General features: G+C 72.2%; 47 protein-coding genes, 1 pseudogene and 1 riboswitch (1 of these 49 running past the window's edge). Of the genes and pseudogenes, 34 read left to right on the top strand and 14 right to left on the bottom strand.

The window, feature by feature from the left end; translation table 11 throughout:
* The first annotated feature begins 98 nt into the window (after window positions 1-98).
* From FHS13_RS15800 to FHS13_RS15700, 21 genes are all read left to right on the top strand, one after another.
* Complete coding sequence (locus tag FHS13_RS15800; RefSeq protein WP_184292680.1) at window positions 99-674, top strand: nitroreductase family protein; 576 nt, start codon at window positions 99-101, stop codon at window positions 672-674.
* A gap of 227 nt (window positions 675-901) precedes the next feature.
* A complete protein-coding gene (locus tag FHS13_RS15795; RefSeq protein WP_184292679.1) occupies window positions 902-3130 on the top strand; it encodes an anthranilate synthase component I in 2229 nt (742 codons plus the stop codon).
* A gap of 126 nt (window positions 3131-3256) precedes the next feature.
* Window positions 3257-3397 carry a GPGG-motif small membrane protein gene (locus FHS13_RS15790; protein ID WP_184292678.1) on the top strand — a complete coding sequence of 47 codons (141 nt, stop codon included), beginning with the start codon at window positions 3257-3259 and terminating at the stop codon, window positions 3395-3397.
* A 264-nt stretch (window positions 3398-3661) separates the two neighbouring features.
* Complete coding sequence (thyX, locus tag FHS13_RS15785; protein ID WP_184292677.1) at window positions 3662-4459, top strand: FAD-dependent thymidylate synthase; 798 nt, start codon at window positions 3662-3664, stop codon at window positions 4457-4459.
* Window positions 4460-5084: 625 nt separating this feature from the next.
* Entirely contained in the window at window positions 5085-5363 is a 279-nt protein-coding gene (locus FHS13_RS15780) for a hypothetical protein (RefSeq protein ID WP_343065050.1), read from the top strand.
* A gap of 160 nt (window positions 5364-5523) precedes the next feature.
* A complete protein-coding gene (locus FHS13_RS15775) occupies window positions 5524-6534 on the top strand; it encodes a Gfo/Idh/MocA family oxidoreductase (protein ID WP_184292675.1) in 1011 nt (336 codons plus the stop codon).
* Complete coding sequence (locus FHS13_RS15770) at window positions 6521-7402, top strand: TIM barrel protein (RefSeq protein WP_184292674.1); 882 nt, start codon at window positions 6521-6523, stop codon at window positions 7400-7402. Before FHS13_RS15775 ends, FHS13_RS15770 begins: the two co-directional genes overlap by 14 nt.
* Window positions 7399-8682: a M20/M25/M40 family metallo-hydrolase gene (locus FHS13_RS15765; protein WP_184292673.1), complete on the top strand. Its 1284-nt coding sequence runs from the start codon at window positions 7399-7401 to the stop codon at window positions 8680-8682. The genes FHS13_RS15770 and FHS13_RS15765 overlap by 4 nt, the downstream gene beginning before the upstream one ends.
* Window positions 8679-9824, top strand: coding sequence for an Ldh family oxidoreductase (locus tag FHS13_RS15760; protein ID WP_184292672.1), 1146 nt, complete (start codon window positions 8679-8681; stop codon window positions 9822-9824). Before FHS13_RS15765 ends, FHS13_RS15760 begins: the two co-directional genes overlap by 4 nt.
* The gene (locus FHS13_RS15755) at window positions 9821-10759 is read left to right on the top strand and encodes a Gfo/Idh/MocA family oxidoreductase (RefSeq protein ID WP_184292671.1); all 939 of its coding nucleotides are present in this window, start codon (window positions 9821-9823) and stop codon (window positions 10757-10759) included. Before FHS13_RS15760 ends, FHS13_RS15755 begins: the two co-directional genes overlap by 4 nt.
* On the top strand, window positions 10756-11235 hold the full coding sequence (locus FHS13_RS15750) for a DUF6917 domain-containing protein (protein ID WP_184292670.1): 480 nt from the start codon (window positions 10756-10758) through the stop codon (window positions 11233-11235). The genes FHS13_RS15755 and FHS13_RS15750 overlap by 4 nt, the downstream gene beginning before the upstream one ends.
* Window positions 11236-11402: 167 nt before the next feature.
* Complete coding sequence (locus FHS13_RS15745; protein WP_184292669.1) at window positions 11403-11930, top strand: EF-hand domain-containing protein; 528 nt, start codon at window positions 11403-11405, stop codon at window positions 11928-11930.
* An 86-nt stretch (window positions 11931-12016) separates the two neighbouring features.
* Complete coding sequence (locus FHS13_RS15740; protein WP_184292668.1) at window positions 12017-13222, top strand: aminotransferase class I/II-fold pyridoxal phosphate-dependent enzyme; 1206 nt, start codon at window positions 12017-12019, stop codon at window positions 13220-13222.
* A complete protein-coding gene (locus FHS13_RS15735; protein WP_184292667.1) occupies window positions 13219-14361 on the top strand; it encodes a DegT/DnrJ/EryC1/StrS family aminotransferase in 1143 nt (380 codons plus the stop codon). The genes FHS13_RS15740 and FHS13_RS15735 overlap by 4 nt, the downstream gene beginning before the upstream one ends.
* Entirely contained in the window at window positions 14358-15407 is a 1050-nt protein-coding gene (locus FHS13_RS15730; protein ID WP_184292666.1) for a UbiA family prenyltransferase, read from the top strand. Before FHS13_RS15735 ends, FHS13_RS15730 begins: the two co-directional genes overlap by 4 nt.
* Window positions 15404-16762, top strand: coding sequence for a protoporphyrinogen/coproporphyrinogen oxidase (locus tag FHS13_RS15725; RefSeq protein ID WP_184292665.1), 1359 nt, complete (start codon window positions 15404-15406; stop codon window positions 16760-16762). Before FHS13_RS15730 ends, FHS13_RS15725 begins: the two co-directional genes overlap by 4 nt.
* Complete coding sequence (locus tag FHS13_RS15720; RefSeq protein ID WP_184292664.1) at window positions 16759-18378, top strand: AMP-binding protein; 1620 nt, start codon at window positions 16759-16761, stop codon at window positions 18376-18378. The genes FHS13_RS15725 and FHS13_RS15720 overlap by 4 nt, the downstream gene beginning before the upstream one ends.
* Entirely contained in the window at window positions 18375-20084 is a 1710-nt protein-coding gene (locus tag FHS13_RS15715; RefSeq protein WP_343065049.1) for a CoA transferase, read from the top strand. Before FHS13_RS15720 ends, FHS13_RS15715 begins: the two co-directional genes overlap by 4 nt.
* 160 nt (window positions 20085-20244) lie before the next feature.
* Entirely contained in the window at window positions 20245-22713 is a 2469-nt protein-coding gene (locus FHS13_RS15710) for an AMP-binding protein (protein ID WP_184292662.1), read from the top strand.
* A 380-nt stretch (window positions 22714-23093) separates the two neighbouring features.
* A complete protein-coding gene (locus FHS13_RS15705; RefSeq protein ID WP_246405328.1) occupies window positions 23094-24740 on the top strand; it encodes an RICIN domain-containing protein in 1647 nt (548 codons plus the stop codon).
* 109 nt (window positions 24741-24849) lie between these two features.
* A complete protein-coding gene (locus tag FHS13_RS15700; RefSeq protein WP_184292661.1) occupies window positions 24850-25320 on the top strand; it encodes an SRPBCC family protein in 471 nt (156 codons plus the stop codon).
* A 64-nt stretch (window positions 25321-25384) separates the two neighbouring features.
* On the opposite strand, the gene FHS13_RS15695 is transcribed toward FHS13_RS15700, so the two are convergent.
* The 7 genes from FHS13_RS15695 to FHS13_RS15665 form a co-directional block, all read right to left on the bottom strand.
* Window positions 25385-27496 carry a tetratricopeptide repeat protein gene (locus tag FHS13_RS15695; protein WP_184292660.1) on the bottom strand — a complete coding sequence of 704 codons (2112 nt, stop codon included), beginning with the start codon at window positions 27494-27496 and terminating at the stop codon, window positions 25385-25387.
* Complete coding sequence (locus FHS13_RS15690; protein WP_221443014.1) at window positions 27493-28038, bottom strand: DUF6879 family protein; 546 nt, start codon at window positions 28036-28038, stop codon at window positions 27493-27495. The genes FHS13_RS15695 and FHS13_RS15690 overlap by 4 nt, the downstream gene beginning before the upstream one ends.
* A gap of 11 nt (window positions 28039-28049) precedes the next feature.
* Entirely contained in the window at window positions 28050-28268 is a 219-nt protein-coding gene (locus tag FHS13_RS15685; protein ID WP_184292658.1) for a hypothetical protein, read from the bottom strand.
* A gap of 90 nt (window positions 28269-28358) precedes the next feature.
* Complete coding sequence (locus FHS13_RS15680; protein WP_184292800.1) at window positions 28359-28526, bottom strand: hypothetical protein; 168 nt, start codon at window positions 28524-28526, stop codon at window positions 28359-28361.
* Between the two features lie 100 nt (window positions 28527-28626).
* A complete protein-coding gene (locus FHS13_RS15675) occupies window positions 28627-30663 on the bottom strand; it encodes an ATP-binding protein (RefSeq protein ID WP_343065057.1) in 2037 nt (678 codons plus the stop codon).
* A gap of 71 nt (window positions 30664-30734) precedes the next feature.
* Window positions 30735-31295, bottom strand: a complete 561-nt coding sequence (locus FHS13_RS15670) for a DUF6879 family protein (RefSeq protein WP_343065048.1) — start codon at window positions 31293-31295, stop codon at window positions 30735-30737.
* On the bottom strand, window positions 31292-31510 hold the full coding sequence (locus FHS13_RS15665) for a hypothetical protein (protein WP_184292657.1): 219 nt from the start codon (window positions 31508-31510) through the stop codon (window positions 31292-31294). The genes FHS13_RS15670 and FHS13_RS15665 overlap by 4 nt, the downstream gene beginning before the upstream one ends.
* Window positions 31511-32362: 852 nt before the next feature.
* Here FHS13_RS15665 and FHS13_RS21895 point away from each other — a divergent pair.
* Window positions 32363-32593: pseudogene (locus FHS13_RS21895) on the top strand (hypothetical protein); the annotation flags it as partial.
* Window positions 32594-33013: 420 nt separating this feature from the next.
* Here the strand turns inward: FHS13_RS21895 and FHS13_RS15655 are convergent.
* The gene (locus tag FHS13_RS15655; protein WP_184292656.1) at window positions 33014-33790 is read right to left on the bottom strand and encodes a tyrosine-protein phosphatase; all 777 of its coding nucleotides are present in this window, start codon (window positions 33788-33790) and stop codon (window positions 33014-33016) included.
* Between the two features lie 233 nt (window positions 33791-34023).
* Here FHS13_RS15655 and FHS13_RS15650 point away from each other — a divergent pair, with 233 nt between their 5' ends.
* The 9 genes from FHS13_RS15650 to FHS13_RS15610 all read left to right on the top strand — a co-directional run bounded on the left by FHS13_RS15650 (window position 34024) and on the right by FHS13_RS15610 (window position 47476).
* Window positions 34024-34833 (top strand): PRC and DUF2382 domain-containing protein, encoded by an 810-nt coding sequence (locus FHS13_RS15650; RefSeq protein ID WP_184292655.1) that lies wholly within the window; start codon window positions 34024-34026, stop codon window positions 34831-34833.
* 102 nt (window positions 34834-34935) lie between these two features.
* On the top strand, window positions 34936-36324 hold the full coding sequence (locus tag FHS13_RS15645; RefSeq protein ID WP_184292654.1) for a flavin monoamine oxidase family protein: 1389 nt from the start codon (window positions 34936-34938) through the stop codon (window positions 36322-36324).
* 214 nt (window positions 36325-36538) lie between these two features.
* Window positions 36539-37291, top strand: a complete 753-nt coding sequence (clsA, locus tag FHS13_RS15640; protein WP_184292788.1) for a cardiolipin synthase ClsA — start codon at window positions 36539-36541, stop codon at window positions 37289-37291.
* Window positions 37292-37490: 199 nt separating this feature from the next.
* Window positions 37491-39995 (top strand): mannose-1-phosphate guanyltransferase, encoded by a 2505-nt coding sequence (locus FHS13_RS15635; RefSeq protein ID WP_184292787.1) that lies wholly within the window; start codon window positions 37491-37493, stop codon window positions 39993-39995.
* 616 nt (window positions 39996-40611) lie between these two features.
* Entirely contained in the window at window positions 40612-41160 is a 549-nt protein-coding gene (locus tag FHS13_RS15630; protein ID WP_184292653.1) for an FHA domain-containing protein, read from the top strand.
* 165 nt (window positions 41161-41325) lie between these two features.
* The gene (locus FHS13_RS15625; RefSeq protein ID WP_184292652.1) at window positions 41326-41799 is read left to right on the top strand and encodes a bifunctional nuclease domain-containing protein; all 474 of its coding nucleotides are present in this window, start codon (window positions 41326-41328) and stop codon (window positions 41797-41799) included.
* Window positions 41800-42227: 428 nt separating this feature from the next.
* A complete protein-coding gene (locus FHS13_RS15620; protein WP_343065047.1) occupies window positions 42228-42731 on the top strand; it encodes a MerR family transcriptional regulator in 504 nt (167 codons plus the stop codon).
* 258 nt (window positions 42732-42989) lie between these two features.
* Window positions 42990-43078, top strand: a riboswitch (glycine riboswitch).
* Between the two features lie 94 nt (window positions 43079-43172).
* Window positions 43173-46061, top strand: coding sequence for an aminomethyl-transferring glycine dehydrogenase (gene gcvP, locus FHS13_RS15615; protein WP_184292651.1), 2889 nt, complete (start codon window positions 43173-43175; stop codon window positions 46059-46061).
* A gap of 182 nt (window positions 46062-46243) precedes the next feature.
* Complete coding sequence (locus tag FHS13_RS15610) at window positions 46244-47476, top strand: tetratricopeptide repeat protein (protein ID WP_184292650.1); 1233 nt, start codon at window positions 46244-46246, stop codon at window positions 47474-47476.
* An 85-nt stretch (window positions 47477-47561) separates the two neighbouring features.
* Here FHS13_RS15610 and FHS13_RS15605 read toward each other — a convergent pair whose 3' ends face one another.
* From FHS13_RS15605 to FHS13_RS15595, 3 genes are all read right to left on the bottom strand, one after another.
* A complete protein-coding gene (locus FHS13_RS15605) occupies window positions 47562-48935 on the bottom strand; it encodes a threonine/serine exporter family protein (protein ID WP_184292785.1) in 1374 nt (457 codons plus the stop codon).
* Window positions 48936-49182: 247 nt separating this feature from the next.
* The gene (locus FHS13_RS15600; RefSeq protein ID WP_184292649.1) at window positions 49183-49863 is read right to left on the bottom strand and encodes a LuxR C-terminal-related transcriptional regulator; all 681 of its coding nucleotides are present in this window, start codon (window positions 49861-49863) and stop codon (window positions 49183-49185) included.
* 28 nt (window positions 49864-49891) lie between these two features.
* Window positions 49892-50719, bottom strand: a complete 828-nt coding sequence (locus FHS13_RS15595) for a RecB family exonuclease (RefSeq protein WP_184292648.1) — start codon at window positions 50717-50719, stop codon at window positions 49892-49894.
* A gap of 89 nt (window positions 50720-50808) precedes the next feature.
* Between FHS13_RS15595 and FHS13_RS15590 the strand changes: the two genes are divergently transcribed.
* A complete protein-coding gene (locus FHS13_RS15590) occupies window positions 50809-51966 on the top strand; it encodes a site-2 protease family protein (RefSeq protein ID WP_425491177.1) in 1158 nt (385 codons plus the stop codon).
* Between the two features lie 91 nt (window positions 51967-52057).
* On the opposite strand, the gene FHS13_RS15585 is transcribed toward FHS13_RS15590, so the two are convergent.
* From FHS13_RS15585 to ppgK, 3 genes are all read right to left on the bottom strand, one after another.
* Window positions 52058-52531: a hypothetical protein gene (locus FHS13_RS15585; RefSeq protein WP_184292647.1), complete on the bottom strand. Its 474-nt coding sequence runs from the start codon at window positions 52529-52531 to the stop codon at window positions 52058-52060.
* A gap of 29 nt (window positions 52532-52560) precedes the next feature.
* Window positions 52561-53835, bottom strand: coding sequence for an NsdA family TPR-like regulatory protein (locus tag FHS13_RS15580; protein WP_221443012.1), 1275 nt, complete (start codon window positions 53833-53835; stop codon window positions 52561-52563).
* A gap of 368 nt (window positions 53836-54203) precedes the next feature.
* The gene (gene ppgK, locus FHS13_RS15575) at window positions 54204-54968 is read right to left on the bottom strand and encodes a polyphosphate--glucose phosphotransferase (RefSeq protein WP_184292646.1); all 765 of its coding nucleotides are present in this window, start codon (window positions 54966-54968) and stop codon (window positions 54204-54206) included.
* A 177-nt stretch (window positions 54969-55145) separates the two neighbouring features.
* Here ppgK and FHS13_RS15570 point away from each other — a divergent pair, with 177 nt between their 5' ends.
* Together FHS13_RS15570 and arc are read left to right on the top strand one after the other, a co-directional pair.
* A complete protein-coding gene (locus FHS13_RS15570) occupies window positions 55146-56093 on the top strand; it encodes a tRNA (adenine-N1)-methyltransferase (protein ID WP_184292645.1) in 948 nt (315 codons plus the stop codon).
* Window positions 56094-56360: 267 nt separating this feature from the next.
* On the top strand, window positions 56361-57671 hold the 5' portion of the coding sequence (arc, locus tag FHS13_RS15565; RefSeq protein WP_343065046.1) for a proteasome ATPase. Its footprint extends 459 nt past the window's final position; 1311 of the gene's 1770 nt are visible here — the first part of the coding sequence; its start codon is at window positions 56361-56363; the stop codon falls past the right edge of the window.

The following is a 57671-nucleotide window of genomic DNA, read 5'->3' as shown; positions in this document are numbered from 1 at the left end:
CCTCGTATGGTGGGTGGTGGTTTCAGGGCGCCGCCGTCTGCGCGGTGACCAGGGCGAGGAGCCGGGGCGGAACCCGCCCCGGTGGGAAAGACGGGTACATGCAGTTCTTCTCCGATCCGGTTCTCGAGACGATGGCCACCCGGCGTTCGCTGTCGAAGGTCGGACCGGAGACCCCCGGCGACGAGGAACTGGCGCGCCTGCTGCCGGCGGTCTCCGCGGTGGCCGACCACAAGGTGCTGCGCCCATGGCGGCTCATCACCCTGCGCGGCGACGACCGCGCCCGCCTCGGCGAGGCGCTCGACGCGGCGGCCGGTGTCGTGCGCGAGCCCGGTGAGTTCAACACCAAGCCCTTCCGCGCCGAGCTCCTCATCGCGGTCGTTGCCAGCCCGAAACCGCACCCGAAAGTGCCCGAGTGGGAGCAGCACGCCACCGCCGCCGGTGTCGGACACCTGCTGGAGCTGGCGCTGTGGCGGTGCGGCTGGGGCGTGATGTGGCGCACCGGGCTGCACGCCAACGCCCCCGAGGTGCGGGCCGTGCACGGCCTGGCCGACACTGAGCACCTGATGGGCTGGCTGTACGTCGGCAGCATCGACGAGCGTCTGCGCGCCCGCCTCGACAGGTCCAGGCGCCCGGCCCTGGACCCGCAGCAGTTCATCAGCCGCATGCCCGCGTGACAGTCCTTCCGGCGCGTCCCCGCGCCGGGTTCCCCGGAGCAGTGGCACACGCTACACTCGGGGCCATGCGAAACTCCTCCACCCCGGTTCAGTGGTGGCGCCGCCCCTAGGCGGTGCTCCGATTTCGCATACCCGTGCAGCGACCGCCCCGGACCGGCGGTCGTTTCTCGTTTCCACGGCCCCGGCCGGCGTAGCCCATACCGAACGCCAGCGCCAAAGGACCGGCCGTGAACTCCAGCGACGTACACACCACCACCTACCGCACCCAGGGCGGCGTCACCGTCCACCGCACCACCACCCCCTGCGACCCCGAGGTCCTCGACGACCTCGTCGCGTCGGTCGAGTACCACCGGGGCGGGGTCCTCTCCTCCGGCATGGAGTATCCGGGCCGCTACGACCGCTGGCACCTGGGCTACGTCGACCCCTGCCTGGAGATCACCACGCGCGGGCGCCGCGTCACCGCCACCGCGCTCAACGACCGGGGCCGGGTCCTGCTTCCCGTCCTGGCCGAGGCCCTGTGCTCGGCCGGCGTGCCCGACGCGGGCGGCGACCCGGCCGGCATCGAGGGCGGCGCGGTCACCGTCACCGTCCCCGAACCCGACCCGGGGGAGTTCTTCTCGGAGGAGGAGCGCAGCCGCCGCCCCAGCGTCTTCACCGCCCTGCGCGCCGTCATGGCGGCCCTGCACAGCCCTGAGGACACCGACCTGGGCCTGTACGGCGCCTTCGGCTACGACCTGGCCTTCCAGTTCGAACCCATCGAGCAGCACATCGAGCGCGACCCCGAGGATCGCGACCTGGTCCTGCACCTGCCCGACGCGATCATCGTGCGCGACCGCAAGCGCGAGACGTGCGTGCGCCACACCTACGACTTCACCGTCCCGGCCGCGGGCGCCCGCGCCGAGGCCACCACCCGCGGGCTGGAGCGCCGGACCGAGCCGACCCCGCCCGTGGTCGCCGGCGAGGTGCCCGAGGGACCCGAGCCCGGCTCCTACGCCCGGATCGTGGCCGAGGCCAAGGAGAAGTTCCGCCGCGGCGACCTGTTCGAGGTCGTGCCGGGGCACCGCCTCTTCGCCCGCTGCTCCTCGCCGGCCCGCTTCTACGAGCGCCTGCGCGAGCGCAACCCCGCCCCCTACGAGTTCTTCTTCAACCTCGGCGAGGGCGAGTACCTGGTCGGCGCCTCCCCGGAGATGTTCGTCCGGGTCAGCGGGGAGCCGGGCGCCGGGCAGCGGGTGGAGACCTGCCCCATCTCGGGCACCATCCGCCGGGGCGGCGACGCCCTGGAGGACGCCGAGAACATCGAGGAGCTCCTGGCCTCCCCCAAGGAGAAGTCCGAGCTCACCATGTGCACCGACGTGGACCGCAACGACAAGTCCCGGGTGTGCGAGCCGGGCAGTGTCCGCGTGATCGGCCGCCGCCAGATCGAGATGTACTCCCGCCTCATCCACACCGTCGACCACATCGAAGGTGTCCTGCGTCCCGAGTTCGACGCCCTCGACGCCTTCCTCACCCACATGTGGGCGGTCACCGTCACCGGGGCGCCCAAGACCTGGGCGATGCGGTTCATCGAGCAGAACGAGGCCAGCCCCAGGCGCTGGTACGGCGGTGCGGTCGGCGTCCTGAACTTCGACGGCTCCATGAACACCGGCCTGACCCTGCGCACCGCGCACATCCGCGACGGTGTGGCCGCCGTGCGCGTGGGCGCCACCCTGCTCTACGACTCCGACCCCGAGGCGGAGGAGCGGGAGACCTTCCTCAAGGCGCGGGCCCTGGTGGAGACCCTCGCCCAAGGCGAGGAGGAGAGTGCGGCCGGGCACGGCGCAGCGGAGCGGCAGGAGGCCGCCGCGGCCCCGGCCGACCTGCCCGGCGAGGGGATGAAGGTGCTGCTCGTCGACCACGAGGACTCCTTCGTCAACACCCTCGCCGACTACGTCCGCCGCCACGGGGCCGAGGTCACCACCGTCCGCTACGGGTTCGACCCGTCCCTGCTGGACCGGCTGGCTCCCGATCTGGTGGTGCTCTCGCCCGGACCGGGCCTGCCCTCCGACTTCGGGATGTCGGCGCTGCTCGACGAGCTGGCCTCCCGCCGCCTGCCGGTCTTCGGCGTCTGCCTGGGCCTCCAGGGCATGGTGGAGCACGCCGGCGGAGAGCTGCGCACCCTCGGCGAGCCCGTCCACGGCAAGCCCGGACAGGTGAGGGTCTCCGGCGGGGAGCTGCTCGCCGGCCTGGGGGAGGGGGGCACCTTCCAGGCCGCCCGCTACCACTCCACCTACTCGCTGCCCGAACTGGTGAAGGGTTACGACGTGACCGCGGTGCTGGAGGGGGAGGAGCCGGTGGTCATGGCCGTCGAGAACTCCGCCGCGCGCTGGTACGCGGTCCAGTTCCATCCCGAGTCGATTCTCACCGCGGCCGTGGGCGAGGGCATCGTGTCCCGCGTGCTGCGCCTGGCGCGGGGCTGAGACCAGGGGCGGTCCGGGCGTGTGCCACATCACTTCCGGGCCGCCTCACCTGCGGTGGAAGGCCTTTCTCCGAGCATCATCCGAAACTCGAAGTTTGGCCATTCCGTTATGGGTCATTGGTTGCGTATGGGTATTTTGCTTACGATCCTCGGAGTCATTCTCATCGTCGCCGGCGTTCTCGGGGTGCTGCGCAGCCAGCTCCTCTGGGGCATCATCGCCATTGTCGTCGGCCTGTTCCTGGTCCCCGGCTACTTCTACGGCTTCTAGCCGTGCGGGCCTCCCCGTCCGACGACGGGGAAACCGGGAAACGGCAGTCAACCCTTCAGCAGCGGGCCGGGCGCCCGACCGGAACTCTCCGGTGGGCGCCGGGCCCGCTTCCCGTGGGGCCGTCCTCCGCAGACCGCGCCGGCCCCCGTGTACCCTCGTGGAAGGCTGGTCAGCCCTGCTCCCCCTTGCGCCCCGTGTTCCCGGAACCCCGGTCCCGGCCGTGAGGTGTGCCCGGGAGCGGGACCGAGAACGGGAGGCATTGCTGTGAAGAGGGTCGAGCCGCAGGTGCGGTTGGTGGCGCGTCCGCAGGTGGACTACGACGCGATCGCCGACTACCTCCAGGAGGTCGGGGGCGAGTCGTGGCTGGAGCGCTTCGACCGCGGTGAGCTCGACGCCCACCTCAACGACCCCCAGAACCTCGCCGAGTTCGCCGGGCGTCTGTGCTACCGCTCGTGGGAGCCGGGCCTGAACCCCAACGTCACCCGGGTGCGCGCCGACCAGGACGCCTACCTCGGCAACATCCTGGCCAGCATGCACGGCTCGGTCCTGGAGCACATCAGCTTCAGCTTCGTCCTGCACAACGTGTCCCGTGTACTGACCCATGAGCTGATCCGCCACCGCCCGGGCGTGGCCGTCTCGCAGGAGTCGCTGCGCTTCGTGCGCCTGAACGACCTGCCCTTCTGGTTCCCCGAGTGGGCCCAGGAGGACTCGGAGCTGATGAAGCGCGCCACCGACATGCTGGCGCAGATGGAGGAGTTCCAGCTCTGGATGGCCGACCACTTCGGCCTGGACGACGAGGGCGTGAAGTTCGCCGAGAAGAAGCACAAGACGTCGTTCATGCGCCGCTTCGCCCCCGAGGGCGTCGCCACCGGCCTGGTGTGGACCGCCAACGTGCGCACCCTGCGCCACACCCTGGAGGCCCGCACCGCTCCCGGTGCCGAGGAGGAGATCCGCCTGCTGTTCAACCTCATCGGCGAGGCCCTGAAGGAGGAGGCCCCGGCGCTCTTCGGCGACTACGAGGTGTCCGACGGCGCCTGGGTCCCCAAGTGGCGCAAGGTCTGACCGCCCGGGTCCGACCCCGATGCGGACGGCGCCCGCCCTGGAAATCCTTCCGGGGCGGGCGCCGTCGTTTTCCGGGGCCGCTCTCTCGGTACGTGCAGGCGGATTCCCGCTACCGGTCGTGGGACGGGTTTTCACGGGGACCGAAAACCAGGACTTTCCCCCTTCCGTGACATGTGCTGTGTGCTCCGTTGCTCCTGGTCCGAGCGTTGCGTGACGGCTCCGGTGCACCAGTTGCTCAGGGGATGTCCGCAACACGAGTAACCGTGTTCACTTCAGCTGCATGCGGCTGGAGTGAGGCGGAGTGGTACCGACAGGTGCTCGCCTCTGATTCCTGTTTTTTGGATGTTGTCATGATGTGGCGGGAGAATTCGCAAAAGGAACTGCCTGTCTCCCATAAGGCACCGTTTGGACAACTTGGGCATTCTTCTTTTTTGCATCGGGTAACGGAAAACCGAAAACGGTGCCTGCCCTGGGCTTTCATGGTTTTTCTCTGGAGAGGTTGGAAGAATGCGGAGGGCGCCGGCGGGGATGCGGAACAACCGGCGCACATTTCCCGAGCGCATGGAAAAGGAAGAAGGTCATCAGGATGAGGGCTCTCGTATCCGCCTTGGCGGGATGTGCACTCGTGGCGGCCGGCACCCTGACCGGGGCCGCCCCGGCCTACGCCGCCACCGGAGAGGTGGTGGTGTTCACGACCGAGTTCGAGAACCTGCGGCACTACCAGAACCCCGCGTCGGGAAGCTGCCACCCGCTGCCCGCGACCGCACACGTCCTGGTCAACCTCACCGACACGGACGTGCACCTCCACGCCGGTCGCGGATGCCTGGGCCCGGGGGTCACGGTCGCGCCGGACCGCGGCTGGCACGCCCCGCCCAGCGGGCTGTTCAGCTTCTCGGTGTCCTGAGCGGCTCCGTTCCGCCGGCGCGTCCGCGCCCTCGGAACCGACCGCCGTTTTCCGCGCGCAGTGCCCCGGCACGTCTCCCCCGGGGCACGGGAGGGACCCCCGGGTTCTCCGGGACCTGACGCGCACCGTGAACAGGACGAACGGAAAGGCACCTGACCGCATGCTGCACACCCTCGTCGTCGGCCTGGGCAGATCGGGAGAAGGACTGCACCTGCCCTCGCTCGCCAAGGCGCGGGCCCAGGCACCCGCCCTCTTCGCCCCGGGGCCCGTCGTGGGGTTCGACCCCTTCCGGGGCGAGGTCGACGGAGTGCTCATGACCGACTCCCTGGAGGAGGCGGCGCGCTCCGCGCCGCCGCAGCGCACCGTGGTCCACCTGTGCACGCCTCCGCACCTGAGATCGGAACCGCTGGAGCACCTGGCGCGGCTCGGCTACCGCATGGTCGTCGTGGAGAAGCCGCTGGCCCCGGACCTGGTGGAGCTGGCCGCCCTCGCCCGGCTGCGGCGGCGCTGGGGGCTGGACATCACCGTCACCACGCAGTGGCTGGACAGCGCGCTCACCCGGCGGTTGCGCGCCGCGGTGCGAAGCGGTGCCTTCGGTGAGCTGCGCACCGTGGCGGTGCGGCAGAACAAGCCCCGCTTCACCCGCACCGCGGAGGAACCGGGCCACCCCACCGCCTTCGACGTGGAGGTGCCGCACGCGCTGGCCGTGCTGGTCGACCTGGCCGGAGGAGCCGACGTCACCTCGGCTTCCCTCGACGACATGGCCACCGACCGCACCACACTGCCCCGGATGGGCCGGGCCCGGCTCGGCCTGGTCCACCACCGCGGGGTGCTCAGCAGCGTCGAGTCGGACCTGACCTCCCCCGTCCGCGAGCGCCGGATCGTGCTGGAGTTCGACAGGGCGGTCCTCACCGGCCACTACCCGTGCAGCGCGGCCGACCACACCGCCCAGCTGTCGGTCCGGACGCCCGGCAGAGGCCCCACCCGCTCGGTCTTCACCGACGACGCGCTCCCCGCCTTCCTCCGCGCCGCCTACAGCCGCTACGCCGGTTCCTTCCCCGGGCCGGGGACGCTCCCCGTCCAGGTGGAGGCGGCCCGGCTGCTCGCGGAGGCCAAGAACCTGTGCGCCGCCGGGTCCCGGAAGCGGGAGGTGGACAGTGTCGTCGCCTGAACGCACCCGTCCGGTGTTCGCCGGCATCGGGGACGAGGCCGCGCCCGACCTCGCCGGACAGCTGGCAGCCCTGGCCGAGCTCGGCTGGGACCTGCTGGAACTGCGCTCCGTCGACGGGGTTCCGGTCGCGGCGATGGACGAGCGCGCCTTCGCCCGCGCCGCGCAGGAGATCGGCGACGCCGGTGTGCGGGTGGTCGCGGTCGACTCCCGTATCGGGAACTGGTCCCGGCCCGCCACCGGGGACTTCGCCCCCGACCTGGCCGAGTGGGAGGTGCTCGTGCGCCGGTGCGCCCTCCTGGGCGCCCGGCTGGTCCGGATCATGTCCTACCCCTCGGGCGGGCTGGACGACGCCGAGTGGGGCCGCCGGGTCCGCCTGCGCCTGCGCGAACTGGCCCGCCGCGCCGAGGACACCGGGCTGGTGCTGGCACACGAGAACTGCGCGGGATGGGCGGGCGAGAGCGCGGAGCGGGCCCTGGACCTGCTCGACGCGGTCGACAGCCCCGCCCTGCGGCTGCTCTTCGACACCGGCAACGGGATCGCCCACGGGTACTGCGCCCCGGACATGCTGCACGCCCTCGTCGAACACGTGGTGCACGTCCACGTCAAGGACGCCGTGGCCGGGTCCGGCGGCGATGCCGACTACGTGCCGCCTGGCGCGGGGGAGTCCGGAGTGGCCGAGTGCCTGGAGACGCTGGCCGCGCACGGCTACACCGGAGCGCTCTCCCTCGAACCCCACCTGCACATGCGCCCCCACCTGCGGGCCTCGGGCACCGACCCGGGCCGGGGCGATCACGGCGACTTCGTCCGCGCCGGACGCGCGCTGGAGCGGCTCGCGGCCCGTGCCTGGCACGGGGAGGCGGTCGGATGAGCGCCGCTCTCGCCCCCGAGGACCGCGAACTGCTGCTGCGGCTGCTCGCCCTGCCCACCGCGGGCCCCCTGGAGACCAGACCGGCCGGGCCCCGACCGCGCCTGCACGAGGCCCAGCTCCTCTATGCCCGGGCGCTGGCCGGCATCGGCTTCCGCACGGTGCACCACGCCCCCGCCGGGCCCGCCGACCTCGACCGCCCCGACGTCCCGGCCCCGGTGCGCGAGGCCGCGTCCGACCCCGCTTTCCTCGACTGCCAGCCCAGCCTGGTGGCGCGCCTGGGACCCGACCTGCCCGCCGGGCGCACCGTGATGTTCAACGTCCACCTGGACACGGTCGCCGGAGAGCTGCCGGTCGGTTTCGACGGGGAGGTCTTCCGCGGACGCGGCGCCGTCGACGCCAAGGGACCCGCGGTGGCACTGCTGGCCGGGCTTCGCGAGGCCCGCCGCCGGAATCCGGCGGTGGGGCGTGACGTCGCCGTGCTCGTCCAGGCCGTGTCCGGGGAGGAGGGCGGTGCCCTGGGGACCCTGGGCACCCGGCCCCTGGTCGAACGCGGCCACACCGGCCGGCTCAACGTCTTCTGCGAGCCCACCCGGATGCGCTTCCTCCCCCGCAGCACGGCGGCGATGACCGCGCGCGTGTCGGTCCGGGGGCAGGACGCGGTGGACGACCGCCCCCACACCGGGCACAACGCCTCCGTGCTGCTGGGCTTCCTGGCCCAGCACCTGGGACGGGCCCTGGAGCGGCACGCGGCGGCGGGCGCCGTGTGCGTGGCCGGGCTGCACACCGGCACCCTGCACAACAAGGTCTACGGAAGCGGCTCCCTGCTGCTCAACCTGTCCTACGCCGACCCCGCCGCGGGGCGCCTCCTGGAACGGGCGCTGGCCGAGGCGCTCGACGAGGGCCTCGACGTGTTCGCCAAGGACTTCGCCGGCACCGCGCTGCTCGGCCGCACGGCCGCCGACGCCCGCGCCCTCACCCGACTGGAGTGGCGCAAACGCGGCCTGCCGGTACTGGACGACCGCGACCCCTGGGGGCACGCCCTGCTGCGCCGGGCCGGGATCGAGCCCTGGCCGCAGGAGGAGCCGTCCTTCACCTGCGACGCCATCTGGATGTCCGGTGTCCCCGGGGCCTGCACCGTGGTCCTGGGGCCGGGTGACCTGGCCGCCAACAACGCGCACGCCGAGGGAGAGTTCGTCCGCGTCGCCGAACTCGACGGGTTCGCCGACGCGGTGGCCCGCATCGTGACCGCATTCGCCGAAGAGAGGAACACAGGAGCGTGAGCACCGCCTCCCTGCCGCAGGCCCTGCCGGAACACAGGACCGTGCGGGTGGACCACGACGACCTGATCGCCTTCACCGCGCAGGTGTTCGCCGACCGCGGCCTTCCTCCGGCCAGGGCGGACCGGGCCGCGCACGCACTGTGCCACGGCGACCTCACCGGGCCCCGCTCCCACGGTCTGGCCAACCTCACCCGGCTCTACCTGCCGCTGCTCGACGAGGGCAGGGCCGACCCCTCGGCCGAGCACCGGACCGTCACCGACCTGGGGGCGGCGGTGCTCCTCGACGCGCGCGGCGCGCTGGGGCTGTGGTCGGCGAGCGAGGCCGTGGAACTGGCGGCCGAACGCGCGGGGCGCCACGGCATCGGCCTGGTGTCCGTGCGCGGGGCCACCCACCTGGGCTGCGCCGGATACCACGCGCTGCGCGCGGTCGAGCACGGCATGGTGGGCCTGGTGGCCGCCAACTGCGGGCGCCAGCGCATCGCCCGCCCGCCCGGCGGGGCGGTGGCGATGCTGGGCACCAATCCGCTCAGTGTCGCGGCCCCGGCCGGGGAGCATCCGCCGTTCCTGCTCGACATGAGCACCACGGCCGCACCCACCGGCCGGATCCGCCAGGCGGCCCGCGAGGGCAGGACCCTGCCGGAGGGGCTCCTGTGCGACGACGGCGGGGCACCGGTCACCGACCCCGGTGCCTTCGACGCCGGACGGGCGCACCTGATGTGGCTGGGCGGGGAGGACGGCCGCTACAAGGGCTTCGGTCTGGGGCTCGCGGTCGAGGTGCTGGCGGCGCTGCTGCCCGGAGCGGGGACCGGTCCCCACCCCGAGGCCCTCGCCGCGGGTGGTGGGCCGAGCGGGCGGGACGACGACATCGGCTTCCTCGTCGCCGCCCTCGCCCCCGACGCCCTGAGGGAGAGTTTCGACTCCGACGCGGAGCAGATGTTCGGCGCGCTGCTGGACTGCCCGCCCACCGATCCGGCCGAGCCGGTGCGCTATCCCGGATGGCACGAGTACCACCGGGCGCAGGAGCGCAGGCGCGAGGGGGTCCCCCTGGAGGCGTCGCTGTACGCCGAGCTGGCGGATCTGGCCGCGTGGAGCGGCCTGCGGTTCCCGGCCCCGGTGGAGCACGGGGCGGGGGAGGGGCTGTGACGGGCGGGCCGCTGCGGGTGGGCCTGGTCGGGCTCGGTGTGATCTCCCGCTTCTACATCGCCGCGCTGCGGACGGTTCCGGGGATGAGCCTGGCCGCGGTCTGCGACCGCGATCCCGGGGTTCTCGCCGCGGACCGCTCCGGCGCGCCGGGCTATACCGACCACGTGCGGATGCTCGACGAAGCGGGCCTGGACGCGCTGGCGGTCACGGCGCCCAACGACACCCACGCCCGGATCTGCGCGGACGCGCTCGACCGGGGCGTGGCCGTGTGCGTGGAGAAGCCGCTCGCCCTGGACCTCGCCCAGGGGGAACCGCTTCGGGTCCTGGCCCGCGACAGGGACGCGGTGCTCTTCACGGCCTTCCACCGCCGCTACAACTCCGAGGTCGCGCGGCTGCGCGGGGAGCTGGCGGGCCGGCGGGTGGAGGAGATGACCGTGCGCTACCTGGAGCGGATCGAGGAGCACGCCGGCACGGACACCTGGTACCTGGACCCGGGCCGGTGCGGCGGGGGATGCGTCGCCGACAACGGGCCCAACGCCTTCGACCTGGTCGAGTTCCTGCTGGGGCCTGCCGAGGTGGTGGCGGCCCGCGTGGATCGGGACGCCGCGGGCACCGATCGGCGGGCCGACGTCGAACTGCGCGCCGGCGGGGCCCGGGTGCGGGTGCTGCTCGACTGGTCCCATCCCGGTGAGTGCAAGGAGGTCGAGGTGCGCACGGCCGACGGTGCGGTCCTGACGGCGGACATGCTGGCGGGCCGGCCGGGGTTCAAGGAGTCCCTGTGGCACGAGTACGAGGGTGTGCTGACCGAGTTCGGCCGGCGGGTGCGCGGCGGCCGGGTCGACGACGCGGGCGGGCCGTCCGCGCTGCGGCTGGTCGGGGACACCTACCGGCGGGCGGCCGTCGGCGGGGAGCAGGCGAGGGAGGGCGTGGGATGAACCCGCACGAGGACGGGCCCAAGCGCGATGTCACGGCGGTGCTGGTGAAGGTCCTGGTGCACCGCAGGGACGAGCGCGGCATGCGGCTCGAACCCCATGCCAGCCGGTGTGTCCGCGCGGGGGAGGTGCACGAGCTGGTCGCCACCGACCACACCGGGACCGAGACGGGGACCCGCATCGACCGGGTGGGGTTCCTCGGGTTCGCCGAGATCACCTCCGCGGGGGTGGTGGACCGCGGCGACGAGGTGTGGATCGGCTCCCGCAGGGTGGGGGTGGTGCTCGGGTTCGACGGATGCCACCTGCCCAACCACTACAACGTGCTGGTGCACGCCGATCCGGTGCCGACGGGGCGGGACCTCGGGCTGGCCCCGGAGGAGCCGCTGGTGTTCCGGCAAGGGGGGCGGGAAGCGGTGGGACAGCCTCGGGAGGAGCGGCCTCCGAAGAACCAAGCATTCGCCCATAAATGTCCCAATTAAGGGATCAAAAATGCCGAAGAAATTCTCGGGAAAACCTTTCGGTGGAGTGCTAAAGAGGTACCATGAGGGCGCGGAAAAAAGTTTGGCCCGGTCGGGTCGGACAATTGTTTTTCGCGTAGATGAGAAGTGTTGTCAGCGTGTTTTTTGTTGACCGAGAGGAAAAGTAGATGACGACTGCGACCAAGCCCGCCAACCGCCTGGAGAAGCGATTCAGCTTCTGGGACTCCAACGGCAACGGCGTGATCGAGCGCTCGGACTTCGAGAAGGAGGCGAACGGGATCATCGATCGCCTCGGAGCCGCGGGCAGCGCCGACAGCGCCGCCCTGAAGGACGCCTACCTGGGCATGTTCGACCTGTTGGCCCAGGCGGCCGGCACCCAGGAGATCAGCAGGGAGAAGTTCCTCGAGGTCGCCGAGAGGGAGATCATCGGCCGGGGCGACGTCGGCTTCGCCGAGTTCGTGCAGCCGACCATCCAGGCGATCGTCACCGTGCTCGACACCGACGGGGACGGCGAGGTCGACGCCACGGAGATGGGGAAGTGGTTCGAGGCCGTCGGTGTCGACGCCGACAGCGCCGCACAGGCCTTCAGTGCGCTGGACACCGACGGCAGCGGCCGGCTCTCCACCAGTGAGCTGGTCGCGGCGGTCCGCGACTACCACCTCGGCAGGAACGACATCCCCCTGCTCGGCGCCTGAGCCCGTTTCCGCCCCCCGTTCCGGTTCCGGTCGCGGCGGCCCGCCGCGGCCGGAACCGGCCCCCTGCGCCGCAGAAATACAGGAACGTGAAGAAAACACTTTCTCTCCCCGAAGACCCCCCCGTCGGAAGAACGCACTCCCCCCTCCCTTTCTTCGAACAGTCGAAGACATTTCGAGAACTGTGGCCCGACATTCGTGAGAACTGCCTGCGGGTCATGGACAGGGGGAAGTTCTCCCACGGTTCCATGGTCGCCGAGTTCGAACGCGAATTGGCTCGCTGGACCGGAGCCGGGCACGTCGTCGGCGTCAATTCCGGAACCGACGCGCTGGTTCTGCTGCTGCGGGCCGCCGGACTGCGGCCCGGGGACGAGGTGGTCGTTCCCGCCTACAGCTTCATCGCCACCGCCGGCGCGGTGGTGCTCGCCGGCGGCGTTCCCGTCTTCGCCGACATCGAGGAGCAGGGGTACGGCATCGACCCGGCCTCGGTGGACGCGGCCGTCACGCCCCGGACCCGCATGGTCATGCCCGTGCACCTCTTCGACCGCCTGGCCGACATGGACGGCGTGCACGAGGTCGCCCGGCGCCGCGGCCTGACGGTGCTGGAGGACAGCGCCGAGGCGATCGGCATGCGGCTGCGCGGAGTGCACGCCGGTCTGCTCGGAACCGGGGGAGTGCTGTCGTTCTTCCCCGCCAAGACGCTCGGCGCGATCGGCGACGCGGGCGCCCTGCTGACCGACGACGACGCCGTCGCCGAGACGGCGCGCGCGCTGCGCCACCACGGCCGCTCCGGGCAGACCCTCGACGACTTCCCCGGCATCGCCAACCCCACGGTCCTGCCCGGATGCAACAGCAAGATGGACGACATCCAGGCAGCCGTGCTGCTGGCCAAGCTCTCCCGCCTGGAGGACGCCATCGCCCGCCGGGCACAGCTGTCGGCCCGCTACGACTCCCGCCTGCGGGACCTGCCCGGTGTGCGGGCCGTCCCCTCCGGAGCCCCCGTGCACCCCGGCGGCAACCGGGTCGTCTACGTCCACCTGGTCGAGGTCGAGGAACGCGACGCCCTGGTCGCCCACCTGGCCGGGGCCGGGATCGGGACCGAGGTCTACTACCCGCTCCCGCTGCACCTCCAGCCGTGCTTCGCGCACCTGGGGTACGCGCGGGGAGCCTTCCCGCGCGCCGAACGCGCCTGCGAGGCAGCGGTCGCCCTCCCGCTCCACCCCGACCTGACCGACGCGCAGGTCGACCGGGTCTGCGACGAGATCGAGGACTTCTGCGTCAGGAGGCGCGCATGAGCACGGCGGCCGGACACACCGTCCCGTTCTTCGCCCCGGACCTGTTCGGGGCAGACCGCGGCGCCCTGCTGGAGGCCGTCCACGAGATCGGGACCGGGGCGGCGCAGAAGTTCATCCTGGGCGAGCGCACCGCCCAGCTGGAGCGCGCCCTGCGCGACCGGCTCGGCGCGGCCGACGCCGTCGCTTGCTCCAGCGGGACCTCGGCGCTCACCCTCGTCCTGTCGGCGATGGGGATCGGCCCCGGCGACGAGGTGGTGGTGCCCGCCTTCGGATGCGCCCCACTGGCCTCCACCGTCATCGCCTGCGGTGCGCGCCCCGTCTTCGCCGACATCGACCCGCACACCCTGACCCTGGACCCGGACGCCGCCGAGGACGCGGTCGGAGCACGTACGCGGGCGCTCATGCCCGCGCACATCTTCTCGATGATGGCCGACATGCCCCGCTTCCGGGCCCTGGCCGACCGCTACGCGCTGCGCCTGGTCGAGGACTCCGCCCTCGCCCAGGGAGGCACGCTGGCCGGGCGGCCCGCAGGACTCTGGGGCGACGCCGGCGTCTACTCGTTCGTCCAGGTCAAGACCTTCGGCATGCCCGGCGAGGGCGGCATGGTGGTCACCGGCGACGCCGAGCTCGCCCGGCAGGTGCGGATGCTGCGCAACCACGGCCAGGACGGCACGCGGCGCTTCGTCCACCACCGCGTCGGCCACAACAGCCGCTTCGACGAGGTGATGGCGACCTTCCAGCTGCACCGGCTGGACGGGCTGGAGGAGCGTCTGGCGCGCCGGGCCGAGATCTCCGCGTACTACTCGGCCCGCCTCGCGCCGCTGGCCGAGGACGGGATCGTCGCGCCGCCCACGGGCGGGGACGGGCGCTGCCACTACGTCTACACGCTCCTGGCCGAGCGGCGCGACGAGCTCCGGGCCCACCTGGCCGAGAACGGGATCGACACCCACGTGTACTACCCGCGGACGCTGCCCGCGCAGCCCGCCTTCGCGCCGTGCGCCCCGCCCGGTGCGCGCTGGCCGAACGCGGAGTCGGCGGCGCGGCGCAACATCTCGCTCCCGCTGTACCCGCACCTGGGCGACAGCCAGGTGGAGCACATCGCCGACACCGTGTACGCCTTCGCGAGGAGGAACCCATGACCGAACAGAGGGTCTCGCCCCCCGCCGCACCTGCCTCTCCTCCGTCCGCCTCCGACCCCGGGGCCTGTGTCCTGCCGGCCTCCACACCGCCCCCCTCCGCGGGCACGGTGCCCGTACGCGGCCGCCTGGCCGCCTACGCCCGTCTGGCCAAGCTCGACATCGTCGACTACTACATCGGCCTGCCCCTGGTCCTGGCCATGCTGGCGCCCGCTCTGCGCTGGGAGCCCTCCACGCTGGGACTGCTCCTGCTCGTCCTGCTCGCCGAGGTGGCCGTGGTGGCCGCGATGGTCGCCCTCGACGACGTCACCGGCCACCGGGACGGCAGCGACGCGGCCAACTACGGGTCGGACGCGGCCCGCCGCCGCCTGGCCCGCAAACCCCTCGTCGCCGGCACGCTCACCGAACCCCAGGCGCTGCGCTTCGCCTGGGCGGCGACCGGGCTGAGCGCGGTGCTGTGGACGCTCGTCGTGCTGGCCGCACCGCACCGGCCCGCGTGGGCCGTCGCCCTGGCCGCCCTGTGCGTGGTCGCGTCGATCCAGTACTCCTGGGGCCTCAAGATCAGCTACCGGGGCTTCCAGGAGGTCTTCCTCATCGGACTGGGCGTGGGCTGGGTCCTGGTGCCCTACGCGCTCCTCACCGGAGAGGTCGACGGCTTCGTCGTGGTCCAGGCACTGCTGTTCGGGTTCGGGCCGATGCTGTTCGGCCTGTACTCCAACACCAACGACGCCGCCGGCGACCGCGCCGCCGGGCGGATCACCGTCGCCGCACTGGTCTCCCCCCGCCTCAACGCCGCCTTCATCGTCGCGGTGACCGCGGCCGAGAGCCTGCTCATCAGCGGTTCCGCCCTGATCGGCCTCTCCCCCTGGTGGTTCCCCGCCGTGCTCGTCCCGGTCTTCGCGATGCGGGTGGCGCAGCTGGTGATCGGCTTCGTACGCGGCGACATCCTGCGCGCCCGCCGCATGGCCATCCACACCCACCGCGTCACCGTGGTCCTGCTCATTGCCGCGAACCTCCTCGCGCCGGTGCTCCTGGGGGCCGGGGGATGAGTTCGGAACTCGACGTCGCCGTGGTCGGCGCGGGCCCCGCAGGGCTGGCCGCGGCCCACGCCCTGGCCCGGGCGGGACGCTCGGTACAGGTCCTGGAGGCCGCCGACGCGGTGGGAGGCCGGATGCGCACCCTGCGCGAGCACGGCTGCCTCATCGACACCGGCGCGGAGATGATGCCCCCGGCCGGCGCCTATCCGGCCACCTGGCGGCTGATCCGGGAGCTCGGACTGGCGGACGGGGGCGCGGTGACCCGGGTCCGCGGCGCCCTGTCGGTGTGGCGCGGCGGCCGGGCCCGGCCGCACGCGGGCCGCCCCCTGGGCCTGCTCACCGGCGCGGGCCTGTCCCCGCGCGCCAGGGCGGACCTGCTGCGCCTCCAGGTCCGGCTGGCCGCGGCCCGGCCGGACCCCGAACACCCCGAGCGCTCCCCGCTGGGCGAGAGCACCCTCGCCGACCTGCTGCGCTCCTGCCACCCGGAGCTGCGCGACCGGCTGCTGGGGCCGCTGGCCGCGGGGTTCTTCGGCTGGGTCCCCGAGCGGACGGCCGCCGCCCCCTTCGCCGCCCACCTGGTCTCCGCCGGGAGCACCGCCCACTGGTGCACCTACCGCGACGGCATGGACACCCTCGCACGGGCCCTGGCCGACCGGCTCGACGTGGCCACCGGCCATCCCGTGACGGGTGTGGCCGCGGTCCCCGGCGGGGTCCGGCTGGACTCCCCGGCCGGCGCGATCTCCGCGAGGGCGGCCGTGCTGGCGGTCCCCGCACCGGTCGCGGCGCGGCTGCACCCCTCCGCCCCCGAGACCGAGCGCGCCTACCTGGAGGCGTGCGAGTACGCCCCCATGCTCCGCGTCTCCCTCGTGCTGGACCGCCCCCTGGAACCGGTCGGCGCGTGCGGGGGCTTCGCCGTCCTGGTGCCCGCCGCGGAGGACCCGCTGCTCAACGTGGTCACCGTCGACCACAACAAGCACCCCGGTCGCGCCCCGCAGGGGCGGGGCCTGATCTCCCTGATCGCCTCGCCCCGGGGCGCGGCCGAACTCCTCGACGCCTCCGACGAGGAGGCGGTGTACCGGCTCACCCTGCGGGCGGAGCACCTCCTCCCGGGGGTGTCCGACCGAGTCGAGGCCTCCCTCGTGCACCGCTTCCGCCACGGTCTGCCCGCCGCCACACCGCGGGCCCTGCGGCTGCGCGCCGCCTTCGCCGCCCGCGGGCCCTCGGCCGTGGACTACGCCGGGGACTGGCTCGCGCTGCGCCCGTGCAGCGAAGGCGCCGTCTCCTCCGCGGCGAGGGCCGCCGAACGGGTGCTGGCCTTCCTCGCCCCGGCGGCCGACCGCGCCCCGATCTCCAGTGAGGAACGATGATGCCGTTCACCAAACCCATCCACCTCGGGACCCTCTTCGACGACCTGGCCTCGCGCGGCAGCGGTACCGCCCTGCACCTGAGCAGGCCCCTGGACATCGACCCCTCCCGGGGCGTGGAACTCGACGTGCCCGGTGCGGCCGAACTGGTCACCGAGGCCGCGGGATGGTTCGCCGCGGCCGGGGTCCGACCCGGCGACCGCGTCGCGATCGCCAAGCGCAACCACTGGGACTACGTGCTGCTGTCCTGCGCCGCGGCGCGGCTGGGCGCGGTGCCCGCGTCACTGTCGGCGCACCTGGAGCCGCAGGCGCTGGAGACCCTGCTCAAGAGGCTGGAACCGGCGCTGCTGGTCACCGACACGGCACTGCTGGAGGCGGCCCGGGAATCGGGGGCCGGCCCGTCCGCGCACGCCGCACGCACCCTGGTCCTCGACTCCCCGCCCGGGGTGTACGGGCCGGACCTCCTCGGCCTGGACGACGTGCGCGGCTCCGCCGCCCCGCCGCCCCGCCGCCCGCACCTGGACGCACCGCTGGCGATCATGCACACCTCCGGCACCACCGGGGTGCCCAAGCTGGTCGTGCACTCCACCCGCACGCTCATGCGCCGCCTGGCGGGGTTCGAGTCGCACCGCTGGCCCGTGCTGGGCAGCCGCCCGAGCGACACGGTGACCGGTGCGTTCTCCTTCGCGCACGGCCGCGCACTCGCCTGGAGCGCCGGGGTGCTGTGGCTGTCCCCGGCCGCGCTGTCGGTGATCACCGGCCCCGACTGGGACGAGGCCGGCCCGATGCTGCACCGGTACCGCCCCACCACCCTGGAGGCCCAGCCCTCCACCTACGTGCGCTGGCGCCCGAGGGCCCAGGAGCGCGGGCACCCCTTCGGCCGGGTCCGGCTCTACATCAGCACCTTCGACGCCCTGCACCCCACGACCGCGCGCACCTTCCTCGACGCCACCGGCCGCAGGGCGCCGGTGTGGATGCAGGGCTGGGGGCAGAGCGAGACCGGGCCGCTGACCTTCCGCTTCCTCACCCGGCGGGCCCTGGCCCGGAGCGGGGAACGCCACCCGACCACCCGCGACCTGGGCCGCCCCGTGCCCACCCGCACCCGCCTGCGCGCGGTCGACCCGCGGACCCTGCGCCCGGTCCCGCCCGGCACGCCCGGCCTGCTGTTCTGCCGCACCGACGCCCTGTGCCTGGGCTATGTCGGGGAGGAGGAGCGGTGGCGGTCCAAGCTGGTGGGCGACTGGTGGAACACCGGCGACCTCGGGACGATCTCCCGCACCGGTGCGGTGCGCCTGGTGGACAGGGAGGTGGACAGCCTCCCCGAGGGAAGCTGCCTGGAGGTGGAGGACGTCGTGGACGACCGCCTTCCCCAAGTGCTGGAGTGCGTCGTCCTGAGCGTTCCCGGAGGCCCTCCGGTGCCGGTCGTGGTCACCGCGGACGGACATCTCGACGCCGATGCCTGGCGCAAGGCCGTCGCCGACCTGCCCCCGCTGGCCGAACCCGTGGTGACGACCTGGGACGGCGTGCCGTGCACGGCCACCGGCAAGGTCCGGCGCGCCGTGCTGCGCGACCGCCTGGGCCTGCGCCCCGACAGCTGCGGGACGGGAAGGTGGACGTGACGGAACGGCCCGCGCGGACGCTCCTGCCGCTGGCCGGGGCGGTCGCGCACACGGTCGGCGACTCGGTCGCGCTGCACATCGCGGAGACCCGGCTGCGGGCGCTGGGATGCTCCGTCTCCCGGCGCCCCGGCACCGCACCCCCCGGTGCCCCGGCCGGGCAGATCGACCTGGTCCGGGTCCCGGGCGGATTCCGCCGCACACCCCTGCCCGGCTGCGCCCTCGACTGGGCCGGTCCCGTGGGGGTGCCCATGGCGGGCGAGCACGACGTGCAGGCCGCCTGCGGCCTCGCCCACCTGCACGGCCGGTCCCGCGGCGGGCCCCGGTTCCTGGGTGTGGACTACGCGTCGGTGTGCGCGGGCGTGCTCGCCGCGCAGGCCGTGACGGCGTCCGTGCTGGCCCTGGCCCGCGGCGGACCCGCCCTGGACGCGACCGTCTCGGCCGCCCAGGCCGCCCTGCTCGCGGCGGGCCCCCACGTCGCGGCGGCCACCGCCCCGGGCCAGGACCCGCCCCGGCGGGGGGAGCCCGGCGCCGCTCCGCCCTTCCGGGCCTCGGACGGGACGCGCTTCGAGATCGAGACCCTGGACGCGGAGGCCTGGCTGGCCTTCTGGACCGACCTGGGGGCCGCCCCCTCGGCCATCGCCGCCGGCTGGCCGCACTTCCAGAGCCGTTTCGCCACCGCCGTGTGCCCGCTGCCGCCGGAGCTGGCCGCCGCTGCCGCCGCCGCGGACCTCTCCGGTGTGCGCGCGGCCGCACACCGCGCCGGGGTGAGTATCGCCCTGCTGCGTACCGCGGCGGACGCGGAGGCCTCCGCCTCCGCCTGGAGATGGCGGCTGCGCCCGACCGGGGCCAGGGGGAACCCGCTGCCCGCCCCCCGCGCGGCCGCGCCCCTGTCCGGACTGCGGGTGGTCGAGGCGACCAGCCGGATCCAGGGCCCGCTGGCGGGCCTGCTGCTGGCCATGCTGGGCGCCGAGGTGGTGCGGATCGAACCCCCCGGCGGCGACCCGATGCGCGGGGTGCCGCCGATGGTGGGGGAGTGCTCCGCCCGCTTCCTGGCCCTGAACCGGGGCAAGGACGCGGTCGAGGCCGACCTCGGGACCGCCGCGGGGCGCCGCACCGCACAAGAGCTGGCCGCCACCGCCCACGTGTTGCTCTACAACTGGCCGCCCGGGCGCGCCCGGCGCTTCGGGCTGGGACCGAAGGACCTCGCCGAATGCGCCCCCGGCCTGGTCCATGTCCACGCGGACGGGTGGGCCGGGGACGCACCCGGGCCCGGTGCGACGGCCACCGACTACCTGGTCCAGGCGCACGGCGGGGTGGCCGACCTGCTGGCCGGGCCCGGTGAGGAGCCCGCGCCGTCCCTGCTCACCCTCACCGACGTGCTCGGTGCACTCCTCGCCGCGGAGGGTGCGCTGGCGGCGCTGCTGGCCCGCGCCCGCACGGGCACCGGCATGCACGTCCGCACCGCCCTGGCGGACGCGGCCGGGCTGCTGCGCCGCGCCGGACGCGGCACCGCGCCCGAGGGCCGCAGCGGTCCCGCCCCGGCCCAGGACCTGGCGGCGATGGCGTCCGCACCGGAGTTCGCGGGGGCCTTCGACACGGTCGGCGGCATCTCCTGCTTCCGGGCCCCGTGGACCTTCGCCCCTGCCGGCGACCGCCCGCGGGACGCACCGCCGGCCGTGGCCGTCCCGGCGGGGGAGGTGCCGTGACGGTGCACCGTCCTCCGGCGCGAAGGCCCCTCCGGCGGAGGGCGGAGCCCGCCTTCCTCGCGCCCGGGCGCCGGTGTCCCGCCCCGTGCCGCGCCGACCACGGACTCCCCGGCCACGGACTCCCCCGCCACGGACCCCTCGACGACCTCTCGGAGACGCGATGACGTGGACCTCGTCCAACGGACTGGTGCTGGCCGACCTCGTTCCCCCCGGCCTGCGCGCGGAGTGGACCGCCCGGGGCTGGTGCCCCGGCAAGGACCTCTACACCCTGTTCCGCGAGCACGTGCGCGCCTTCCCCGGCCGGGAGGCCGTCGTCGACGACCGCGGAACGCTCGACTACGCCGCTCTGGACGCCCGGGTGCGGAGCGCGGCCGCCGCACTGGCAGCCGGAGGGACCGGCGAACGCGACGTGGTCGCCGTCCTGCTGCCCAACGGGCGCGAGGCGGTCGTCGCCGAACTCGCCGTCGCCGCCGTGGGGGCCGTCGCGCTCCCCGTCCCCGACGGCCGGTCCCCGGACGACGTGCGCGCCCTTCTGCGCCGCTCCCGGGCGGCCGGCCTCGTCACCGTGCCCGGCAGGGCACACGAGACGGACCGCGCGGACCTGCCGCATCTGCGCCGGGTGTGGACGTTCGGCCCCGCGCGCCCGGGGACGCACAGCCTGGACCGGACCGGTCCGGACGAGCCCGGCCGCTGGAGCCCGGCCCGGCCCGACCCCGAGTCCCCGGCCCGCATCCTGCTCTCCTCGGGGTCGGAGGGGGAGCCGTCGATGGTCGCCTACACGCACAACGCCATGGCCGGCGGCCGGGGCAACTACCTCGCGGCGCTGCACACCGGGCCCGAGCCGATGCGCAACCTGGTGCTCGTCTCGCTGGCCTCCTCCTTCGGCTCCTGCGGGGTGCCGGTGACCCTGGCCCGGCACGGCGGGACCCTGGTGGTCCTGCCCCGCTTCGACCCCGCCGCGGCCCTGCGCGCGATCGAACGGCACCGCCCCACGCACCTGATCGGGGTGCCCACGATGCTGCGGCGCGTCGCCGCCCTGCCCGAGCGGGCCGACACCTCGTCCCTGCGCGCGGTCGTGGCCAGCGGGGCGCCGCTGACCCGGGAGGTGCACGACCTCTGCCTGCGGCGCTTCGGCCGGCCGGTGATCAACGTCTACGGTTCCACCGACGGGGTCAACTGCCACACCGGCGGCCGCCCCGGGGCCTGGGAGCCCGGCATGGCCGGGCGCCCCGCCCCCGACGTGGCCGAGCTGAGCATCCGCGACCCCGGCGGCCGTCCGCTCCCGGCAGGGGAGACGGGCGAGATCTGGGCGCTGGGCCCGATGACACCGCTGTGCCACGTCGACGCACCCGGCCTGGACGCCGAACGCCGGGCCCCGGGCGGATGGGTGCGCACCGGCGACCTGGGCCGGCTGGACCGCGACGGCGTCCTGTGGGTGGTGGACCGCCTGCGACGGACGGTGATCCGGGGCGGGGTCAACGTCTTCCCCGCCGAGGTGGAGCGCGAGCTCGGCGCCCACCCCCTGCTGGCGGACGTCCACTGCGTCCCCGTGCCCGACCCCGACCTGGGCGAGCGCATGTGCGCGTGTGTGTCCCCCGTGGCGGGGGCCGTCCCTCCCTCCGGGCAGGAGCTGATCGCCTTCCTGCGCGAACGGGGCCTGGACCGGCGCAAGCTTCCCGAGCACGTGGTCGTCCTGCCCGAACTCCCGCTGGGCCCGACCGGGAAGGTGTGCACGGCCACCCTGGCCCGCATCGCGACCGAGACCGTCCGAGCAGCAGGGCGACCCCCGACCGAAGGAGGACCGATGACCGACACCACTACCGAGGCGGTGCCCGAAACCGGCGGTGCGGACCGCTATGTCTTCGACAACCACAGCGAGCACGCCTCCGACCAGCACCGCTTCCTGGCGGCCGCCTACGATCCGATGACCGTCGAACGCCTCGAACAGACGGGGGTCGGGCCGGGGTGGCGCTGCCTGGAGGTGGGTGCCGGGGGCGGCAGCGTCGCGCTCTGGCTGGCCCGCCGGGTCGCGCCCGCCGGAAGTGTCCTGGCCACCGACATCAAGCCGGAGCGCATCCCCGCCGCGGAAGGGCTGTCGGTGGTCCGCCACGACATCGTCCGCGACCCGCTTCCCGAGGCCGCCTTCGACCTCGTCCACGCCCGGCTGGTGCTGCTGCACCTGCCGGAGCGGATCGCGGTCCTGGACCGCCTGGTGCGCGCCCTCAAACCCGGCGGGGTGCTCCAGCTCGACGAGTTCGACATCACCTACGGCCCGGCGCTGCTCATGCCCGACGCCCGGGCGCAGAAGCTCTACGAGGAGTTCCAGGAGGCCAAGACGAGGCTGATGGTGAGGGCCGGAGCCGATCCGGCCTGGGGGCGCAACGCCGCCGATGCGATGCGCCGGGCGGGACTGGTGGAGATCGACCCCCGCCCCCGGCTGGAACTGTGGGACGCGGGGTCCCCCGGCGTGCACCTGATCGCGCACCACACCCGGCACCTGCGCGAGGCGTTCCTGCGCGAGGGGATGACCGACGGGAAGCTCGCCGACGTGCGCGCCCTCCTGGCCGACCCCTCCTTCCGGGCGAGCTCCTGCGCGATCTACTCGGTCCAGGGGCGCCGCCCCCGCTAGGCACTGTTTTTTGGATGCTCTCGCCGTATCGGCGGAGCCGATCCTCCGGCGAACGGCCGGCCAGGTGTTCCCTTGCGAGGCGGGGAGCGCAGCTCAGCCTGGTCGGCTTCGCAAGCTCTCCGACGCGGCAAGGGGGCGCCTGGCGGCCGTGCAGCCCGAGATGATCCAAAAACAGGGCCTGGAGGCGTCGGGGCGGGCGGACGCGTGCGCGGGCCGGTGCGGAGCCCCGGGCCCGCACCGGCCCGTTCTTGGTCTCCGAAAGTAGTTGCACGGATACCCGGAATGCGCATTCCGTGTTAGGTTCCGAAATCCGGGAGCGCTCCCACACCCCCCGAACCGCATCCCGGGGCACGCCCTGGGACCGCACACGAGGAGCAGCATTGCCTGACAGATCCCCCCGGTCCGGCGGCCCCGCCCCCGGACCCCGCCGTCGGGGGCACCTGCGCCACGTCCTGTACACAGCCCTGACCGCCCTGCTCTGCATGGGCGGCGTCTCCGCGGTGCCGGCCCCCGCAGCGGCCGCCGACATCGACACCGGCGCCTACTACGTGCTGGTCAACCGGCACAGCGGCATGGTCGCCGACGTCCTCAACGGCTCCACCGACAACGGTGCCGAGGTCATCCAGTGGCACCGCACCGACGCCGCCTGGCAGCAGTTCCGCTTCGTCTCCTCCGGCGACGGCCACTACCGCATCGTCAGCCGCCACAGCGGCAAGGCACTCGACGTGTGGGAACGCTCCACCGCCAACGGCGCCGAGATCCGCCAGTACACCGACAACAACGGCGCCAACCAGCAGTGGCGCCCGGTCGACACCGCCGGCGGGGTGCAGCTGATCAACCGCCACAGCGGCAAGGCCCTCGAGGTCTGGGAGTGGAGCACCGAACCGGCCGCCCGCCTGTCCCAGTACGACTCCACCGGCGGCAACAACCAGGTCTGGGACCTGGTCCGCGTCGACGGCGGGAACGGCTCGGGCGACTGCGGCAGCGGCAGCTACCACACCGAGGCCGTCCAGAACGGTTCCACCTGGACCGCTCGCCGCGGCGGGACGACCCTCTACAGCGGCGGTGACATGCTCACCGCCATGCGGGCGGCGGTCGACGGCCTGACGCCGGGCCGCAGCTCGCAGGAGCGCGTGGTGGTGCGCGGATCCGGTTCGATGCCGGCCAACACCTCGCTGGACCTGCCCAGCCACACCTCCCTGGAGGTGTGCGGCACGATCAACGTGACCGGCACACCCAGCGCCAACAACGCGGCCGTGCGCATCCGCCACGTCACCAACGTGTCCGTTCCGCACCTGACCCTGACCGGAAACCCGTACTTCGGCGTATGGGTGCGCACCTCGCAGAACGTCCACTTCGGGCAGATCGACCTGCGCCTGTCCGGCGGACTGGGCATGCGCATCGACAGCCGCGACAACGACGCCGTCCGCGAGGCGCGCAACATCCGCATCGACGACGTGTACGTCTCGGGCACCGGGAACCACGGTGTGGAGACCTACGGCGTCGACGGCCTGACCATCGGCACCGTCACCGCCCGCAACACGGCCTACTCGGGCCTGCTGCTCAACGACACCGTGAACGCCACCGTCGGCAGGGTCGACGCCGTCGGCGCGGGCACCGGTACGGGTTACGCGGCCTTCCGCATGGCCAACCGCAACGGCCGCGTGGGCAACTCCTACCCGGCCAACATCCGGGTCGGCGAGGTCCGCGCCCGCGGCGGCGGCCGGGGGATCTTCTGCGTCTCCGAGAGCGGCGGCGCGGTGATCGAGCGCGTGGACATCGCCGACACCGGCAGCAACGCGATGCTGATCGAGAACTGCTACAACGTCACCGTCGCAGAGCAGGGCGGAACCGTGTCCGGACCGGGCGACATCCGGATCGCCGCCCGCTCGGAGTTCGCCAACACGCGCGACGTCACCTTCCAGAACCTGACCCTGAACAACACGGCGATCAACGAGAACCCGTGTGCCTCGAACACGGTCGTCCGCAACATCACCTGGAACAACAGCCGGAACAACACCTGCTGACCGGCGGTCCCGGGGGGCGGACGCGCCCCCCGGGACACCGGCCGATCGTCGGTACCCCCGGTTAGTGTCGGAAGGAGGACACCGAAGAGGGCGGAAGAGGGTGCCGACCATGGAACCGCAGCAGCGCACCGACAGAGCGAGCCGCACCGTCCGCGCCCGCGCGGAGCACGTCTACGCGGTGATGACCGACCCGCGCGCCCTCGAGGCCTGGCTGCCTCCGGAGGGTATGACCGGCCGCATCGAGCGCTTCGACCCCCGCCCCGGCGGCGGATACCGCATGGTGCTGACCTACACCGACCCCGCTTCCGCGCAGGGCAAGACCACCGGGTCCAGCGACGTCGCCGAGGTCGAGTTCGCCGAACTGGTCCCGGGCGAGCGGATCGTGCAGCGGGGCGTCTTCGACTCCCCGGACCCCGAGTTCGCCGGCACGATGACGATGACCTGGCAGCTCACGGAGGTCCCCGAGGGCACGCTGGTGACCGTCGAGGCGACGGGCGTGCCCCCGGGCATCTCCCCTGCCGACCACGAGGAGGGGCTCGCCTCGTCCCTGGCCAACCTCGCGGCCTACGTCGAGCAGTGACCGTGCGTGGTGCGAGGCCCCGACGGAAGCAGCCGAGGCCTCGACCCGGGCCCGATCCGCGCCCTCACCCGCCGGTTGCCAGGCCGCTCAAGCGCTCCTCGACCTCTGCCGCGCGGGGGTCGCCGTGGTCGCGCAGGTGGTCCAGGGCGGCGCCCAGCGCCTCCCGGGCCTGTTCGGGTTCGCCGAGGTGGAGGTGGGCGTCACCGAGGCCGAACAGGGCGATCGTTCTGCTGTCCTGGTCGCCGTGGTCGGCGAACACCTCCTCGGCCGCACGGTAGGCCTCCCGTGCTTCGCCGAACCGGCCGAGCCCGGCCAGGACGCGGCCGAGGGTGCAGCGGCCCCAGGCCACGCTCCACACGTTCCCGATCTCCGTGAAGACCCGCACCGCCTCCCGGACGTGGACCAACGCCTCCTGGAAGTCCCCGGTGTCGGCGGCGAACTCGGCCAGGCTGAGCAGGCACATCGCCTCCCCGCGCCGTTCCCCGGCCTCGCGGAACGCGGTGACGGCGCGTTCCACGAGGCCGATCACCTCGGCACCGCGTTCGCCCCGCTGCCAGGACAGCAGGGCCAGCTGCCGCAACGCGAACCCCTCGACCCAGGGCTCTCCCGAACCCAGCGCAGCCCGGTAGTGCCCTGCGGCTTCCTCGACATCGCCGAGCAGCCACAGGGCATCACCCAGCCCCAGGTGGTTGCGCGCGAGACCGAGAGAACTGCCCGCCAGTTCGGCCGACCTCAGACCGATGACCTGCATGCCCCGCCACTCGTCCCAGTGGCGGTGCCGCTCGAAGAGCGGATAGACGCTCGCAGCCAGGCGCCAAGCGATGTCGTGGTGTCCGTGCCCGTGGGCGGAGTCCAGGGCGGCGAGCAGGTTGGTCCGCTCCTGCTCGAACCAGGTCAGCGCCTCGGAAGGAGAACCGAACTCCGGCAGCTGTCCGGACGGTTCCGCACCTGGGACGACGGGGAAGTGCGGATGCGCGGCCTGCTGGGCCCGGCAAGCGGCGTGCGTGTACCATCGAGCGGCACGCTCCGCCACCTCTCCTGCCGTGGCGGGACCGTCCTCGGCGGTGGTCCGCTCCGCCGCGTACAGCCGTACCAGGTCGTGCAACCGGTAGCGGTCGGGACGCGTCCGCTCCACGAGATGTGCACGGACCAGACGCTCCAGGAACCGTCGGGCAGCGGCCTGCGGGACATCCGCGAGAGCCGCTGCGGCAGCAGCGGAGAACTCCGCTCCCGGGTGCAGGCCCAGAAGCCGGAAGAAACGGGCAGTGTCGTCATCCAGAGCTGCGTAGGACGACGCCATCACGGCGCGCAGATCACTCAACTCGTCCTCCTCCGACAAGGCGTCCAGGCGGGACTCCTCCGCGGACAGTTCCGACACCAGATCCGACAGGGGCACATCCCGGCGGTCGGTCAGCCTCTCAGCCGCGACTCGCAGGGCCAGGGGGAGGCGAGCGCAGTGTTCGGCGATACGCCGTGCTTCCTCGGGAGCCTCGTCCACACGTGTTCCCACAGTCCGGCGGAGCAGCTCCACCGAATCGTCCATCGCCAGGACGTCCAGCGAGAGGCGTCGAGCACCTTCTCGGCTCACCAGCCCGGAGAGGCTGCTGCGGCTGGTGACGATCACCATGCAGCCGGGAGAGGCGGGGAGCAGAGGCCGGACCTGGGCGGGGCCGAGGACGTCGTCGATGACGACCAGCATGCGCCTGCCGCTGAGTTCGGAGCGGAAGAGGGAGGCGCGGCCGTCCAGATCGAGGGGGATACGGTCGCCGCTGACGCCGAGAGCACGCAGAAAGGAATCCAGGACCTGAGCGGTTTCTGTCCGCGGTCCCGGGGCGTGGCCGTGCATGTGGGCGTAGAGATCGCCACCCGGAAACCTGGCGCGCATGCGGTGCGCCCAGTACAGGGCCAGCGCGGACTTGCCTACCCCTGGCGGCCCGGAGATGACGGCGATGGGGACGTCGCACGTGGTCCCGCCGGCCAGTACGTCGAGATCCCGTAGGTGATCGACCCGGTCGACGAACCCGCTGGGCGAGAAAGGGAGCTGCCGAGGCACCAAAGGGCCACGGCCGTCCGCGGAGACGATGATGTCTCCGTGGACCGTGCCTGCCTGCACGACGGTCCCATCGGCCGTGTGGACGGTGTTGCTGGTGCTCGGGTGCTCTTGCTGATCTGTCACAGGGGGCGCATGTCGGCGTCGAAACGCTTCTCGTACTCGGTGAAGGGAATGGCCAGGTGCAGAGCTCGGTCGCGTATTGCGTTGGCCTGCACGATCTGCTCCGGATCGGTCACCAGTTCGGGGGTGAGCATGGTGCCGTCGGGGGTGTAGTTCATGCGCACCAGCTGGTGGGAGTCGAACAGCCAGTAATCGAACCGGGGGATGCCCTGCGGCCACTTGCCCTCGTCCACGGGCAAGATGTTGACATCCTCGCCCGCTTTGACATTGGAGCGATAGGCGCACACGCACTCGAACCGCAGATAGTCCGTCAGAGGTTCGACGACGACGTGGACCCGGCGGAACTGCCGCCCACTGCCGAGGAGGCGCGTCCACTCCTTGCGGGAGGCGGGGGCGATTACTTCTCCGTCGACCATGAAGCGGCGGAACGCCTCTTTCTCATAGCCGACGTCGTAGACCTGGAGTGTCTCCAGACGGAACGCGGTGTACCGGAACTCCTCGAAGAAGCGGTCGAACTCGGTCTCGCTGACCGGGCGGAGCCCCATGTCCCGAACAGTCACATCCCCCTCCGCCGGTAGTGCTCGACCGCGGCGAGCACGATCTCGGGGGAGATGCGGACCGCGGTCTCGCCCGGCAGGGGATTGGCCAGCTTCGCGAAATCGGAGTCGTTCAGGCCCGCGCCCTGGACGACGAACTCGCCCGTGTCGCTGAGATAGACGGAAGGGCAGCCTTTGTCGCCCGACTTGTCGTCCTTGGCGAGCAGCTCCAGTTCCATGGCACTCCGATCGGGCCTCGAAGGAACGTTTCCCAGAACTCGAAGCTAACACGGAAGCCTTGCCCAGTAGGGATTCTGGCCATGTCCGGCCTACCCGTCCACATACCTTTGCCGTATCCGTTCCACTTCGTCCCCGTCCCCCTCGCGCGACGCACGCACGAGCCGCTTGATGTCGGCGGCAGCGAGCGCATCGCGCAACACGTGCGCGGTCTCCTCCAGGGCGGGGGCGTCACGGTCGTGCTCCATGTCTTCCAGCACACCACACACGAGACCTTGTCCAGAAACCTCTCAGGCGTGTGCCCGCCGCAGAGGTCGAAGCAGGCACACACCTGTGGGACGGCCGATTCCACGGGCAGCTTCAGCCGCCGGCCGTCAGGCCGCTCAAGCGCTCCTCGACCTCCGCGGCGCGGGGGTCGCCGTGGTCGCGCAGGTGGTCCAGGGCGGCGCCCAGTGCCTCCCGAGCCCGCTCCGGCTCGCCGAGCCGGACATGGACATCGCCGAGGCCGAGCAGGGCGATCGTCCTGCTGTCCTGGTCGCCGTGGTCGGCGAACACCTCCTCGGCGGCGCGGTAGGCGGCCAACGCCTCCTTGGGCCGGCCGAGCGGGACCAGAGCGCGGCCGAGGGTGCAGCGGCCCCAGGCCACGCTCCATGTGTCTCCGGTCGCTTCGAAGACCTCCACCGCCTTCCGGGCGTGCTCCCGAGCTTCCTCGAAGCGTCCTGTGTCGGCGGCGAACTCGGCCAGGCTGAGCAGGCACATCGCCTCCCCGCGCCGCTCCTCGGCGCTCCGGAAGGCGTCGATGGCGCGCTCCACGTACCCGACCGCCTCGTCACCGTGCTCACCTCGCTGCCAGGAAATCGTCCCCAACTGCCGGAGCGCGAAGCCCTGGACCCAGGGGTCGTCCGCCTCCAGCGCTGTCCGGTAGTGGTGGAGAGCCCCGTCCAGCTCACCGAGTTTCCACAGGGCATCACCCAGCCCCAGGTGGTTGCGAGCCAGGCCGTAGGCGCTGCCTGCCGATGCGGCGGACCTCAGCCCGATGACGTGGATGCCACGCCACTCGTCCCAGTGCCGGTGCACCTCGAAGAACGGGTAGACACTCGCGGCCAGCCGCCAGACGGTGTCATGGTGACCGTGCTCGTGAGCGGATTCCAGAACGGCGATCAGGTTCGTCCGCTCCTGCTCGAACCAGCCCAGGGCCTCACCGGGAGACCCGAATTCCGGCAGATCGGCAGGGGGATCCCCACCCGGCACGACCGGGAAGTTCGGAAGCTCGGTCCGCTGCGCCTGGGCAGCGGCGTGCGTGTACCACCGGGCCACACGTCCCACCGCCCCGCGCGCTGCGTCGGCCCCGTCCTCGGCGGCTACCCGCTCCACCGCGTACAGCCGCACCAGGTCGTGCAGCCGGTATCGGCCAGGCCGGGGCCGCTCCACGAGGTTCGCCCGGACCAGACGCTCCAGGAACCGCTGGGCAGCGTCCTGCGCCACTCCGGTGAGGGCTGCCGCGGCCCCGGCGGAGAACTCCGTCCCCGGATGCAGCCCCAGTGTCCGGAAGAAAAGGGCGGTGCCGTTTTCGAGTGCTTCGTAGGACGCCGCCATCACGGCGCGCAGATCGCTCAACTCGTCCTCCTCCGACAAGGTGTCCAGACGAGATTCCTCTGCTGCGAGTTCCGACACCAGAGCTGAGAGGGGTGTGTTCCAGCGGTCGGTCAGCCTTTCCGCGGCGACACGCAAGGCCAGAGGCAGGTGGGCACAGTGCTCGGCGATATGGCGTGCGTCCTCAAGCGCATCATCCACGCGCGCTCCCACGAACTGGCGGAGCAGCTCCACCGAATCATCCGCCGCCAGGACATCCAGGGGGAGGCGCCGAGCGCCCTCTCGGCTGATCAATCCCGAGAGACTGCTGCGGCTGGTGATGAGCACCATGCACCCTGGTGAAGCAGGGAGCAAGGGCCGGACCTGGGCAGGATCGAGGACGTCGTCCATGACGACCAAGACGTTCCTGCCGTCGAGTTGGGAACGGAAGAGGGAGGCCCGGCCGTCCAGATCGAGCGGAATGCGATCGCCGCTGACACCGAGTGCGCGCAAGAACGAGTCGAGGACCTGGGCTGCCTCCACCCTTGGCCCCGGGGCATGACTGTGCATATGGGCATAGAGATCACCGTCAGGGAACCTGTCGCGCATACGGTGTGCCCAATGTAGAGCCAATGCCGATTTCCCCACCCCTGGCGGCCCAGAGACGATGGCGATGGGGACGCCGTTGTCAACTTCCCCGGCCAGCACGTCGAGGTGCCGTATGTGCTCGGTTCGATCGACGAACCCATTGGGGGAGAAGGGGAGCTGTCGTGGCACCGACGGCTTCCGGGTGCTCGGGGAGATGACGACATCTCCATGGACCACACCGGCCTGCACAACGGTGCCGTTGACATCGCGGACTTTGTTGTCAGTGTTGATGTTTTCTTGTTGATTTGTCACAGGGAGCGCATGTCGGCGTCGAAACGCTTCTCGTATTCGGTGAAAGGAATGGCCAGATGCAGTGCCCGGTCGCGTATCACGTTGGCCTGCACGATCTGCTGGGGGTCGGTCACCAGGTCGGGGGTGAGCATGCTGCCGTCGGGGGCGTAGTTCATACGCACGAGCTGGTGGGAGTCGAACAACCAGTAGTCGAACCGAGGAATGCCTTGCGGCCACTCGCCCTCGGCCACAGGCAGGATGTTCACGTCCTCGCCGGCCTCCACGCTGGATCGGTAGGCCCAAGCACACTCGAACCTCACGTAGTCCGTGAGGGGTTCGGCCACGACATGGACCCGGCGGAACTGCCGCCCGCTGCCGACCCAGCGGGCCCACTCCTCATGGGACCTGGAGGTGACCACCGCTCCGTCGGCAAGGAAGCGCCGGAAGGCCTCCTCCTCGTAGCCGACGTCGTAGACCTGGAGCGTCTCCAGGCGGAACGCGGTGTATTGGCACTCCTCGAAGAAACGGCTGAGCTCGTCCCCGCTGATGGGTTGGGATTCGCTTCTCTCCAGAATCACCTCCCCCTCCGCCGGTAGCGCTCGACCGCGGCGAGCACGATCTCGGGGGAGATCCGGACTGCGCTCTCACCCGGCAGAGGGTTGGCCAGTTTCGCGAAGTCGGTGTCGTTCAGTTCCAGACCCTGGACGACGAACTCGCCAGTGTCGCTGAGATAGACGGAGGGGCACCCTCCGTGTCCGGACTTGTCATCCTTGGCGAGTATTTCCAGTTCCATGGCGCTCCGATCGAGCCTCGAAGGAACGATCTCTGGGCCTGAAGCTAACACGAAACCCCTGTCCTGCAAGGATTTTGGCCATATCCGGACTGCCGGTCCACGTACCTTTGCCGTATCTGTTCCACTTCGTCTCCGTCACCCTCACGGGACGCGCGTGCGAGCCGCTTGATGTCGGCAGCGGCGAGTGCCTCGCGCAGCCGGTCGGTGTTCTCCTCAGGGACGCCGCCGTCGCTGTTGTGCTCCATGCCTTCCACCACCCACACACGAGATCTTGTCGAAAAGCTGAAGAAGAGAGTGCCCGCCCGGATGCCGACACAGGCGCACTGCTGCCGAAAGATCAGGAATGTTCCCCTGAGGAGACAGGCTGCTCAGATGCTCTTCGCCCCTGCTGCGCGGAGGTTGCCGTGGTCGCGCAGGTGGTCCGGTGCGGTGCCAGGTGCTCTGGCCCGTGCCGGTTCTCCGGTCTGGGCGAGGACGTTATCGGAGCTGAGTAGAGCGAATGTCCGGTTGCCCGATCGCCGTGTTCACCACCCCCTTTCTGCGCTCTGGAAGCTGGAGCCGCTGACGGACCGTGACCAGCCGCGACGTCCAACGCGACATCAGCAAGTGCGGCTACGGTCCACCACTTTCCACCAGCGAGCCAAGGCCCGCTGTGCCCGCGCCCAGCGGCGGCGCACCGACACCGACCGGGGGTTCCCTCGGCGTGACGCTTGTACTTGCAGCGAGGTTGGATATGCCTCGTGTTTCATGGTTTTGGAAGACGCATACTGATGCTGCATATTCGTGTGCTTTCTGGTCCTCCCGGAACATGTTTGATGGCTTCAAGAAACCCTGCAAGTCACTCAAGGAGGCGTGTGCTGCCGAGAAGGACAGAAGCCGAGGGCGTTCGAACTTTGCTGTAGGTACAAGATCACTGGAAATGAAGCCTCCCGGTCCAGACTGGCAGCACTTGAAGAGCAATTTCTCCAAAGCCAGTGGGGAGTGTGTCGAGGTGGTGGGTTGGGGAAGAGCGGTTGCAGCGGGGATGACCCCACGTGCGTCGAGGTGGAGTCCGATGCGTATGTGTGCGACTTCGAGCAGCCTGAGCTCGGGCATCTGGTGTTCGCCTCGGCAGAGTGGCACACCTTCGTTTCCTCGGTGAAGGCGGCAAGCACCGCTGAGCAACTCCGCCCGTGCAGCCCCGGCCCCCGGACACCTCTCTTCGGGGAGTCTCCATGGAGCATAGGGACTTTTCCGAGGCCGTCCTGTCCGGCCCCAGGCGGGGCAAGACGACCTCCTGCGTCTTCCGCTGCGCCGGAAGGCAGGACGCCAGCGGGCCCTGCCCATCTCGGGCTCGTGTCATGCCCTCCTCGGGGGAGGTTGACGGAGACCCGGATGAGCGCGCGTGCGCGCCTGCCGGTGCCGTTGCCTGGAATGCGCCCCTGGCCGCCGAGGGAGTCACCGTTCCAGTGGGGCAGGGCCCATCTCGGCCCCGACGGCACCCTGCCTTGGGAGGGGCGCCGGTCAGCCCAGGAGGCGGGTGCGGAGCTCGGCGAGGTCTTCGGGGGCGGCCCCGGCGGCCAGGAGGTAGCCCTGCGGGTCCAGGTCCGCGAGGACGTCGAGCACGGCGTCGCGCTGGGTCAGGCCGCGCTCGGTGAGCACCGTCGCGACGGCCGGGCCCTGGTCCGGCACTCCCATCGCGGCGAAGAGCGGGACGACCGCCTCCGTCGTGAGGTCGTAGTCGGCGGCCACCGCCTCGGCCTCGACCCCCGCCAGGGCGAGGAGCAGCAGGGAGACCAGGCCGGTGCGGTCGCGGCCGGCACCGCAGTGGAACAGGACGCCCCCGGGTTCGGTCCGGGCCAGGGCCGTGACCACCGCGGCGCACCGCTCGGCCTTGTGCTCGAGGAAGGGACGGAAGTAGAGCGGGCTCCCGTTCAGGCGTCTGCGGTTGGTGTCCAGCCAGAAAGCGGTGTCCTCGATGTCGTCGAGGGGCACCTCCAGGCGGGTCAGGCCGGGTGGGACGGAGATTCCTGCCGAGGCGGCGGTGAACGCGGCCGAACCGCTCCGCTCCGTCGCACTCTCACCGGTGACCGGCCGCATCTCGTCCTCGTTGCGCAGGTCGACGACGGTGCGGACGCCGGCGGCACGGGCCGCTGCCCAGCCCGCCTCGGTGACGAAGCGCGGGTCGGCGGAGCGGAGGAAGGCCCCGCGGCGGGTGAGGCCTCCCCCGCGGACGGGGAGCCCTCCGAGATCGCGGGCGTTGAAGAAGCCTTCCCAGCGGATTTCTCTCTCGTGGCTCATGGGAGAGGACGCTATTTCTCCGAACAGGGAAAAGTAAAGGCGGGGAATATATCCCCACATTTCTTTCCCATGGCGGATATGTGCAGGTAGGCGGGTCGGGGCCGGCCGGCGTCAACGGGACTTCCCGTTTGGGCCAAGGCTCGGAAAGTTCCGTTTCTCCAGGTCGATGCGGGTTACCGAAGGAGGGTGCGGCGGGTTGCGGCTCGCTGGATCGACACGGTGAGAGGAGAGCCATGGCACGCCACAGCGCGGAGGACCTCATCGGACATCACGTCCTGGACGACGAGGGCAACAACATCGGCAAGATCGGCCAGGTGTACCTGGACGACCAAACGGGCGTCCCCACATGGGCGTCGGTCAACACCGGTCTCTTCGGCATGCGGGAGACGCTGGTGCCCCTCCAGGGCGCGCGCCCCGTGGCGGAGGACATCCAGGTTCCCTACGACAAGGCCACGGTCAAGGACGCACCCAACATCGAGGCCAAGGACCACATCTCCCGAGACGAGGAGCAGCAGGTCCGCGACTACTACGCCATGCACGGCGGCATCCCCGGCCAGACCCGCACCGAGGGGATGGGCACCGAGGCGCGTCCCGGGGCCGGCCGGCGCGAGCGGACCGGGCGCCAGGAGGGCCGGACGCGGGGCGGGGCGGACGACGAGGTCGTGTACCGCACCGAGGAGCAGGTCGACGTCGGCGTCGAGCGCCGCGAGGGCGGCCAGGCCCGGATGCGCAAGCACATCGACCGGGAGCAGTTCGACGAGACGGTCCCCGTCAGCCACGAGGAGCTGGAGGTCGAGCGGCGTCCCGTCACCGACGCCTCCCAGGTGGGCCGGCACGAGCCCATGGAGGAGGGAGAGGAGACCTTCACCCTCTACGAGGAGCGCCCGGTCGTCTCCAAGAAGGAGGTGCCCGTCGAGGAGATCCACCTGCGCAAGAAGCGCGTGACCCGCGACGAGCACGTCCAGGGCGAGCGTCGCAGTGAGCGCATCGAGTTCGAGGGAGAGGACGAGGAGGGCCGCGGAGGCCGTCCGCCGCGCAGCTGATGCGAGGACCCGCGAGGGGGTGGGGCACCGGCCCCGCCCCCTCGCGGCCGTCCCGGGGCACACATCCGCCAGTAGCCGGTGACTACCGCAGAGGGGACCGCCATGACCGAACCGGGTGACACCGAGGAGACCGCCGCCCAGGGAGAGCCGGGGCGTATCGAGGAGACCGCGGCGCCGGAGCCGCGCGGGCGCGAGGCGCAACCCGGCCGGGGACACACCGTCGTGGTGGGCGCGGGCATGGCCGGCCTGGCCGCCGCCGACCGGCTCGCCGATGCGGGAGAGCGTGTCACCGTCCTGGAGGCCCGTGCGCGTACGGGCGGGCGCATCCACTCGGTGGGGGACTGGCACGGTGCCACCCTGGACACGGGCGCCTCCTGGATGCGCGGTGAGGAGAACAACCCGCTCACCGAGCTGGTCCGCGAGGCCGGCGTACGCACCGAGGTGTTCAACCGCGCCACCGAGACCGCCTACGACCCCAAGGGCCGGCGCCTGCTCTTCGATCGCCACCGCCGCAACATGGAGGACGTCCACCTCCTGCAGGAGCACATGTACTGGGCCAACGTCGGCGCCGGCTCCGAGGAGTCGATGGAGGGGGGTATCAAGCAGGCCCTCTACGAGGCGAACCTGGTGCGCGCCCGCGCCCGCGACGCCAACGAGATCGTGCACCGCATCGTCGAGTACGACCACGGCGCCGAGGCCGAGGAGGTGTCCTTCGCCGCCTTCGGCGCCCTGCACGAGTTCGGCGGCGACGACCTGGTGTTCCCCGACGGCATGTCCCAGCTCACCGACCACCTGGCCCGGGGCCTGGACGTGCGCCTGGAGCACGAGGTGCTCGGGATCTCCCACGACGGGAGCGGCGTGTCGCTACGGGTGCGCGTACCGGGCGGCGAGACCTCTCTGAGAGCCGACAGGGTCCTGCTCACCCTCCCCCTGGGGGTGCTCAAGGCGGGCGCGGTCGGTTTCGAGCCCGAGCTGCCCGCGGCCAAGCAGCGGGCCCTGGGCCGCCTGGGCAGCGGTCGGCTGGAGAAGCTGTTCCTGCGTTTCGACGAGGTGTTCTGGGGCGACGCCGAGGTGCTGGTCCACCTGGGCAACGAGGAGGGCACCTGGTTCAACTGGTACGCGGGTCAGAGGGTGATGGGTGTGCCTCTGCTGGTGGGGCGGAACGGCGGCAACGCCGCCCTGTTCCTGTCGCGGATGTCGGACGAGGAGGTCGTGGCCCACGCTATGGCGGCGCTGCGCACCATGTTCCGCAAGGCGCCTGACCCCGTGGACAGCTACCTCACCCACTGGATGGACGACCACTTCTCGCGGGGGTCCTTCTCCTACACCGCGGTGGGCTCCGGCGACGGCGACCGCGAGGTGCTGAGGGCACCGGTCGGTGACCGGCTGTTCTTCGCGGGGGAGGCCACGGAGGTCGAGCACATCGGCACCGTGCACGGGGCGCTGCTCTCCGGGCTGCGCGAGGCCGACCGGATCCTCGGCGGCTCCTGACCGGTGACCGGGACAGGGGCCCTCCTCTCGGCGCAGCAACGGTCGTTGCCGGACACTCGTCGCATAGCGATCAGGGGTACGATGTGCCTGGGAGCAGCCCTGCGTCCTCGGGACGGGCGGGGCGCTCCGAGGGGGAAACACGGCGGTCCCGCCCGTTATGGTGGGCGCCATGGGGCGATCGTTGGAAGACGACGGACATGGGGCGGGGGGCGATGTGGCCAGCCAGGCGGTCAGCGACCGCATCTGGACGGTTCCCAATCTGCTGAGCATGCTCCGGCTGGTGGGCGTCCCGCTGTTCCTGTGGCTCGTCCTGGTGCCGGAGGCCGACTGGTGGGCCCTCCTGGTACTCGCCTTCGCCGGGCTCAGCGACTGGCTCGACGGCAAGATCGCCCGGGCCTGGAACCAGACCTCCCGCCTGGGCATGGTCCTGGATCCGCTCGCCGACCGGCTCTACATCTTCGCCGCGCTGCTCGGCCTGGTCGTGCGCGGCATCGTCCCGTGGTGGCTGATGGCCATCCTCGTCCTGCGCGACGCGCTCATCCTGGGCGCCCTGCCGATCCTGCGGTATTTCGGCTACGGCCCGCTCCCGGTCAACTTCGCGGGCAAGGCCGCGACACTCTGCCTGCTCTACGCGTTCCCGCTGCTGTTCCTGGCGGGTTACGCGACTCTCGTCGGAGATGTGGCGAGGATTATAGGTTGGGCGTTCGCACTCTGGGGAACGGCTCTCTATTGGTGGGCCGGACTGCTCTACGCCGTTCAGGGACTGCGCCTGATCGCCCGGACCCGCCGCGACGACCGCGCTGATCACCCCGGTGCCCGCCAGGTCCCGGCCGACAGCGACGCGACCCGCGGCCCGGAGACGGATCGAACCGATCCAGCCACACCGGCGACCGCCGACGGCAGTTCCGCGGCGGCAGCCGAACGCCCGGGCGCGCCGGGCCGGGACCAGGGGCACAGCGGCCCCTGACCCCGCCGACGGACCGGCTCACCGCGAGTCCTGTCGGAACGAAAGGGAGTGTCGTCTCCGCTATGAGAACATGTCCCACCGCGCGCCGCGGCGCGCGCTCCGAACACCAGCCTCCGGCCCAATCCCCCGACCGCGCCGCCGTACGGAGGTGCCGGCGATGACCGCGTCCCACGACGCCGCCGAGACCGGCGCGACCCCGATGAAGGCCGTGGTGATGGCGGGCGGAGAGGGCACCCGCCTGCGCCCCATGACCGCCAACCAGCCCAAGCCGCTGCTGCCGGTCGTCAACAAGCCCATCATGGAGCACGTGCTGCGCCTGCTGCGCAAGCACGGCTTCACCGAGACGGTCGTCACCGTCCAGTTCCTCGCCACCCTCATCCGCAACTACTTCGGTGACGGCGAGGAGCTCGGCATGAAGCTCCACTACGTCGCGGAGGAGGTGCCCCTGGGCACCGCCGGAAGCGTCAAGAACGCCGAGGAGCACCTGCGCGGCGAGCCCTTCATCGTCATCTCCGGCGACGCGCTCACCGACATCGACCTCACCGACATGGTGCGCTTCCACAAGGAGAAGGGCGCCAAGGTCACCATCGCCCTCAAACGGGTCCCCAACCCGCTCGAGTTCGGCATCATCATCGTCGACGAGCAGGGCCGCATCCAGCGCTTCCTGGAGAAGCCCACCTGGGGCCAGGTCTTCTCCGACACCGTCAACACCGGCATCTACATCATGGAGCCGGAGGTCCTCGACCGCGTCGCCGCCGGAGAGGTCGTCGACTGGTCCGGCGACGTCTTCCCCGAGCTCCTGGAGGAGGGCGAACCCCTCTACGGCTACGTGGCCGACGGCTACTGGGAGGACGTGGGTACCCACGAGAGCTACCTCAGCGCCCAGGCCGACGTCCTCTCGGGCAAGGTCGACGTGGAGATCGACGGCTTCGAGGTCTCGCCGGGGGTGTGGGTCGGAGAGGGCGCCGAGGTCTCTCCCGAGGCCGTCCTCAAGGGCCCCCTCTACATCGGCGACTACGCCAAGGTCGAACCCGGCGCCGAGCTGCGCGAGTTCACCGTGGTGGGCAGCAACGCCGTGGTGCGCGCCGACGCCTTCGCCCACCGCACGGTGCTGCACGACAACGTGTTCGTCGGACGGGGCGCCAACCTGCGCGGTGCCGTCGTGGGCAAGAACACCGACATCATGGCGGCCGCGCGCATCGAGGAGGGCGCGGTCATCGGTGAGGACTGCGTCGTCGAGTCCGAGGCCTATCTCCACAACGACGTCAAGGTCTACCCCTTCAAGACCATCGAGGCCGGGGCGGTGGTCAGCACCAACGTCATCTGGGAGTCGCGCGGCCAGCGGTCGCTGTTCGGCCCCCGCGGCGTCTCGGGGCTGATCAACGTGGAGATCACCCCCGAGCTCGCGGTGCGCCTGGCCAACGCCTACGCCACCACGCTGAAGAAGGGGGCGGTCGTCACCACCGCGCGCGACGTCTCCCGCGCGGCGCGCACCCTCAAGAGGGCGATCATCAGCGCCCTCACCGCCGCGGCGATCGAGGTGCGCGACATGGAGGTGGTGCCACTGCCGGTGGCGCGCTTCCACACCTCCCAGAGCGGGGTCAGCGGCGGGATCGTCGTGCGCACCACGCCCGGTGATCCCGAGTCCGTGGACATCCTCTTCCTGGACTCCGACGGTGCCGACCTGTCCCCGGCCGCCCAGCGCAAGCTGGACCGGGTCTTCTCGCGTGCCGAGTACCGCCGCGCCTTCCCCGGCGAGATCGGGGAGCTCACCTTCTCCTCGCGCAACGTCGAGAGCTACACGCACGAACTGCTGCGGTCGGTGGACACCTCCGGTGTGGCCGAGGCGGAGCTGAAGGTCGTGGTGGACTGCGCGGGCGGCAGCGGGTCGCTCGTCCTGCCCTCCCTGCTGGGGCGGATCGGCGTCGACGTGCTCACGGTCAACAACCGGCTCGACGAGGCCGCTCCCACCGACACCGCGGCCCGGCGCAACCGGGACCTGGAGCGGCTGGGCGAGCTCGTGGCCAACTCCGGCGCGGACTTCGGGGTGCGGTTCGACCCTGTGGCCGAGCGCCTGGCGGTCGTCGACGAGCGGGGACGGCTCGTCGACGACGACCGTGCCCTGCTGGTGGTCCTGGAACTGGTGTGCGCCGAGCGCGGGGGCGGCCGGGTCGCGCTGCCCGTCACCACGACCCGGGTCGCCGAGGCGGTCGCCGCCAAGCACGGCGTCGAGGTGCACTGGACGGCGACGGCCACGCACGAGCTCACCAAGGCGGTGCAGGCCGACGGGGCGGAGACGGTCCTGGCGGGGGACGGCCGGGGCGGCTTCGTCGTTCCGGAGTTCAGCCACACCGGCGACGGTATCGCCGCCTTCGTCCGGCTCCTCGGCCTCGTGGCGCGGGACCGCCGGCCCCTGGGCCAGATCGACGCCTCGATTCCCCAGGCACACCTCCAGCGGCGTTCGGTGCCCACCCCGTGGGCCGTCAAGGGCAGTGTCATGCGCGCGGTCGTGGAGGCCGCCGGGGACCGCGAGCTGGACACCACCGACGGGGTACGGGTCATCGAGCCCGACGGCAGCTGGGCCCTGGTCCTGCCGGACACCGCGGAGGCCGTGACCCATCTGTGGGCCGAGGGGCCCGACCAGGACACCGCGCACCGCCTCCTGGACGAGTGGGCGGCCGTCGTGGAGCGGGCCGAGGGCTGAGGCCCCCGGGCAGCCGCACGGGTGCGGGCGGAGCTCTCCGCCCGCGCCCACACCGAGCTGGGAAAATCAAGGGACGAAATGACTTCTCCCGATCTCGACTCCTCTGGATAAACTTGGACATAACGGTAGGTCTTGGCGGGTTGGCGAAGTCGGAGGAAATCCGTGGGGCGCAGGAGCGAACCAAATCCTCCGGAGAGGCATCGGTACCAGAACGGGCCCCTCTTTCCGATGATCCGGCCGCGGACGGAGCCGGTGCTCCAGGCGCCGGTTCCGCCGCTCCGCAGCCCGTGCGGCGGGACCTCCGCGGCCCGGCCGAGAGAGGAGCCGAACCCTTCCTGGACAGGGATATGGTTTAGAGTCGAGTGTTCCCTGGAACACCGCGTCGCCCACCGCACCGGGCCTTTCGGTAACGGCGGACCCCCACCGGGGGCGGCGGGGACAACATGGGAGACGAGACTCAGCGACCGACCGTGCGAGGCGCGCCACTGCCGTGACAGCGGGACGCCTCGCCGCGTTCCGGGCGGTGTGCGGGCCGGGTGCCCGCACCGGATCCGGAGCGTGCCACCGATCAGCCGATTCAAGCACCGCCCCGTGCGGTAGGAGGCCGAGCCGACCTATGTCGAGCGTTTACTGCACGCAGTGCGGTCACGCCGTTGCGGATGATGCCCGTTTCTGCTCCCACTGCGGAACCCCCATCCGCAGGGCCGGACAGCCGAGCCCGCAACCCGCCGGCGGCGAGTCCGCCGCAGAAGCCGCGTCCGTTACTTCCACCATCTCCATCGCGGGTATCCAGGCGCTGGAAGAAGAGGAGACCGGGGAGGATGCCGGCGGCATGGACTCCTCCGGCGCCGACGCCCTGCCCCCGGGCACGGCGCTGCTGGTGGTCAAGCGCGGCCCCAACGCGGGCAGCCGCTTCCTTCTCGACAGCGACGTGACCACCGCCGGGCGCCACCCCAACAGCGACATCTTCCTCGACGACGTCACCGTCTCGCGGCGGCACGTGGAGTTCTTCCGCCGCGGCAACGGGTTCGGTGTCCGCGACGTGGGCAGCCTCAACGGCACCTATGTCAACCGCGAGCCGGTCGACGAGGCCGAGCTGGGCGGAGGGGACGAGATCCAGATCGGCAAGTTCCGGATGGTCCTGCTGACCAAGCCGCGCCGCTGACCGGCGCGGCTCGGGCGACGACGGCGGGGAGGCCCAAGAGGTTTGCGGCCCCCCGCCTCCGGAGAGCTTTGTAACGAAGGGTGCCGATTTCGCCCTCGGGTCCTGGTCCGACCGGGAGCAGGGACGAGCGCCCATCCGGCATGACGACTCGTGGACGGAGCCGCTGTGAAGCACATGGAGGTTGTCGGCGTCCGGGTTGAGATGCCCTCGAACCAGCCGATCGTCCTGCTCAAGGAGTCCGACGGCGACCGCTACCTGCCGATCTGGATCGGCAACGTGGAGGCGTCCGCGATCGCGCTGGCGCAACAGGGGGTGGCACCCGCCCGACCGCTCACCCACGACCTGATGAGGGACGTGCTGGCCGCTCTGGACACCACGCTCACCACGGTCAACATCACCAGCCTCAGCGACGGCGTCTTCTACGCCGAACTGGTGTTCAGCAACGGGGCGGAGGTCAGTGCCCGGCCCTCGGACTCCATCGCCCTGGCGCTGCGGACGGGCACCCCGATCTACGCGCACGAGGACGTGATCGCGGAGGCCGGGCTGCCGATCCCCGACGAGCAGGAGGACCAGGTCGAGGCCTTCCGTGAGTTCCTGGACAACATCTCGCCGGAGGACTTCGGACGCCGCACCGACTGAAGTCCCGCGCTCCCGGGGCGGTCCGGTGGGCGCGGCTCTCCTCCGTCCGGGCTCCGCCACACGGTTGCGACCTGCGGTTTCTCCAGTGGGGCTGATGATAGATTGGGTGCGGGGAATGGCTGTTGCGGTCATGACCGAAAAGCGGCGGGCGCCTGCGCGGCGCCGCCCTTGCGAGGGGTCGCATCCGCGTGCGCGCACTTCGGCGACGCGCCGGGGTGCGTCGTTGACGCTGCCATCCACCCGGCCTACGGTCGGTGCAGTGGAACCCGCGGCGCACACATTCCCCGAGTGGACATCCCCTGTCGAGCCCGCCGCGGGACGAGTAGCCGGAGGTCGGCGTGGCAGTGGCGAGCGGCAAGCGGGAACCCCATGACAGGCGGTCCGTGCTGCGGCTAGCAGGGCAGCAAGGCCTACTGTGCGAAGAGGACGTGGTGGCGCTGCCTGAGGACGTCGGGTACCGGGGACCCGCGGCGTGTACCGCCGCCGGGATCACCTACCGTCAGCTCGACTACTGGGCCAGGACCGGCCTGGTGGAGCCGAGCGTGCGCGCCGGAGCCCACAACGCCCCCCTCTACAGCCTTCCCGACATCCTCCTCCTCAAGGTGGCCAAACGCCTTCTGGACACCGGGATATCGCTGCAGCAGATCCGGACCGCGGTCGACCACCTGCGCGGGCGGCCCGCGCCCGAACTGGCGCGCATCACCCTCATGAGCGACGGCGTGAGCGTCTACGAGTGCACCACCCCCGAAGAGGTCGTCGACCTCATGCAGCGGGGCCAGGGCATGTTCGGTCTCGCCCTGGCCAATGTCTGGCGCGAACTCGAGGAGGCCCTGGGCGTGGTCCCGGCCGAGGGGCGTGCGGACCTGCCCGAGACGGCGCCCCAGCCGGTCGACGAGCTGGCCCGGCGCCGCCGGGAGCGCCGCACCGGCTGACCCGCGCGGCCCGAGGGGCGGCCACCGGATCCTCCCACCCCGAACTGTCCGAGAGTAGTGGCAGAGTAGGAGTTGGGGGGTCCGTGTGGATGGACGGCCACACGGCCTCCCCCTCCTCTCGCGGACACGGCGTGACGCGCCCAACGCACGGGTGGACTCCGCCTCGGGAACCGGTATCGAGTACGGTCGTTCTCACAACAGGGATGAAACCTGACATTCGCCCTGTCTTTGTATGCGTACACAGCGTCAACAGGCTGTCGATACCGCGTGGGAGAGACCCCGCAGGGGGCGCCGACGGGGCAATACTCCCCAGTAACCTCTCAGGCACCACGAACCGCGCGGAGGAGGCCGCTCTGAAGCCGGCACCGCCGTGCCCGGTGACAGAGGGGGAGACCGCAGGAACACCGCCGAGCAACTCGGCCCTGTCACCAGGAGGTCTCCGTGTCCGACCGTTCCGTGCCCGTGTCCGGCGAGCCCGCCCGCGTGTTCGCCGACCGCCATGTGGGCCCGTCCCCGTCCGAGGTCGACGAGATGCTCAAGACGGTGGGGTACGGCTCGACCGCCGAGCTCATGGCCGCGGCGGTGCCCGAGTCCATCCTCTCCGCTCCCGGAAGCAGTGCCCCGCTCGACCTTCCCGAGGCGCTGAGCGAGACCGAGGCCCTGGCCGAACTGCGCGCCCTTGCCGGGCGCAACCGCGTGCACACCTCACTGATCGGCCAGGGGTACTACGGCACGATCACCCCGCCGGTGATCCTGCGCAACATCATGGAGAACCCCGCCTGGTACACGGCGTACACGCCCTACCAGCCGGAGATCTCCCAGGGCCGCCTGGAGGCCCTGCTCAACTTCCAGACGATGGTCTCGGACCTGACCGGCCTGCCCGTCTCGGGCGCGTCCCTGCTGGACGAGGCCACCGCCGCCGCCGAGGCCATGACCCTGGCCCGCCGGGCCTCCCGCGCCGGCTCCGACACCTTCGTCGTCGACTCCGACGTCTTCCCGCAGACCCTGCAGGTGCTGCGCACCCGCGCCGAGCCCCTGGGCATCGACGTGGTCGTCGCCGACCTCTCCCGGGGCCTGCCCGACGACGACGCCTTCGGCGTCCTGGTCCAGTACCCGGCCGCGTCCGGTGCCGTCCGCGACCCGCGGGAGATCGTCGCCGCCGCCCACGAGCGCGGTGCCCTGGCCGTGGTCGCCGCCGACATCCTCGCCCTCACCCTGCTGCGCAGCCCGGGAGAGATGGGTGCCGACATCGCGGTGGGCTCCACCCAGCGCTTCGGGGTCCCGCTCGGCTTCGGCGGACCGCACGCCGGGTACATGGCCGTCACCGAGAAGCTGCGCCGCCAGCTGCCCGGCCGCCTGGTCGGCGTCTCGGTCGACAAGGCCGGCCGACCCGCCTACCGCCTGGCCCTGCAGACCCGCGAGCAGCACATCCGCCGGGAGAAGGCCACCAGCAACATCTGCACCGCCCAGGTGCTGCTCGCCGTCATGGCGGGGATGTACGCGGTCCACCACGGACCGGCCGGCCTGCGCGCGATCGCCCGCCAGGTGCACACCCGCACCGCGGCCCTGGCCGACGCCCTGGTCTCGAACGGCCTCCAGGTCGTCCACTCCGCGTTCTTCGACACCCTGCGCGTGCGCGTGCCCAGCGCCGACCGCGTCCTGGCGAGCGCGCTGGAGGCCGGGTACAACCTGCTGCGCGTCGACGACACCACCGTCGGCGTCAGCGTGGACGAGACCACGACCGCCGCCGACCTGGAGAAGGTGCTGGCCGCCTTCGGCGAGGGCGGGCACGGCCCCGCGGACGTGCCCGTCGACGGCAGTGCCGACCGGATCCCCGCACCGCTGGCGCGCGGCACCGACTACCTCGCCCACCCGGTGTTCAACACCCACCGCAGCGAGACCTCGCTGCTGCGCTACATGCGCCGCCTGTCCGACCGCGACCTGGCGCTGGACCGCACGATGATCCCGCTGGGCTCGTGCACCATGAAGCTCAACGCCACCGCGGAGATGGAGCCCATCACCTGGCCGGAATTCGCCGGGCTGCACCCGCTGGCCCCGCTCGACCAGGCCGAGGGGTCGGTCGCCCTCATCCGCGACCTGGAGTCCTGGCTGGCCGAGGTCACCGGCTACGACGCGGTGTCCCTCCAGCCCAACGCGGGCTCCCAGGGCGAGCTGGCCGGCCTGCTGGCCATCCGCGGCTACCACCGCTCCCGCGGCCAGGCCCACCGCGACGTGTGCCTCATCCCCAGCTCCGCGCACGGCACCAACGCCGCCAGCGCGGTCATGGCCGGGATGCGGGTGGCCGTCGTGGCCTGCGACGAGGGCGGCAACATCGACATGGCCGACCTGCGGGCCAAGACCGCCGAGCACGCCGAGGACCTGGCGGCCATCATGGTCACCTACCCCTCCACGCACGGCGTCTACGAGGACACCATCACCGAGGTGTGCCGCCTGGTCCACGAGGCCGGCGGCCAGGTCTACGTCGACGGCGCGAACCTGAACGCCCTCCTGGGCTGGGCCAAGCCGGGCGAGTTCGGCGCCGACGTCAGCCACCTGAACCTGCACAAGACCTTCTGCATCCCGCACGGCGGCGGTGGCCCGGGTGTGGGGCCGGTCGCGGTGCGCTCCCACCTGTCCGGGTTCCTGCCCAACCACCCGGGACAGCCCGACGCCGGACCGCACACGGGTGTGGGCCCGGTGTCGGCGGCGCCGTTCGGCTCCGCCGGGATCCTGCCGATCTCCTGGGCCTACGTGCGGATGATGGGGGAGGAGGGCCTGCGCGCCGCCACCGAGGTCGCGGTGCTGTCGGCCAACTACGTGGCCAAGCGGCTGGAGCCGTACTACCCGGTGCTCTACACCGGCGCGCACGGGCTGGTGGCACACGAGTGCATCATCGACATCCGCCCGCTGCAGAAGGCCACCGGCATCTCCAACGAGGACGTCGCCAAGCGCCTGATGGACTACGGCTTCCACGCTCCGACGATGTCCTTCCCCGTGGCGGGGACCCTCATGGTGGAGCCCACCGAGAGCGAGGACCTGGCCGAGCTGGAGCGGTTCGTCGAGGCGATGATCGCCATCCGGGGGGAGATCGACAGGGTCGCCTCGGGGGAGTGGGACGCCGAGGACAACCCGCTGCGGGGCGCTCCGCACACCGCCGAGGAGGTGAGCGCGGACGAGTGGACGCACGGCTACTCCCGTTCCGAGGCGGCCTACCCGCTGGCGTCGCTGCGCCAGGACAAGTACTGGCCGCCGGTGGGCCGGGTCGACCAGGCCTACGGTGACCGGAACCTGGTGTGCTCCTGCCCGCCGCCGGAGGCGTTCGAGCTCTGATGCCGCAGGGGGGACACGGGCCCGCGAGGGCCCGTGTCTCTTTTGTCCCACATGTAGATCTATGTCGTAAAGGTAGGGCTTTTTTCCTCCGAAACCCCCCATCGCCGCGCGACGGCAAAGCACTAGAGTGGCCGCCAGAGAAGCGTTCCCGCCGCGCAGCCCCCACGCAGAACACGGAGTCCATGACCGCCATGTCCGGATCCGCCGCACGCTCCGGCCCCGCCGAACCGCCCCAGGCCGTCGATCCCGCGGACATGGAACAGACCGGCCCCCCGCCCGGCCAGGACGCCGCGGAACTGTGCGAACAGGCCCGAGACCTCGCCGAGAGCGGCCACGTGGCGCGCGCCGCCGCGCTCTACCGCCGGGCGGCCGCCACCGGACCCGGCCCCCGGACCCTGGCCCGCGCCCTGCTCGGCCTGGCCGTGACCGAGGATCAGCGGGGCGACACCGCCGCCTCGCGCGAGGCGGCCCGCCGGGCGGTCGCCACGGGCGACGCCCGCTACGCACCCCGCGCCGCCTACCACCTGGCCCTGTCCCTGGAGCAGGGCGGCGAGCAGGAGGAGGCCGAACGCACCTGGCTCCGCCTGCTCGACCTGGGCGGAGCCGCCTACACCGCCGTCGCCCGCTACGGGCTGGCCAGGGCGGCGGAGGCGCGGGGCGACGCCGCCGCGGCCGAGGAGCACTGGGAGGCCGCCCTCTCCCTTCCTCCCGACCCGTCCGCGATGGACCGCCTGCACGCCGCCACCGTCGTCGAGGCCGCCCGCGACCTGGCCGGGCGCCTGCTGGAGCGAGGACTGCCCGGCGCCGCGGTCGCGGCGGCCGAGCGCGGTCTGGCCGTCACCGACGACCCCGGCCTGCGCCTGGCGCGCGCCGCCGCACGCCTGGAGCACGCCGTCGCCGACCTCGGCGCGATCCTCGAAAGGGACCCCGAGGAGACCGGCGGGAGAGCGGAACCCGGCACCGCGGGCGCGGCCGTGGAGATCCTGTCCGGGCTGCTCGCGCTGCGCGGAGATCCCCCCTCGGCCCACCAGGTGTGGCGCCGGGGCCTGGAAGACCCGGACCGGGACACCGCCGCCGAGGTCCGCCGCAGGCTGCGCCTGGGGTTCGCCTCGCAGGAGAGGGAGGGCACGCCGCCGTGGTGGGACCCCTACCTGGAGGAGGCGGTGGCCACGGTCAGCGCACCCGCCCTGGCGGGGGAGCTCTTCGCGGCCCTCACCCAGATGCACTCCTTGCTGGCACTGCCGCTGGCCGAGGGCGAGCAGGACCCCGCACGCCTGCGGGCGGCCATGCACCAGGCGCTGCTCACCCCGAGCGACCTGGTGTGGGGCCCGGATCTGCATGCCGACTTCCGCCGCCGCCTCGGGGCGGCGGCGGGCCGCGACGTCCTCCCCCAAGGCTGGCCCGACCACTCCTGAGGCTCTGGTCCGGAAAGGCCTCCGATCGTCGTCGCCGTTGCCTGGTGCGGGGCCCGGGCAGCCGGTGGACCTCCCGTCCGGGAACTCACTGGCCGTAGCCGCCGCGCGTCCGGTGGGCCGCGGGGCGGCTGCGCATCCCCGCGCCGGCCAGGCCGCCGCGCTGGAAGGCCCGCACCAGCTCACCGCCCAGGTTCACGCCGGCGCCCAGGGCCAGACCCACCATGACCGCCTCCACGAGGGAGAGCAGACCCGAGACCGCCGTTCCCTGGGTGAACTCGATCAGGCCCCGGTACAGCAGGCTTCCCGGCAGCAGCGGGGCGATCGACGGGATGAGGTAGGGCAGCACCGGCCGCTGCGCCCACCGGGCCAGCCAGTGGCCGACCATGCCGACGGCGATCGCGCCCACGACCGTGCCCACCACCGGCGGGACCTCCAGCAGCGAGCGCATGCTCGCGTAGATCGTCCAGATCATCACCCCCATCAGGGCGACCCAGGGCAGGATCCGCAGCGGCACCACCAGCGAGACGGCGAAGGCCACCGCGATCCCGGCCGCGCCCACCAGCACCGGGAGCTCCATCGAGGTGCCCGCCGACGGCAGGCTGTCCAGGTCGATGGACACCCCCAGACGCAGCGCCACGTAGGCGACCGCGCCGACCCCCGACACGATCGCGCCCAGGATGAAGAAGGTCTCCAGCAGCCGGGCCGACGCCGACACGTACGTACCGCTGATCCCGTCCTGGAGGCTGGCCACCAGTGGGCGTCCCGGGAGCAGCGCCATGATGTTGCCGGTGATGATCGCTCCTGCCTGCAACCCCAGCGCCAACTCGTTGCTCACCCACAGCAGGCCCACGCCGATCGCCGCGGCGACGGCCGCGGCGGCGGCCATCTGGTAGAACTCCGCGACCCCGCGCCGGGCCAGGAACACCGAGGTGCGGTCGCCCAGCACCGCGGCCAGGAAGGCCACCGTGGCCACGATCAGGCCGCCGCCCACCATCAGGCTCGCACTGGAGGCGATCAGTCCGAAGCCGACCACGACCACCCAGGTGGGGTAGGGCGGCCGGGCCCGGCGGATCTGCTCCAGGCGCGCGGCGGCGTCCTCCAGCTCCAGCAGCCCCAGCGCGGACTGCTGGACCAGGGAGTGCAGTTCGCTGACGCGGAAGTAGTCGAGGCTGCGGCGCCGCACCACGCGCTCCCCCGTGATGGGGGGCTGGTCGCCGCCGGGGTGTGTGGAGAGGGTGATGGTGGTGAAGGTGACCGACACCTCCGATCGCGGCAGGTTGAAGGCGACCGACAGGCTCAGCATCGCCTCGCTGACGGTCTCGGTGCCCTCTCCGCTGGCCAGGAGCAGTTCGCCCACCCGGAGCACCAGGTCGATGGCGCGCGCGTCGGGGAGCGCTTCCTCCTCGTCGGAGAGATCCTCGGAGATCGCGTCGTGCCGGCTCGCCCTCCAGTCCCGCATCCGGCTGAGCATGCGGTCCTCACCCGGTGGCACGGGCCGCTCCGGCTCACCTGACATGTGTTCCCCCTCCCCGCCGCTGCCCCCGTGGCGGCCGACGCGATGATCCCGACCCGAGAAGGGACGCAGTGCGCGGGGCCGGGGTTCGCGTGCACGGGGGTCGGGTGCCGGTGAGTTCGGTCACGGGCCATCCTGCCAAGGGCCGTCCCCGCCCGACAGCGACGCGCCGGAGACGCCGGCGATCGGTGCCTCAGTGGGGGGTGGGTCCCGCTCCGGGGCGTACCAGGCCGCTCTCGTAGGCGTGCACCACGGCCTGGACGCGGTCGCGCAGGCCGAGCTTAGTGAGGATGCGGCCCACGTGCGACTTGACGGTGGTCTCGCCCAGGACCAGGTGCTCGGCGATCTCGGCGTTGGACCAGCCGCGCGCCACCAGCCGCAGGACCTCGTTCTCGCGCTCGGTCAGCGGTCCGGGGGGCCTGGCCTCCGCGGGCGGCAGCAGCGGGGCGAGGCGCTCCAGGAGCCGGCCCAGCAGCTGGGGGGAGACGACGCAGCCGCCCCGGGCGACCGTCTCCACGGCCGAGACCAGCTCTCCGGGGCGCATGTCCTTGAGGAGGAAGCCGGAGGCGCCCGCCCGCAGGGCCTCTGCCAGGTGTTCGTCCCGGTCGGAGTCGCTCAGTACCACGACGCGGGCCCTGTGCCCCGGGGACCGGGGCCGTCCGGTGATCTCGCGCACCGCCCTGAGCCCGGCCGCGCTGTCGGCGTGCACGCCCAGGAGTACGACGTCGGGCAGAAGGCTCGCGGCCTCGGCCGGTGCCCGGCGCGCGTCGGAGAGCTCCCCGGCCACCGACAGGTGCGGGGCCGACTCCAGGATCATCCGGAAGCCGGCGCGTACGAGGGGCTGGTCGTCGACCAGCAGGACTGTGGCGGACACAGGGGAGATTGTGCCGTATGCGGCGGACTCAGGAGGTGCCGGAGGTGTCGGGGCGGGCGGTGGGCAGGGGCGGCGGGGTGCCGCCGAAGGCGGGGCAGAGGGCCTGGTGCTCGCACCAGTCGCAGAGCTTGCTCTTCCTCGGCTCCCACACGCCGGTGCGTCCGGCCTCCTCGATACGGGTCCAGATGCCGGAGATCTCGGCCTCGGCGGCGCGAAGCTCCTCCTCGGTGGGGTCGTACCAGCGCACCGCGCCGTTGCCGCCCAGGTAGACGAGCTGGAGGCGGGTGGGCACCACACCCAGGTCGCGCCAGATCATGACGGCGTAGAAGAAGACCTGGAACCTGGCCTTGTCCTCGAACCGGGGGGAGGGGGACCTGCCGGTCTTGTAGTCCACGACCCGGATCTGCCCGGAGGGTGCGACGTCGAGGCGGTCGACGTAGCCGCGCAGCCGCAGGCCGGTGGGCAGTTCGACCTCCAGGCGCATCTCCCGCTGCCGGGGCTCCAGGGACCTCGGGTCCTCCAGGTCGAAGTAGCGGCGCACCAGGGCCCGCGCGGACTCCAGCCATTCCCCGAGCTCGGTCTCGTCGGCGAAGAGCTCCGCGGACTCGGGGCGGCGCGTGCGCAGCTCCTCCCACTGGGGGTCGACCAGCGCCGCGGCGGTGTCCGGGGTGCGTTCCGGGGCCGGCAGCTCGTAGAGGTGCTCCAGGCAGGCGTGGACGAGGGTGCCGCGCAGGGCGGCGGAGCTGGGGGCCTCGGGCAGGCGGTCGACGGCGCGGAAGCGGAACAGCAGCGGGCACTGGAGGAAGTCGGAGGCCCGCGAGGGGGAGAGCGCGGACGGCAGGGGAGCGGTGGTCATGCCACGAGACTACGAGAAGGCCGCCGCCTCCGGTGCGGCCTCGGGAGAGGCGGGGCGCACCGTGCGGCGGCTGCCCGTACCCTGGGGGCGTGACCTCCGGTAGCGACCAGACAGAACCCGCCTCCCGCAAGCCTCGGGGGGGACCCGGCCTGCGGATCGGACGTCCCTTCGGCATCCCCGTGTACGTGACGTCGTCGTGGCTTCTCGTGGCCGCGGTCATCACCCTCCTCTACGGGGGGATCGTCCAGGCCAGGCTGGCCCTGGGGCCGGTCTCGTACCTGCTGGCGTTCGTCTTCGCGATCCTGCTGTACGCGTCGGTCCTGGTGCACGAGCTGGCCCACTCGGTGGTGGCGCGCGGCTTCGGGCTCCCGGTGCGCCGGATCGTGCTGCACGTGCTGGGCGGTGTCTCGGAGATCGGGCGGGAGGCGCCGACCCCGGGGCGGGAGTTCTGGATCGCGTTCGTGGGGCCGCTGTTCTCGCTGCTGGTGGCGGCGGGGGCGTTCGGGCTCTATCTGATGGCGGACCCCTTCGGCGTGCCGGGGGAGCTGCTGTTCCAGCTGTGGGTGGCCAATCTGCTCGTCGGTGTGTTCAACCTGCTGCCGGGGCTTCCCCTGGACGGCGGTCGGCTGCTGCGCGCCGGGGTGTGGAAGGTCACGGGGCGCCCGTTCGCGGGTACCGTGGCGGCGGCCTGGGGCGGCCGGGTGCTCGCGCTGGGCGTGGTGGCGCTTCCGCTGGTGGAGGCCTGGCGCAGCGGGGGACTCAACCCGTGGGGGACGGTGTGGGCGCTGGTTCTGGGCGGGTTCATGTGGATGGGTGCGACCGAGGCGCTGCGTACGGCCCGCGTCCGGGAGCGGATCCCGGGTCTGCGTGCGCGTGAGCTGGCCCGGCCTGCGGTGGCGGTCGTCTCCGACACTCCGCTGGCCGAGGCCCAGCGGCGGGCGGGTGCGGCGGAGGCGGACGCGATCGTGGTCACCGACCGGCAGGGGACGCCGCTGTCGATCGTGCACCCGGCGGCGGCCGAGGCGATCGCGGAGGGGCGCCGGGAGTGGGTTCCGGTCTCGGACGTGGCCCGTGCGCTGACCGAGCACTCGCTGGTGCCGGTGGGTCTGGAGGGCGAGGAACTGCTGGAGGCCCTGGCAGGGCATCCTCTGCCGGAGTACCTGGTGGTGGACGGTGAGGGTGCCGTGCAGGGGGTTCTGCGGGCCGGGGACGTCAACGCTGCGATGGCGGGCGAGGCCAGGCGGTGAACGGGAGGTCCGCCGACCCGGCCTGCCGGGTCGGCGGTGTCTCCGGTGGTCCGCGGGGGCCGTCCGGTGCGCACCCGTCCGGGAGTCGCTCTCAGCGGTGGGCGCCCTCGGGCCACAGCACCGTGACGGGCCGGTGCCGGGCGAGGGCGTGGGCGACCACGTCGGCGGTTCCGCCGGGGCCGCGGGCGGGGCGGCCGTCCCACACCGCCACGAGCCGGTCGCAGCGCTCCACCAGAAGCTGTCCGGCCTCCAGGTGGGCCTGCGGGGTCGACTCGGTGCGGTCGAGCTCGTGGACGAGGACGGCCCGGGAGAGCAGGCGGTCGTAGACGGGCCGGTGCTCAGGAGGAAGTGCCAGGCGGTAGCCGCGGGCGGGGACCACCGCCTCCAGGGGGGCTCCGGCGTCCAGGACCGCTTGGGCGAAGGCGGTGTCGGCCCCGTCGGCCAGGCAGGACAGGCCCACCATGTCGCAGCCGTAGGGCCGCAGATGGTCGCGGACCAGGGCGGTGACGGCGCGGTCCAGGTCGGGGGACAGGCCGCGGTGACCGGTGACGCCGATACGGATCACATGACCTCCCTGCAGCTCTCATCGTCCGTTTACCCAGATGTGTCGGTCCTGTCGGCCAGGACGGCGAGGCGGTCGTCGAGCTCGCGGACGCAGCGGGCGCCGGAGGCGCCGTGGGCGCTGCGGAAGGCCCGTACCCGTTCGAGGATGCGCGTGGAGCCGAACGCGATCGCGGTTCCCAGTGCCTCGGAGGCCAGGCGGAACGCCTCGTCGAGGTCACCGGCCCCGGCGTGCGCGGTGGCCAGTTCCACCCGCAGGATCGCCTCCTGCTTGGCGTTGGTGCCGTTGCGGGGCGCCTCGGCGAAGGCGGCGCGGGCCTGGTCGGGCTCGTCCAGGCGTACGGCGGCCAGCGCCCTGTAGCCGGTGACCTTGGCCGTGTCGAAGGGGAACACCCACGGCCAGGGCGGGTCGGTGTTGTCCGAGCGGCCGGCGTGCCTCTCGGCGCGGGCGAGGGCCTGTGCCGTGCCGGCGCGGTCGCCAGCCGCCGCGTGGGCGAGCGCCGTCACGCACGCCAGCCAGGCGTGCGCGGTGGGGTGGGCGGAGGAGGGCAGGACGTGCTCGGCCTCCTGTACCAGGCCCAGGCCGAGTCCGGGGTCCTGTGCGGTCTCGGTCTCGAACGCGGCCAGGGAGCCCAGCATGTAGCTGTCGAGCAGGCACATCCCGGCCTGGCGGGCGCGGATCACGGCGGTCCGGTAGTGCATCCGGGCCGCGTCGGCGTCTCCCTGGTCGGCGTGCAGCCAGGCGGCGAAGCCCGAGGCCTCGCTGACGGCGGCGCTGATGGCGGAGTAGTGGGAAGTACCGTGCGCGTTCGCGAGCATGTGCTCGGACAGATGCACGTGCGCCATCGCGCCGGGCAACAGGTGGCGGGCCGGGGAGTAGGCGTCCATGCGGCGCTGGCCGCCGGTGATGGAGCGCAGGGCCGGGGCGGTGCTGCGGTCCACCGGCTCGCGGCACGGCCCCGAGGGGAGGGCGGTGGCCAGCGCCCCTGCGGCCACGGCCTTTCCGAAGTCACGGCGTTTCGTCGCCTTCACCTCCTTGGGCGGTGTGGGCACGCCGCCGAAGCGAAGCAGGTACAGCGGGATGCCCAGTCGCACCGCCAGATCGTGGACCTGGGTGACCGTGAGGGCCTGCTGGCCGTTGACCACGCGCGAGACCCAGCTCTGCGAGTAGGCGATCTCGCTGGCGAGCTTGCCCTGGGACCACCCGTGGGCGGAGCGCACGCCTTCGAGGACGGTCGCCATGTCACAGGTGGCCAGGGCGTCGGCGATGGGCGGACGGAACCACAGATCCGGGGGGAGTTGGGGCATGGAGCTTAGATTAGGGAGCGTGCTCCTCGCCGGTGGGCCGGTTGGAGAAAGAAGCCCCCATGCGTGATTCGCATAGGGGCGGCTCCGGGGATCCGGGATGGGGCAGAGTGGGAGAAGCCGATGGCGGCCGGGGCAGGAGTTCGTCTCTCCACGGCGGGGTCCCACCTCCTCCGCGGGAACTTCTCCCCGCTCCTGTCCGTGCCGTTCCGGGCCTGCCCCTTCGGGGCCCGGGGCGAGCGCCGCCCGGTCAGGGGCGCGTTCCGGCAGCACTCCCCCCGCAGCCGGAACGTGCCCCGCACGGCTCGGGGGCGGGTTCCGCCCGGACCGCTCCTCCTCGGCGGCCCGGGCGGGGCCCTGTCCGGTGCCCGTCAGACGGTGCCCACCGCGGCGGCGGCCAGGGCGGCGCCCACGATCCCGGCGGTGTTGCGCAGGGTGGCGGGCACGATGGGGGTGCGGATGTCCAGCAGGGGCAGGAACTTGTCCGCCTTGCGGCTCACCCCGCCGCCGACCACGATCAGGTCGGGCCAGACCAGGTCCTCGACCACCCGGTAGTAGCGCTGCAGGCGTTCGGTGGCCCATTCCGCGTAGGAGAGGCCCTCCCTCTCCTTGGCCCCGGACGAGGCCCTGGTCTCGGCGTCGTGCCCGTCGATCACCAGGTGGCCGAACTCGGTGTTGGGCACCAGGTGGCCGTCGATGATCAGGGCGGTGCCGATGCCCGTGCCCAGGGTGGTCAGCAGTACGAGCCCGGGTGTGCCCTTGGCCGCGCCGTAGCGGGCCTCGGCGACGGCGGCGGCGTCCGCGTCGTTGAGGACGCGCACGGACCGGCCGGTGGCCCGGGAGAACAGGTCGCGGGCGTCGACGCCGATCCAGCTCTCCTCGAGGTTGGCGGCGGTGCGCACCACTCCGCCATGGACGACACCGGGGAAGGTGACGCCCAGGGGGAGCCCCCGCACCTGGGGGAAGTGGTCGGCGATCCGGGCGACGATGTCGGCGACGGCGTCGGGGCCTGCGTCCTCGGGGGTGGCGATCTTGAGCCGCTCCTCCAGGAACTCGCCCGTGGCCAGGTCGACCGGGGCCCCCTTGATGCCGCTGCCGCCGATGTCGACGCCCAGTCCGGTGGTTCCCTGTGACATGGGTTCTCCCCGCTCCTCGGTACGTTGGATGCAGGCTCAGATACTGCCCCGTGGAAGGGCGCTTCGCACGTCGCGGCCGAGTCGGGCCGCCTCGCGGGCGCGTGTGCGCGCGGGTGCCGGGGGCCGATACGCTGGGCGATTGCCCCGACCGAACCACGTGGGAAGACGAGAGCGACGTTGACCGGTATCCATGGCCGCCGCGGCCCCTTCACCGACGGCGACACTGTGCAGTTGACCGACCCCAAGGGTCGCATGCACACCATCACTCTGCGCGAGGGGGGCGCGTTCCACTCCCACAAGGGCAAGGTCGACCACGACCAGCTCATCGGGCAGCCCGACGGCAGCGTGGTGCGCTCCAACACCGGAACGGCCTACGTGGCGCTGCGCCCGCTGCTGATCGACTACACGCTGTCGATGAAGCGCGGTGCGACCATCGTCTACCCCAAGGACGCGGCCCAGGTCCTGGTGGAGGCCGACATCTTTCCGGGGGCGCGGGTCGTGGAGGCCGGCGCGGGTTCGGGTGCCATGTCGAACTGGCTGCTGCGCGCGGTCGGTGAGAACGGCATGGTGCACTCCTACGAGCGCCGGGCCGATTTCGCCGAGATCGCCCGCAAGAACGTCGAGAGGTTCCACGGCGGACCGCATCCGGCATGGAAGCTCACGGTCGGTGATCTGGTCGAGGAGCTGGACGAGACCGATGTCGACCGGGTCTTCCTGGACATGCTCGCTCCCTGGGAGTGCCTGGACGCGGTGGCCCGGGCGCTGATCCCGGGCGGCCTGGTGTGCTGCTACGTGGCCACGACCACGCAGCTCTCGCGCGTGGTGGAGGAGCTGCGCGAGGACGAGCGCTTCTACGAGCCGCGCTCGTGGGAGACGATGCTGCGCACCTGGCACGTGGAGGGGCTGGCGGTGCGGCCCGATCACCGGATGATCGGGCACACGGGCTTCCTCGTGGTGGCGCGGCGCCTGGCCGACGGGGTGGAGGCGCCCGAGCGCCGTCGCCGTCCGGCCAAGGGCGCCTACGGACAGGACTACGAGGCCGCGCGTGCGGCGGGGCGGCCGGAAGCGGACGGAGCCGCCGCCGGGAATGCCGCCGGGACCGCTCCCGAGGCCGCGGGGGAGTGAGGGCGGTTCCCCCTCTCCGGGGGGACGCAAACATGTCCGCTTCGTGCCCCCCGACGTGCGGGGAAAGAGCGGGCGGAGGCGTGGCGGATGCTTGCCCTCACCCCGGCCCGGAGGTTACTTTCTCATTACGCCGAACCCCTGTCTGGTGCTCTGACCTGCACCGATGCGAGGTTGAGAAATGAGGCCCGCCACACTCGGCAGGCCAGGGAGGTTAGGAACGGGACAGGGGTAGGTAGGACGTCGAGTAGTCGTCCTTCTCACAGGGAGGTGGCGGACGTGGCCGAGCGCGACGACGAGCGTCAGAGCGACCGGGACCGTGAAATCGCTGAGCTCACGGCCCAGGTCTCCTACATGGAAAAGGAACTCAGCGTGGTGCGGCGCAAGCTCGCCGATTCACCCCGGCACGTGCGCCTGATGGAGGAGAAGCTCCGGGAGGCCCAGGCCGCCCTCGCCGCCGCCGACGGCAAGAACGACAGACTGGTCTCCACCCTCAAGGACGCCCGCGAGCAGATCGTGGCGCTCAAGGAGGAGGTCGACCGGCTGGCCCAGCCCCCGTCCGGCTTCGGCGTCTTCCTGGGGGCGCGCGAGGACGACACCGTCGAGATCTTCACCAACGGCCGCAAGATGCGGGTCAACGTGAGTCCGTCGGTGGACGTCGCGGAGCTGCGCAGGGGCCAGGAGGTCATGCTCAACGAGGCCTTCAACGTGGTGGCGGCCGAGGACTTCGAGAGCGTGGGCGAGGTCGTCATGCTCAAGGAGATCCTGGAGGACGGCGAGCGCGCCCTGGTCATCTCCCACCACGACGAGGAGCGCATCGTCCGCCTGGCGGAGCCGCTGCGCGACGAGCCGGTGCGGCCGGGGGACTCCCTGCTGCTGGAACCGCGTTCGGGCTACGTGTACGAGCGCATCCCCAAGTCGGAGGTGGAGGAGCTCATCCTGGAGGAGGTGCCCGACATCTCCTACACCGACATCGGCGGCCTGGGCGGGCAGATCGAGCTGATCCGCGACGCGGTCGAGCTTCCCTACCTGCACAAGGACCTCTTCCGCGAGCACAAGCTGCGCGCGCCCAAGGGCGTGCTGCTGTACGGTCCGCCCGGCTGCGGAAAGACGCTCATCGCCAAGGCGGTGGCCAACTCGCTGGCCAAGCAGGTCGCCGAGCGCACCGGCCGCGACGTGGGCAAGAGCTTCTTCCTCAACATCAAGGGCCCCGAGCTGCTCAACAAGTACGTCGGAGAGACCGAGCGGCACATCCGCCTGGTCTTCCAGCGGGCCCGGGAGAAGGCGTCCGAGGGCACCCCGGTCATCGTCTTCTTCGACGAGATGGACTCCATCTTCCGTACCCGGGGCTCGGGCGTGTCCTCCGACGTGGAGAACACGATCGTGCCCCAGCTCCTGAGCGAGATCGACGGTGTGGAGGGGCTGGAGAACGTCATCGTCATCGGCGCCTCCAACCGCGAGGACATGATCGACCCGGCGATCCTGCGGCCCGGCCGGCTGGACGTCAAGATCAAGATCGAGCGGCCCGACGCGGAGGCGGCGCGGGACATCTTCGCCAAGTACATCACCGAGGACCTGCCG

The sequence above is a fragment of the Nocardiopsis algeriensis genome, assembly GCF_014203695.1.
Taxonomy (GTDB): domain Bacteria; phylum Actinomycetota; class Actinomycetes; order Streptosporangiales; family Streptosporangiaceae; genus Nocardiopsis; species Nocardiopsis algeriensis.
The sequence above is the reverse complement of the archived record's forward strand: the minus strand, read 5'-3'. Positions and strand labels throughout refer to the sequence as shown.

Bases quoted from the DNA above. Each gene is read 5' to 3' on its own strand.
- FHS13_RS15800 (WP_184292680.1), top strand. From the start codon at position 99: ATGCAGTTCTTCTCCGATCCGGTTCTCGAGACGATGGCCACCCGGCGT.
- FHS13_RS15790 (WP_184292678.1), top strand. From the start codon at position 3,257: ATGGGTATTTTGCTTACGATCCTCGGAGTCATTCTCATCGTCGCCGGC.
- FHS13_RS15775 (WP_184292675.1), top strand. From the start codon at position 5,524: ATGCTGCACACCCTCGTCGTCGGCCTGGGCAGATCGGGAGAAGGACTG.
- FHS13_RS15765 (WP_184292673.1), top strand. From the start codon at position 7,399: ATGAGCGCCGCTCTCGCCCCCGAGGACCGCGAACTGCTGCTGCGGCTG.
- FHS13_RS15750 (WP_184292670.1), top strand. From the start codon at position 10,756: ATGAACCCGCACGAGGACGGGCCCAAGCGCGATGTCACGGCGGTGCTG.
- FHS13_RS15745 (WP_184292669.1), top strand. From the start codon at position 11,403: ATGACGACTGCGACCAAGCCCGCCAACCGCCTGGAGAAGCGATTCAGC.
- FHS13_RS15735 (WP_184292667.1), top strand. From the start codon at position 13,219: ATGAGCACGGCGGCCGGACACACCGTCCCGTTCTTCGCCCCGGACCTG.
- FHS13_RS15730 (WP_184292666.1), top strand. From the start codon at position 14,358: ATGACCGAACAGAGGGTCTCGCCCCCCGCCGCACCTGCCTCTCCTCCG.
- FHS13_RS15725 (WP_184292665.1), top strand. From the start codon at position 15,404: ATGAGTTCGGAACTCGACGTCGCCGTGGTCGGCGCGGGCCCCGCAGGG.
- FHS13_RS15720 (WP_184292664.1), top strand. From the start codon at position 16,759: ATGATGCCGTTCACCAAACCCATCCACCTCGGGACCCTCTTCGACGAC.
- FHS13_RS15710 (WP_184292662.1), top strand. From the start codon at position 20,245: ATGACGTGGACCTCGTCCAACGGACTGGTGCTGGCCGACCTCGTTCCC.
- FHS13_RS15700 (WP_184292661.1), top strand. From the start codon at position 24,850: ATGGAACCGCAGCAGCGCACCGACAGAGCGAGCCGCACCGTCCGCGCC.
- FHS13_RS15690 (WP_221443014.1), bottom strand. From the start codon at position 28,038: ATGGGGCTCCGCCCGGTCAGCGAGACCGAGTTCGACCGCTTCTTCGAG.
- FHS13_RS15685 (WP_184292658.1), bottom strand. From the start codon at position 28,268: ATGGAACTGGAGCTGCTCGCCAAGGACGACAAGTCGGGCGACAAAGGC.
- FHS13_RS15665 (WP_184292657.1), bottom strand. From the start codon at position 31,510: ATGGAACTGGAAATACTCGCCAAGGATGACAAGTCCGGACACGGAGGG.
- FHS13_RS15655 (WP_184292656.1), bottom strand. From the start codon at position 33,790: ATGAGCCACGAGAGAGAAATCCGCTGGGAAGGCTTCTTCAACGCCCGC.
- FHS13_RS15650 (WP_184292655.1), top strand. From the start codon at position 34,024: ATGGCACGCCACAGCGCGGAGGACCTCATCGGACATCACGTCCTGGAC.
- FHS13_RS15645 (WP_184292654.1), top strand. From the start codon at position 34,936: ATGACCGAACCGGGTGACACCGAGGAGACCGCCGCCCAGGGAGAGCCG.
- FHS13_RS15635 (WP_184292787.1), top strand. From the start codon at position 37,491: ATGAAGGCCGTGGTGATGGCGGGCGGAGAGGGCACCCGCCTGCGCCCC.
- FHS13_RS15630 (WP_184292653.1), top strand. From the start codon at position 40,612: ATGTCGAGCGTTTACTGCACGCAGTGCGGTCACGCCGTTGCGGATGAT.
- FHS13_RS15610 (WP_184292650.1), top strand. From the start codon at position 46,244: ATGACCGCCATGTCCGGATCCGCCGCACGCTCCGGCCCCGCCGAACCG.
- FHS13_RS15605 (WP_184292785.1), bottom strand. From the start codon at position 48,935: ATGCGGGACTGGAGGGCGAGCCGGCACGACGCGATCTCCGAGGATCTC.
- FHS13_RS15595 (WP_184292648.1), bottom strand. From the start codon at position 50,719: ATGACCACCGCTCCCCTGCCGTCCGCGCTCTCCCCCTCGCGGGCCTCC.
- FHS13_RS15580 (WP_221443012.1), bottom strand. From the start codon at position 53,835: ATGCCCCAACTCCCCCCGGATCTGTGGTTCCGTCCGCCCATCGCCGAC.
- ppgK (WP_184292646.1), bottom strand. From the start codon at position 54,968: ATGTCACAGGGAACCACCGGACTGGGCGTCGACATCGGCGGCAGCGGC.